Source organism: Arthrobacter oryzae (genome assembly GCF_037911235.1).
Lineage (GTDB): Bacteria > Actinomycetota > Actinomycetes > Actinomycetales > Micrococcaceae > Arthrobacter > Arthrobacter oryzae_E.
Window position 1 is genome coordinate 1 of record NZ_JBBLYW010000031.1, and the last position, 47,880, is coordinate 47,880.

Sequence of the window (47,880 nt, forward strand, 5' to 3'; positions counted from 1 at the left end):
CTGGCCCCTCCGCGGCGGCGCCCTCTGCGGCGGGGCCCTCCGCAGCAGTCATGGCCGACGCGACATGAAGCGTCAGCCCGGGCCCGCTCCAGTCAAAGTGCAGACGCACCGCGGTGCCCCGTCCGCCGTGCTTGAGGGCATTGGTGAGGCACTCCTGGACGATGCGGAACACGGCCAGCTCCTGGCCGGTGGTCAGCTGCACCGGAGTGCCCGATTCGCTGCGGTGGATGGCCAGGCTGCCCTGCCGCATCCTGTCCACGAGCGGGTCAACATCGCTGAGACGGGGCTGGGGCGCGACCATGCCGTCGTCGCGGACACCTTCGATGACGCGCTGCGCGTCCACGAGGGCACTCCGGGCAGAACTGGCGATGTTTTCCAGTGCATTGAGCACGGCCTTGGGCTGGTCCGAACTCAGGTAGCGGGTGCCGTCCGCCTGCGCCGCGATGACTGCCAGGGAGTGAGCCAGGACATCATGCAGGTCCCGGGCAATGCGTGTCCGTTCCTGCTCCACGATGAGGTCGACCTCCGCCTCCTGCAGGCCCGCCTGGGCAATGTTCCGTGCGTGGAACAGGCTGCCGCGTTCCTGGTAGAGCTTCAATGCGAGGCCGACGGCGGCGCAGCCGGCGGCTATCAGTGTCAGGACGGAGAAGAGCTGCCAGCCGTGGACCTGCAAGGCCAGGCGGTCTCCGCCGTACAAGGGATAGAACCAGCCCACGCCGTAGCTGTACCGCCAGGAGATCAGCAGGAACGTCATGGCCACGATGAAGATCACGTTGGCCGAAACGGCCACCACGGCAGTCCGCTTTGCCGCGGTCCACAGGATGAACGCCAGGGCGACGAACGATCCGATGTAGATGGGCCAGTGGTTCGAGTACATGGCCGGGATAACGTACAGGAACTGGCCAGTCAGCAGGAGCGCCGTCAGGGCGAGCGAAACCACCGGCTGCCACACCGAGACGGCGATGGCCGCCGTCATGAGCACAAGCGGCAGCGTTCCCGGCCAGACATTGAGCCCGGGCCACGGCCCCATCCTCCCTGCTTCGCCCACGCACCACAGCGTGAAGAAAAGAACGGCCGCCACGGGGGCGCCCCAACGCCGCATGAATTTCAGAAGTGGTTCCATGCCTGTCACCCTATCCACGCGCGGCGGTGCTCCTGTGACCAGGACAGCCATTTCCGCCTGAGCTCAACCGCGAAGCCAGCAGATTCATCCTTCAGGCCAGCGACGCCGCTGACCTTGAGCCAAAATTGCATCAATGCCGCGTCATTCCTGATTCCTCCGGTTCACCCTTGAGTCATAACATCCAGGCGGGAACCCAGCACCCGTGAGAAGAAAGCATCACAGGCTGCAAGGAAGCAGGACCGGTCATGAAAAAGGCTCCAGCGGTCAATGAGGTCGCCGCGATCCACGGCGTCATTACCGATCAGGCTCCGGTGGACTTCCATGCCCTGGGGCTCGCCGGCTGCATCGACCGGCTCGCCGCCCCGCTCCGGCAGCAGGGAACCACGGTCCGGTGGGAGACGCCGCACCACGGCATCGAGATACCGGCCGGGAGCGCCGGGCTGCTGTACCACGCCGCCCAGGAGGCTCTCAGCAACGCCCTCAAATTCGCCGCCGCCACCGAACTGACCGTCCGGCTCGCAGCAGTGCATCACGGCATCCGGCTGACGGTGGCCGACAACGGCGCCGGCTTTGACCGCAACGATCACCACGGGAACCGCCCGCAGGGATTCGGACTGCTCCTGATGTCCATTGCGGTCCACGAGGCCGGCGGCACCGCAACGATCGACACCGCGCCCGGCAAGGGCACCTGCGTCACGGTCACGCTTCCGCTGGACTGAGCGCACGCTCCGCTGGAACGACCACACGATTCTCTGGGGGAACCACCATGCATCTGAGCCCGGGCCGCTGTGCCCACGGAACCAGCCACCGGCTCCAGTATCATTTTGCCCATGACCAGGCCTGCGGTGGGCGTCCCTGTCGCGGGCTCGGCCCGCGAAGCCCTCGATACCGTCTGGGACCGGATCTTTTTCCTGATCGGTGGTGTCGCCGCCGCCTGGTTGACCTTTCTTCTCCTTGAGCTCAGCTTCCAGTGGGGATGGGGCCAGATATGGTTCACATTCATCTTCTGGGCCATGCTCGCCTACCTCGTACTGCCCAGGCTCCACTCGATCCTGACCCGCGTGTATGTGCCCGATTACTTCATCGGGCGCGCCCGCACCAGCGACGGCTTGCTCGGCGATCCGGTGAATGTTGCCCTGCTCGGCTCCGAAGCCCAGCTCCACCACGTGATGCGCCGGGCCGGCTGGACCATCGCCGACGACGTGACCCTGGCCAGCGGCTGGCGGATCATCACCTCCACCGTGCTGCGCCGCAGTTACCTCGAGGCACCGGTCAGCCCGCTCTTCCTGTTCGGCCGGCAGCAGGATTTTGCGTACCAGCAGGAAGTGGAGGGAAACCCCGGCAAGCGCCACCATGTCCGGTTCTGGCGGTGCCCGCCCGGCTGGCTGCTCCCCGGAGGCGTGGCCGTCGACTGGCTGGCAGCCGGCACCTACGACAGAAGCGTCGGCTTCTCGCTGTTCACGCTCCAGGTCACGCACAAAATCGACGAACGCACGGACGATGAGCGGGACCATATCGTCACGTCCATGTCCGACGCCGAACCGTCCGCCGCCGTCCGGGTGATCCGGGACTTCTCCACCGGCTACCACACCCGCAACGGCGGCGGCGATGAAATTGCCACGGACGGCGACCTGCCCATCGTTGACCTGCGTGCGACGCCGGTGGCCGGTATTGCGGTTGCACGGCTTCCGAGCGACAGCCGGAACAGGCGCCCCGCCCCTACGATCATCGGGGCGGCCCTCGTCGTCGGCCGCGCCCTGGCCGCCGCAGCGCTGGCCATGTCCATCCTGCTCTTCCCCGCCGAGCACCTGAGCGCGGACCAGTCCCGGCTGATGCTGTACCTTGGCCTGGCAGTGGTGGTCCTGTTTGCCCTCGCGGAACTGCTGCTCGCCTGGTTCGTGTTCCTGGGTCGCAACTGGGCACGCACGCTCACCATGGCCGTGAGTGCGGCCGCGATCGGCCTGCAGGTCATCGATGTGGCCAACGGAGGTCCCGGCATCACCCTGCAGACCAACCTCCCCGGCCTCACCCTGGACATCCTGCTGATCCTCGCCCTGTCCAGCGAACGGTCCCGCGTCTACGCCCGCCGCGACCGCAAGGAACCAAAACGGATCGCTGCCCGGCCCGGCGGCCGCGCAGCCATCTGACGGTCAGACGGTGGAAGGGTCCGTATTCGCGCCGCACAGGATCACGGCTACGCGTTCGCCCTCCGCGGGGACGTAGGCCCCGGAGGCCAGCGCCGCAAAAGCGGCCGCCGCCCCGTGCTCCACCACCATCCGGTAGTCGGCCCACAGCCGCGAGCGCGCGGTGACAATCCAGTCGTCGGACACCAGCACGCTGGCCACACCGGTGCGTACCGCGACGTCGAAGCCGATCTGTCCGAGCCGGCGCGCCCCCAGCGAGTCCGCGGCGATCCCGGAGACGGCCACATCCACCGGCTCCCCCGCCTTGAGCGCGGCGTGCAGGGTGGGAGCCGTTGCGGGTTCCACGCCCACCACCTTGGCCAGGCCTTCGACGGCAGCCGCGATTCCGGCCATCAGGCCCCCGCCTCCCACAGCCACCAGCACGGTGTCCACGCCGCCAAGCTGTTCCAGGAGCTCCGAACCCACAGTTCCGGCACCCGCGGCAATTTCCGGCTGGTCGTAGGCGTGGCAGTACACGGCTCCGGTTTCGGCGGCGTAGGCGACGGCGGCCTCGTAGGCCGCGGCGTATTCAGCGCCGCGCTGGACAACGGAAGCCCCGGATTCCCGGAGCTTCCTCACCTTCATGGCGGGGGCGGTTTCCGGGACAAAGACGGCGGCAGGCACGCCGGCCTGCGCTGCGGCATAGGCGTTGGCCAGGCCCGCGTTGCCGCCCGAGGCCACCACAATGCCGACGTCCTCCTTGAGCTCGCCGCGCTCCCGGCAGGCCAGCACCCGGTTGAACGCACCGCGGGCCTTGAACGTGCCGGTGTGCTGCATGAACTCGCACTTCAGCCAGATGGTCCCGGGAAAGCTCCCCCTGTCCGCTTCGATCACCGGTGTACGGCGTACCAGCCCGGCAATCCTGGCGGCAGCTTCGTCCACGTCACGCCGGGTGATCATGTCATCCCCCGGGCGGCTGTCCGGGGAGGGACGGCGGAGCGGCCGCCGTAGTCGTGGCCGATCTGCCGTGCGGCGTCCTGCAGGAGCGGAACCACCGTTTGTTCGATGTCCTCCGCCGGCGCCCGGTGGGTCTGGAGGGACACGTTCACGGCCGCCACCACCTCGTGGCCGTGCCAGACCGGAACGGCCACACCGCGGAGGCCTTCCTCCAGTTCCTGGGAGACCATGGACCACCCCTTGGCCCGGGCATGTGCCACTTCCGCCTGCAGCTGGTCCAGGCTGCCGATGGAGCGCTCGGTGAAGCGCTGCAGCTGGACGGAGTCGAAGTACGTCTTCAGCTCGGCCTCGGACAACGCCCCCAGCAGCACGCGCCCCATGGACGTGGCCCACGCAGGGAACCTGGTGCCCACGCTGATGGAGACGCTGAGGAGCCGGGGCGAGGGAACGCACGCCACGTAGACAACATCGGTACCGTCAAGGATGCACAGCGACGTTGTTTCGTTCAGATCGGCCGCGAGCGATTTAAGGTGCCGCTCCGCGATTCTGGGGAGCGCCAGGTTTGCCAGGAAGGACTGGCCGATGTCCAGCGAACGGGGAGTCAGTTCGTAGTACGGACCGTCGGCGCGAAGGTAGCCCAGGTCGGTCAGCGTCAACAGGAACCTGCGGGCGGAAGCCCTGGTCATGTCTGATTTCACGGCCACCTGGGAGACGGTCAGGCGGGGCTCGTCCGGGGCGAAGGCGCGCAGTACGTCAAAGGCCTTCTCCACCGACTTCACGAAGTACGCGGGTTGCTCCGCCATGGAATCGTTTGCCCTCCCTGAACCTCACTCTTGGCACCGGCAGGCGCGTGGCCGCAGGCTGGTTCCGATCATATCCGGATAACGCACGGCCGCCTCAGCGGGGCCGGTTCCTGGTCAGTGCCTGGTCAGTTCCTGGTCAGTTCCCCACACGGAGGTCCGTGAGTGCCCGGCCCAGGAGTACGCCGGTCTCGGGTGCCAGTCCAAGGATGGGGATCATGGCCGCCGCCTGCGCCCGCAGGTGGTCCCAGCCGTCGGCGCATGGCAGGCCTTGCGCCCTCGCGCCGGCGATGGTGGCAGTCGTGTGGCCGGCATAGACGAAGTCGTAGACGAAGGCGTCCGGGGAAAGCTCCGCCGGCCCCCATGCCGGTTCATCGTCGCGGCTCTTGCCGAGGGGGGTGGCGTTCACGATCAGGGAGGCGCCGGGGGCATGGTTCCTGGCCTCTGCCCATGTCACGGCGGCGGCTTCCATGCCGAGGCTGGCGGCGAGGTCCACCAACTGTTGTGATGCCAGCGGATCCTTGTCGGCCACTGTGATCCGGTCCGCCCGGCCTGCCAGCGCCACCAGGGCCGCACGGGCGGCTCCGCCCGCCCCCAGCATGAGGGCATGCCGCTGGTGCCGGCCGCCCAGGAGCTCGGCGACGGCGGTGATGTCCGTGTTGTGCGCGAGCAGCCTCCGGCCGTCCCGGACCAGCAGGTTGGAGGCCCCGCTGAGCCGGACCTGTTCGGTGGCGGCGTCAGCCGTGCGCGCGGCCCACTGCTTGTGGGGCATGGTCACGTTCGCCGCCACGACGTCGGCATCCAGCATCGCCGCGCGGACTCCGGACATATCCTGTCCGGCCGGAACGTCCCATGCCTCGTAGGTCCAGCTGCTTCCGAGCTGTTCCAGGACGGGGCTCCACAGCCCGGGAGACAGGGCCCTGGAGGCCTCGGAACCGATAAGGAACAGCCGGTGTGCGGGCGTTTGGTTTTCCATGATGACCCTCTCATTTGAAAGACGCAGCTGGACGCTAAGCCATGAAGGTGTTGTGAGGCACCTCACTCTGCGGTACTCTTTTCAATAATCGCATACCGCACAGCTGTTCGGAATGCGCACAACTCACAAACCAAGCAACCGTCTTTCAGCGCGGAAGGGCCAGCACATGACAAACACAGCTACAGGCGCCAGCATCGGAGCCGATCAGCGCCAGCTCAAGAGGGCCAAGAAGGCAGCCTTAGCCGCGTTCCTCGGCGGCGCCCTGGAGTACTACGACTTCTTCATCTACGCCACGGCCGCGTCGCTGGTCTTTTCCAAGATCTTCTTCCCGTCCGGGGACCCCACAGTCGCCCTGATCGCCTCCTTCGCCACCTTCGGCGTGGCGTACGTGGCACGGCCCTTCGGCGCAGTGGTCTTCGGACACCTGGGTGACAAGATCGGCCGCAAGAACACCCTGGTGCTGACGCTGGTCCTGATGGGCTCAGCCACGTTCCTCATCGGCGTGCTGCCCGACTTCAACACCGCCGGCTACTGGGCCCCCGCCCTGCTGGTGCTCCTGCGCCTCATGCAGGGCCTCTCCGCCGGGGCCGAAACCGCCGGCGCCTCAGCACTGTCCACCGAGGAGGCGCCCGAAGGCCGCCGCGGTTTCTTCGCCAGCTTTGCCATGAGCGGCATCTCCGCCGGCATTGTCCTGGCCTCGCTGGCGTTCCTTCCCGTGGCGGCCATGAGCGAAGCGGACCGCCTGGCCTGGGGCTGGCGCATCCCGTTCTGGCTCTCTTTGATCGTGCTGGTCGTCGCGTACCTGGTCCGCCGCTCGCTCGAGGAACCCGAGGTGTTCGAGGAGAAGCACGATCACGGCGAACTTGTGAAACTACCCTTCGCCAAGATGTTCAAGACCCACCCGGCCCAGTTCTTCCAGGTGGCGCTGATGTCCTTCGAGACCGTCACGAACACGTTTATGCAGTCCTTCGGCCTGGCCTACGCGGTGTCCGTGGGCGTGCCGGCCTCCACCATGCTCTGGGTCAGCATCACCGGCAACATCCTGGCCGTTGCAACCCAGCCGCTCATGGCCTGGCTTTCTGACAAGTACGGCCGCCGCCCGGTGTTCATCACGGGCGTCCTCGGTTCAGGCGCCATGATCTTCGTGTACTTCTCGGTGATTTCCACCGGCAACATCCCGATGATCTTCCTGACCAGCACGTTGATCACGGCCGGCACCTACGCCATGTCCAACGCCATCTACCCGGCCTGGTTCTCGGAGCTGTTCAACGTCAAGGTCCGCTATTCCGGCATGGCCATCGGCCTGCAGGTCGGCATCCTCTGCGCCGGCTTCACCCCGCTGCTCGGCACCGCGCTCGTCGGCGCGGACAAGGCAAACTGGGGCCCCGCCGCCTGGATCGTGGCTGCCTCATCCGTCCTGGCCGTCGCCGGCGCCTTCTGGGCCCGCGAAACCAGCAAGATCCCGCTGCGCGAACTGGGCAACCCGGTCCGCTGACGGAGCCGTGGTCGGACCTGCCGAAACCCCTCAGGGTCCCGGCAGGCCCGACCACCGGGCAGGCTCGATCAGCTGCGTCGCAGCCGGGCCATTAGCGTTGCGGCGAGTAACGCCGTCGTAATCTCCAGGGCAATGACGCCGAGCAACCCGCCGGCCGCGGCCGCCGTTTCTGCCACCGGCATCCCGGATGCCCCGTGGCTGTGGCCGGACGCCGCCGAACCGGACGCTCCGCCGAGCAGCAGGATGGCGTGCAGCACTGTCATTGCCAGCGCGCAACCCATCACCTGGCGGAGTGAACCCATCCGGCCCTCGCACCAGATGTGGACCGCGCACCGCAGGCACACGCCGACCATGGCCAGCATCAGCAGGTTCAGCCACACCCCGTGGTGGTTTCCCGCGACCAGCCCGAGGTGCACCAGGCAGGACGCAACGGTGGCCGCTGCGACGATGCGCCGGTGCAGGTCAGGGCCCGTCATGGCAACCGCCTAACCGTGGCAGTGCCCGCCGGCGGCGGGCGCAGTGTTCGGGTTGGCCGGCACATCCAGCACGGGACTGCGGTCAAAGAACCCTTCCGGGCGCAGTTTGAAGCCGACAGTATCCACGGGCATGATGGGCCAGTCCTCGATCCGGGGGAAATGGGTCAGCCCGAAGGTGTGCCACACCACGATGTCCTGGCCGTCGATCTCGCGGTCCCGGGCGATGTATTCAGGCAGGCCCGCTCCCCCGGAGTGCTGGTTCACAAAGTCACCCGTGGGGTACCGCTCATCCTCCGCGAACCGGGTAACCCACAGGTCCTTGGTGGCGAATGCCGCCCGGCGGGCAATGGAGGAATCCGGATCGGCGAGGAGCGTGGGCTGGCCCTGGGCATGCAGCTTGTAGCCCACGGGTTCGCCCAGGCGGTTGCGCGATTCCGGGTTGGAGATGATCCAGGTCCGGCCGCTGCGGGCATCGGCTTCGCGCACGCCGTCGGATTCCCGCTTCAGAACGGTCCGCTTCCGGGAGAACGCATTGCCGCGTTCGTTGCCCTCCCCCATGGGCTGCCGGACCACGTCCTCCTCCTCAACCCGGTTGGTGAAACCGTCGATCGCCATATCCAGGCGGGCGCTAAAGAGGTGCTGGTGGAACGGCGCGCCGAGCCCCGGTGCGAGCTGGGAAATATTGGCTGAGCCGCCTTCGGGGAACGCGCTGGTGAACACGACGCCAGTGGCTTTGGCCTCGAATTCGATGGTGCCGTCGAGGTACAGGTACCAGTAGAAGCCGTAGTCGTAGTTGCCGATGGTGGTGAAGAAGGAGATGACCAGGCGGCGGTTGCGGCGGGTGTAGTTGATGCCCGTCCAGAGGTCGCTGTGCTTGGCCAGGATGCCCCAGTCCTCCTCGTGCATGCAGATGCCGTTGCGGATTTCGCGGGGGTTGCCGAATGCGTCGCTGATCACCGGGCTGAGGTAGGTGATCTCGCCGAGGCAGTCGCAGCCCAGTTCGAGCGAGTTGGCGTACTGGCCCACGAGGTATTCGCCGGTGTCGAAGTAGTTCTGCCAGGACCGGATCGGTGAGGGGTCTCCGTAAGGCACCACCATTTCGGCGATGGACGCGCGGTTGATTACGGGCCGCTTGCGGCCGCCGTCCTGGAAGGCCAGGTTGTGCAGGACCACGCCTTCGCGGACATCGAAGCCGACGTCGACGCTCCATTTTTCCCATTCCACGTGGTTGCCGCCGGCCACTGTGAAGCTGGGCCCTTCGGGCTGGGTGATGTGGAGCGGCTTCTGGGTGGTGCGGATCGGACCGGTGAGCTCGGGTTCGGTGTAGTTGCCGTGCTCCGCGGGTACCGGGACGGCGCCCAGATCCAGCACTTGCGTGACTTCCCTGCTGACAACATCGACGTAGGCCACCAGGCCGTCCACGGGATGCGCCCAGGCGCTGTCCTCCGGAAAATCCTGCACGAAGGCCAGGCCGCGGAGGATGCGGCGCCCCTTCTCCTCGGGGTATTCGAAGACGCCGGCGGACAACGGAGCAACACGGACCTTGCCGACGTCGAGTCCCCGGTCGGCGAGGGCCTTGAGCCACCGTTCGTCGGAGGCCAGGAGTTCCTCAACCACCTCGAATTCTTCTTCCAGGACAGGAAGTTCACCCGCGACGGCGGTGTCCAGTTCGACGGCGGAGGTCACCTCGCCGCGGGTGGCTGAAACCGTCACATCCAGGGGGCGGCCGCCGGAAACATCATGGATGAACACCCTGAAGCGCCGGTCTTCGGAGTCCTTCGGCCGATCCCTGGCCGGGTCCAGGAGTCCAAGGTAAGCGATCCGTTTCTCCGGACCGAGCAGTCCCGCAGACCGGAGAATGCCTTGGACTTCGGTGATTTCGGCACCCGTCGCCAGACGGAACGGGGTTGGCCGGTACGGGGCGACCGTGTGAGTTGGTGCAAGTGTCATGAGCGCAACCTTTGTCCGGGACCGTGGGGAGGTCGGGATTTTTATTTTCTATAGATGTAGAGAATAAGCGTCCGTAAGATGGGTCACAAGGGTTCGTCACAAAAAATTTCCGGGGGAGCATTAGCGTGCCGAAGATAGTTGACCATGATGAGCGGCGCCTGGAGTTGGTGGATGCAACGTGGCGGATCATTGCCAGGCTGGGGATTGAGGGCGCCACCATGCGGGAGATCGCCCTCGAGGCCGGCTTCGCCAACGGCGCCCTGAAGCCCTACTTTCCCACCAAGGACACACTGCTGACCTTTGCCTTCCGGCACGTTTTCAACAGGACAAACGGGCGCATCAGGGAGGTGACCGCCGGAAAGGCCGGAATCCCCGCCCTCAGGGCATTTTGCGTCGAGGTGCTGCCGCTCGACGCCGAGCGCGTCAATGAAGCGCGGATCGTGGTCCCGTTCTGGCAGAAAGCCATCAATGATCCGGATAAAGCCGCCATCCACCGGGAGTCCATGGACCAGTGGCACGGGGCGATCCTGGAGTACCTGAACGAGGCGAGGTCGCAGGGGGACGTGAGAGCCGCCGTCGACGATTCAGCAATTGCCGGCCACCTGCTGAACATGCTGCTCGGCGCGCAGATAGCTGCAGCCCTGGCTCCCGACGGTCAGGCGGATCCCGGGCTGAACGGCCAGCTGGAGGCATTCCTGACACTGCTGCAGGCGGGCTCGTAGTCTTTTTTCGACGCCCGTCGAAAAAAGATGACATCGCAGCACAACGGCGCTAACCTGAAGTGAATGTGTCGCAGGACACAACCTTGGGGACCACATCAGATGGCTATCCGGCGTCAGGAAAATCCATGACTGCAATTTCAGCCCGCCCCGCGGGCCAGGACCTCACCTCCAGCGTGGCCGCCTCCTTTGACCACTGGCGGCACCTCGTGGCGGAGTCCTTTGTGCCGCTGGCCGCCGAAACGGATCATCCGGACACTTTCCGCGGCCGGATGCGTTCCAGGGTCCTGGACCGGCTGTGCATCGTAGAGGTCAGCGCCTCGGGCCACAGCGTCCGCCGCACGCCGGCCCTGGTGGCCCAGCCCGGCCGGCGCTACTTCAAGCTCAATCTCCAACTGGAGGGCACCGGACTCCTCATCCAGGACAACCGCGAGGCAGTACTGCGCCCCGGCGACCTCGCCATCTATGACACCAACCGTCCGTACACGCTCGCCTTCGAAGAGCAGGCCCGGGTCATGGTGGTCATGTTTCCGCACGACTCCCTGTCCCTGCCCCCTGATTACGTGGGCCAGCTCTCGGCGGTCCGGCTGGCCGGCGGGCACGGGCTGACCGGCATCGTGGGCCCGTTCATAGCCCGCCTGGCGGAGAACCTTGAGGCCCTCAGCGGTCCCAGCGGCTCTCGGCTGGCCGCCAACGCCCTTGATCTCGTGTCCACCATGCTGCACTCGGAACTGGACATGGCGCGGGACAGCATGAAGCCCCAGGCGCTGCTGGCAACGTCCGTGCGCGAATACATCGAGGCCAACCTCGCCGACCCGCAGCTTTCGCCCGCCAGCATTGCGGCCGCACACTTCATCTCCACGCGCCACCTTCACAACGTCTTCCACGAAACGGGAGCCACTGTCGCCAGCTGGATCCGGAGCCAGCGCCTGGAACGCATCCGACGCGACCTGAGGGATCCGCTGCACCACGGCACGTCCGTTGGTGCTGTCGCTGCACGGTGGGGGTTCCTGGACGCGGCGCACTTCAGCCGCACGTTCCGGGACGCTTACGGAGAGTCCCCCAGCGACTGGCGGCGCGGCGCCTAGATCAGCCCCTGCGCGAGCATGGCGTCAGCCACCTTGACGAAGCCGCCGATGTTGGCACCCAGCACATAGTTGCCGGGCTCGCCGTATTCGTCGGCCGTGGACGCGCAGCGGTGGTGGATCCCCACCATGATGTCCGTGAGCCGCTGTTCCGTGTGCTCGAAGGACCAGGAGTCGCGGCTCGCGTTCTGCTGCATTTCAAGGGCCGACGTTGCGACACCGCCTGCGTTGGCGGCCTTGCCCGGGCCGAACAGCACGCCGGCCGCCTGGAACACACCCACAGCTTCGCGGGTGGAGGGCATGTTGGCGCCTTCGCCGACGGCGAGCAGGCCGTTGCGCACCAGCCGTGCGGCAGCATCGCCGTCGAGCTCGTTCTGCGTGGCGCACGGCAGTGCTACGGTTGCGTCGACGTCCCACACCGAGCCGGCCTCCACATAGGCAACGCCGGAACGGCGGAGCGAGTAGTCCTTGAGGCGTCCGCGTTCCACTTCCTTGACCTGGCGGAGAAGCCCGACGTCGATTCCCGCCTCATCCACGACGTAGCCTGAGGAATCGGAGCAGGCCACCACGGTGGCGCCGAGGGTCTGGGCCTTGGCGATGGCGTTGATGGCCACGTTGCCGGAACCGGAGACCACCACCCGCTGCCCGTCGAAGGACGTTCCGCGGGTCTTCAGCATCTCCTCCGTGAAGATCACCGTGCCGAAGCCGGTGGCCTCGGGCCGGACCAGTGAGCCACCCCAGGACATGCCCTTGCCGGTCAGGACGCCGGATTCGTAGCGGTTGGTGATGCGCTTGTACTGGCCGAAGAGGTAGCCGATCTCGCGCCCGCCGACGCCGATGTCGCCGGCCGGCACGTCGGTGTACTCGCCGATGTGGCGGTACAGCTCGGTCATGAACGACTGGCAGAAGCGCATGACTTCGGCGTCGCTGCGGCCGCGGGGGTCGAAGTCCGAGCCGCCCTTGCCGCCGCCGATGGGCATGCCGGTGAGGGCGTTCTTGAAGATCTGCTCGAAGCCGAGGAATTTCACGATGCCCAGGTAGACGGACGGATGGAAGCGCAGGCCGCCCTTGTAGGGGCCGAGTGCCGAATTGAATTCCACCCGGAAGCCGCGGTTGATCTGCACGCGGCCCTGGTCATCGGTCCACGGCACCCGGAAGATGATCTGGCGTTCGGGTTCGCAGAGCCGTTCCAGGATGGCTGCTTCCAGGAATTCGGGGTGCCGGTCGTGGACGGGGCCCAGGCTTTCGAACACTTCGACCACCGCCTGGTGGAACTCCGCTTCTCCCGGGTTCCTGGCCAGAACGGTGTCCCTGATGGCCTCGAGCCGTGCATCCATGATGATTCCTTACGTACGAACCGGGCGCGGGAAGTCTCCGGCATACGCCGCACCGGCACCCTTTTATTGAAACTTCAACTACACAATTGTGACCGAACAGGCCGCGCATGGCCAATCGAGGGTCCACTAACATCCGTATTGTGACATTTAATTTCCATGAAACGAAAATCGTGAGCCCGGTCCGCGGTCCGGCGGGGGACTCCTGATGGCCCCCATCTGCCTGCTTCTCTCCGGAGCCGCGCTCCTGCTCAACGGCCTGGCGGCGCTGGATCTCCTCCCCCGCCGGGACGCTGCCGTGTTCAGCCTGGTCATCGGCGGCATTCAACTGGTCCTGGGCGTTGCGTACCTGGGGATTACCGACGACGGTGGCCCGCATTTGCTGCTGGGCGCTGCCGGGATGGTCCTGTTCGGGCTGACGTACGTCTATGTGGGCCTGGACTACCTGCTGGGCCTCGGTTCCCGGGGCCTCGGCTGGTTCTGTGGAATGGTGGCCACGTCCGGCCCCCTCCTCGCCGCGGCCTGGTCCGCCGAGGATCCGCTGCTGGCCGTTCTGTGGCTCTGCTGGACCTACCTGTGGCTGCTGTTCTTCCTCCAACTGGCGCTGGGGTTCGGGCGTCTGGGGCCACTCATCGGCTGGTCCCTGGTCCTCACCAGCCAGGCATCAGCCACGGTCCCGGCGTTCCTGGGCATCACGGGGCGCTGGCCCGACGGTCCCGAAGCGGCACCGGCGGCGGCTGCCGCGGCAGCGGCCCTTGCCTTCCTTCTGCTGCTGGCCGGCGGGCTCGCCTGGCGAGGGCGGTGCGGGGGCCAAACCGCCGCCCGCACCGCCGTCGCCGGCACCGCCGCCGTGATGGAACGTCCGCTACCCGACCAGCTCAAGCTCTGAGGCCCGGATCTGCTTCTCCGCCCGGAGCTCCACGAGGACTCCGGCCAGGAACAGTGCGGGGACGGCCACCAGCAGCCCCACGGCCGTTTCCGTGCTGCCTCCGATGAGGGACGTGAAGTTGCTGACCACCAGGTACAGCACCCACGCCAGCAGGGCGGACGCGAGCACCGGGGCGATGAACGTCTGCCATTGCTGGCCGGCCACCTTTTCCCTGCGGAAATAGGCCACGACGGCCAGGGAACACAGCATGTACAGCACCAGCAGTGCGGCAACGGCGAGGCCGCTGAACCACGAGAACAGCGTCAGCACCGGGTCAAGTCCCAGCAGCGCGAACGGCGCCACCAGCAGGACGGCCACCGCGGTCTGGATCCAGGCAGCGGCGGCCGGCGCACGGTGCTTGTTGGTGCGGGCAACACCTGCCGGAAGGGAACCGCGCAGGGCCAGCGAGTGCAGGTAGCGGTTGATGCCGTTGTGGAAGGCGATGATGCCTGCCAGCAGCGAGGTCACCAGCAGGACGCCGGTGGTGATCCCGGCCCACGGCCCGAACATCTCAACGATGGGGCCGATTACGAACGAGGTTGCGTCCCCGGATTCCAGGGCGGCGCCGGCGGCATCGACGACGTGTGACGGCCCGTAGAAGCTGACCAGCATCCAGGTGATGAAGGAGAAGAACACGGCGATGATGCCCACGGAGAGATACGTGGCCCGCGCAACGGTCCGGTGCGGGTCCTTGGCCTCGGCGGAGTAGATGGCCGTGGATTCGAAGCCGAACATGGAGGCCACCGCGAACATAATGGCGACGCCGGGAGCTCCGCTGGCGATGGCTGCCGGCGCGAAGGATGCGGCGATATCAAGGCCTTCGGGGCCGCCGCCCTTGAACAGCACGGAGAATCCGAACATCAGGAGGATGGCCACTTCCAGGCCCACCAGGACCGCCAGGACACGGGCGCCGAGCTCGATGTTCATGGAGCCCAGGACCTGGACCCCGGCCATGGTGACCACAGCCAGCAGCCACCACGGGACAGGTATCCCGGCGGAGGCCAGCAGGCCGGAAAACGCCGCTCCGTACAGTCCGTACATTGCCGCCTGCACCGTGCTGTAGGCCAGGAGGGCAAGCCATGCCGCCCCGGCGCCGACCCTGCGCCCGAACGCCGCGGTCACATAGGCGTAAAAGGCGCCGTTGGTCTGCACCTTCCGGCTCATGGCCACGAACCCCACGGCGAAAATGACAATAACGATGCCGACGACGAGGTAGGCCCCCGGGGCGCCGGCCCCGTTGCCGAGCGCGGCCGCAAGCGGAGCCGCTCCCACGATGCCGGTCAGCGGGGCCTGCGCGGACAGGACAAAAAACAGAATGCCCAGGACGCCGATGCTGCCTGCGCGCAGGGCGGTGGAGTGTTCCTGCCGGGAACCGGGTTCCGCGGTACGGGATGCGGGGTTCGAAATACTCATTGGATCCTTCTTAACGGTCATGAGTGCTGGAAACGTGCTGGGGAAAGTGCTTGCGAAGGGTGCCGGGCCCGGCCAACGGTGCAGCTGAAATCCAGCATGGCAGTTGGCTCGGGGCCCGGCTTGTCTTGCAGCGATCAGTTGTTGTTCCTCAGCGCAGTGACGCCGAGGCAACTGTTCGCCACCGGTCAAGTGCCGTTCGCGGATACACAAGACCAGCGACCCCCGGCGGAGGACGCTGGAAGCAGCGCTGTTGGGCCGTTCCGGCCGCGTTCTCTGACCTACTCGAAGTGGAGTACCCCATGGAAACCTACGATGCCCTCCTGGCCTCGATCACCCCGGACACCGGCGAAACCCGGACCATCCTGGACCCCGCCACCGGGGAACCCGTGGGCGAGGCGCCGGTCCACAGCCTCCAGGATCTCGAAACGGCCATTGCCGCCGCGGCGGCAGCCCAGCCCGCGTGGGCAGCCCTGGGCCACAACGCGCGTAGCGCCGCGCTCCTCAAAGCAGCCGACGCCGTCGAACGTTCCGCCGAAGAGCTCGCCCGGCTGCTCTCCCGGGAGCAGGGTAAACCGCTGAACGGCCCCAACGCCCGCTTCGAGGTGGGGGCCTGCGCCGCCTGGCTGCGCGTCGCCGCCGGCACGCCGCTGGAACCGGAGACGGTGGTGGACGACGGCGAAATCCGCGCCGAACTGCACTACCGGCCCATCGGCGTCGTGGGCGCGATCGGGCCGTGGAACTGGCCGATGATGATCACTGTCTGGCAGATCGCCCCCGCCCTGCGGATGGGCAACGCCGTGGTGGTCAAGCCCTCCGAATACACGCCGCTGTCCGTCCTGGCCCTGGCCAAGGTCCTCAACGAGGAACTCCCCGAAGGCCTCCTCACGGTGGTCTCCGGCGGCCGCGACGTCGGCGCCCGCCTGGCCGAACACCCCGCGATCGGCAAGGTCATGTTCACCGGCTCCACCGCCACCGGCAAGGCGATCATCCGCTCCTCCGCGGATACCGTGAAGCGTCTCACCCTTGAACTTGGCGGCAACGACGCCGGCATCGTCCTTCCCGACGCCGACCCCAAAGGAATTGCAGAGGGGTTGTTCTGGGGAGCCTTCATCAACACCGGCCAGACCTGCGCGGCGCTCAAGCGCCTCTACGTCCACGACGACATCTACGACGCCGTCTGCACCGAACTCACCGCCGTCGCCGCCGCGATGCCCATGGGTAACGGACTGGACGAGGACAACGTCCTGGGCCCCCTGCAGAACAGGGCGCAGTACGACATCGTGGCCCGCCTCGTGGACGCCGCCCGCGACTCCGGTGCCCGCGTGCTGCTGGGCGGAAACCCGGCCCCGGACCAGCCCGGCCACTTCTACCCCGCCACCCTCGTGGCGGACATCGACAACAGCAACCCGCTGGTGGCCGAGGAACAGTTCGGCCCGGCCCTGCCGATCATCCGCTACGGCACCGTGGACGAGGCGGTCACCATGGCGAACGCGCTCGACGTCGGACTCGGCGCCTCCGTCTGGTCCTCCGACCCGGCGCGTGCGCGCGAAGTGGCCGCCCGGCTCGAGGCCGGCACGGTCTGGATCAACAAGCACGGCGCGGTGGACCCCCGGGTTCCCTTCGGCGGCGCCAAGCAGTCAGGCTACGGCCTGGAATTCGGCGTCGAAGGCCTGAAAGCCTTGGGTGTTCCGCAGGTGATCAACGGCTAGGTAAGGAAGGAGTTTTTGTCCACTTAGAGGGACTTGGCGTGCGATTTCCGCCCATTATCTGGACAAAAACTCCTACACCGGCTTCACCTACACCGGTTGCTGCAGCCAGGGCCGCGTGGGCGTTTGACCCAGCCGGTCGTTGAACTCCTGGGCGTCCCGGTAGTAGTCCAGCAGGCTCAGGCGGGATGCGGCTGCGGGGTCCAGGATGACCACGGCCCGGCGGTGCATCTGCAGCACCGAGGCGGGACAGTGTGCGCTGACGGGTCCTTCCACCATGGCATGGACGGCGGCAGCCTTGTTCTCCCCCATGGCCACCAGCACCGCCAGCTTGGCTTCGCGGATGGTCCCCAGCCCCTGGGTCAGGCACAGCCTTGGAACGTCGCCCGCCGGGAAGAACCGGGCGTTGTCCGCACGGGTGGCTCCTGCCAGGGTCTTTACCCTGGTGCGGGACACCAGCGACGAGGTGGGCTCATTGAACCCGATGTGGCCGTTGGCGCCGATTCCGAGGATCTGGATGTCCACACCGCCGGCGGCCGTGATGGCGGCGTCGTAACGGTCGGCTTCGGCAACGAGGTCCGGGGCGTCGCCCTGCGGCGTGAAGAGCTGCCCGGACGGCAGGTCCACGTGGCCAACGAATTCCCGGCGGATGGTGGAGTGGTAGCTCTGTTCGTGCTCCGGCGGCAGCCCGGCGTATTCGTCCAGGGTGAAGGCCGTGACCTGGCTGAAGCTGAGCTGTTCGTCGCGGTGCCGGCGGATCAACTCCTGGTACGTGGACCTCGGCGAACCGCCCGTGGCGAGCCCGAGGACGGCCGGGCCCTGCCTCACCCGGGCCTCGATGATGTCCGCGGCCCTGCCCCCTACCTGTTCTGCGGACTCACACAGAATGATCTGCACGCGTATTCCTTTCCTGCAGTAGTGGTGTGCCGGCCTTGTAGACCTGCACCAGTTCGAGTTCTTCGGTGGTCACCAGCACGTCGGCCCGGTTCCCGGTGGCGAGGGAGCCCAGGGGCGTGGAACCAGGTTGGCTGGCGTCCGTCTGGTCCAGGCCCATCAGGCGGGCCGGAGTGGCTGAGGCCGCCGAGACGGCATCGGCCAGGGGCACGCCCCACCCGACGCAGCGTTGGACGTTTTCCAGCAGAAGGCTTGTTGCCCCGGCGATCGCCCCGGGACGGCCATCGTCCGCGGAAACCAGCCTGGCCACCCGGTCCTGGACCAGCACGTCCAGGCTTCCGAGCGTGTACAGGCCGTCGGACATCCCGGCCGCCGCCATCGCATCGGTAATCAGCGCTATCGACCCCGGCCCCACCAGGCTGAAGACCATGCGGACAATCTCCGGGTCCAGATGGACGCCGTCGGCAATCAGCTCCAGGACCATCCGGTCCGGCGACCGCCGCGCGGCCTGCAGGAGGACAGGGATAGGCCCCGGCGCCCGGTGGCCCAGGGGAGGCATCCGGTTGAACAGGTGGGTGGCGGACCACGGCCCGTCCCCTCCCCCGAGTACTTCCCGCGTCCGGGCAGCCGTGGCGCCAGTGTGGCCGATCGACGGGACCACCCGGAAGTCCCGGCACAGGGCTACAAGCTCCTCAAAGTGCGCGGTTTCCGGTGCCAGCGTGAGGGAGCGAACCGTGCCTTGTCCTGCTTCAAGCCACTCCTTCAGGAGCCCGGGGTCGCCGTCGATGATGGCCGCCGGGTCCTGGGCCCCGCACATGCTCTTGGTGATGAAGGGTCCTTCCAGGTGCAGGCCGGCCAGTGTGCCGTCCTGCACCAGCTCCCGCAGCACCGCGATCTGCCCGAGCAGCACATCCGAAGGTGCCGAAACGAGCGAGGCGAGCACCGACGTCGTTCCCTGCGCCGCGTAGTAACCCGCCGCCCGGCGGGCACCCTCCGCGTCCGCGGAGAACGTGTGCCCCACGGCGCCGTGGCAGTGCACGTCCACCAGCCCGGGCAGGATGAGCGGCACCTGTGTTGTTTCGACGTCGACGCCGGCAGGCAGTTCCGTCGTCGGCCCGGCCCACATGATGCTGCTGCCGGCGATCACCACGGTGCCGTCGTCGATCACTCCCTCGCCGGTCCGGCCGGTGACGAGGCGCCCCCGCAGCCCCAGCCCGCCGCCGTCGCTGCCTCCGAGGGGATGAGGTCCCGGCACCCCGGGATCAGCTTGCATCGGCTTTGGCCATCGAACCGTTCTCGTCGGTTTCGTCTTCGCGGCCCATGGTGCGCAGGTTCCAGCGCCGGATCACGAAGCGGAACACCACGTAGTACACCGCTGCGTAGCCCAGCCCGATGGCGATCAGCCACAACGGATTTTGGGCAATTCCGAAGTTGAGAACGTAGTCGATGGCGCCGGCGGAGAAGCCGAACCCGTGGTGGATGCCCAGGAAATTGACCAGCATCATGGACGTCCCGGTCAGGACGGCGTGGACGAGGTAGAGCGGCCAGGCCACGAACATGAAGGAGAATTCCAGCGGTTCGGTGATGCCGGTCAGGAACGCGGTGAGGCCTGTGGAGAGCATGACGCCGCCCACGATTTTCTTCTGGGAAGGCTTGGCTTCGTGCCAGATGGCGAGGGCGGCAGCGGGAAGGGCGAACATCATGATGGGGAAGAACCCGGTCATGAAGACGCCGGCGGAGGGGTCGCCGGCGAAGAACCGGTTCAGGTCGCCGTGGGTGCCGTTGTAGTCCCCGATGATGAACCAGACGATCGAGTTCAGGATGTGGTGCAGCCCCAGCGGGATGAGCAGCCGGTTGAGTGTGCCGTAAATACCGCTGCCCACCACGGTGTTGTCCGCCACGGTGTTGCCGACGGCCGTCAGCCCGGAATTGAAGAACGGGTAGATGAGGGCCATGACCACGCCGATCACGATCGCGGCGAAGGAGGTCAGGATGGGCACCAGGCGGCGGCCGGCAAAGAAACCGAGCCAGTCCGGCAGGGTGGTCCGGTGGAACTTCTGCCACAGCCAGGCCGTGGTCAGGCCCATCACGATGCCGGCCAGCACGCCGTAGTTGATGACGGGGTCCTTGCCGCCCTCCGGCGCGGCGCCCAGCACCAGGGGTGCCATGACTTTGAAAACGTTGGTCAGGACCAGGAAGCCGACGACGGCGGCCAGCGCCGTGGACCCGTCGCCTTTCTTGGCGAAGCCAAAGGAAATGCCGACGGCGAAAAGCAGCGGCAGGTTCTCAAACAGGGCTCCGCCGGCCGCGCCGATCACCTGGGCGACGGTGGTCAGGCCTTCGAAACTGCCCAGCAGGTCGTCCTGGCCCAGGCGCAGGAGGAGTGCGGCGGCGGGAAGGGCTGCGATGGGGAGCATGAGGCTGCGGCCGAAGCGCTGCAGGTTCTGCAGCGCTTTGCCGTTGCCCTTGGCCTTTCCCGGGGCCGGCGCGGCCAGCGGGCCGGCCCCGGCGGAAGCGGACGGGTTTTCCGTGGACATGTGGTTCCTCGTTTCAAAAAAGGGGTGCTTGTGCGGGGGTGCGGGATTCAGTAGAGTTTTGCTAACTGGTTATAACCAGTGACAATCATCACTGTGAAGTGCACCGGGCTTAGTTGTCAACCTCAGGCCGGAAAAAAGGCCTCCGGAGCCTGCCGGCCTTCACCGCTAACCATCAACAGGAGTGGACATGTCCAAAGCAGAAGTCATCCTCGCCGCCCTGGGCGGCGCCGACAACGTCGAAGAAATCGAAGGGTGCATCACCCGCCTGCGCACCGAAGTGGTGGATGCTGCCCGCGTCGACGAGGCGGCGCTCAAGGCCGCGGGCGCCCACGGCGTCATGATGTCCGGCACGGTGGTCCAGGTGGTGGTGGGTCCCGAAGCCGAGAGCCTGGCCGAAGACATCCAGGATCTGATGTGAGCACACCCGAAGTGAGCACCGCAGCTACCGGCCCGGCAGCCGGCGCCGCAGCTACCGGCGCGGCAGCCGGCGCCGTCGGCGTGGCCTCTCCCCTGCCCGGCCGCCTCATCCCGCTGAGCGAGGTGCCGGACCCGGTGTTCGCCAAAGGCCTTGTGGGTGGAGGCGCCGCCGTCATCCCGGACGACGACGCCGGTGTGCTCACCGCCGTCGCACCCCTGGACGGCCGCGTCATCAAGGTCATGCCGCACGCCTACATCGTCCAGCACGCATCAGGACCGGCAGTCCTGGTCCACGTCGGCATCGACACGGTCGGACTCAAGGGCGAAGGCTTCAGCGTGCTGGCGCAGAAAGGCGACCAGGTCCGGGCCGGCGATCCGATGATCAGCGTTGATGTCAGGTTTGTCCGCTCGAAGAACCTCAGCATGTGCAGCCCCGTGGTGATCCTGGACAGCGCACCGGACGCGATTGAACCTCCGGCCTCCGGCGGCCGCGTGGAAGCCGGCGGGCACCTGTTCGACCTGCCCGGACAACTTCCGGAAAGATAGACCCATGGATACGGCAGGGGAACTAAAGCACGTCTGGGTGCGCCGGCAGCTTCAGGACCTCGTGGCGACCACGTTGCGACCCGGGGACGCGCTGCTGGGCGAACGCCAGCTGGAGGAGCAGTTCGGCGTCTCCCGCATTACGGTGCGCCGGGCGATCTCGGACCTCGTCCGGGACGGGGCGCTGGTGCGGATCAAGGGCAAGGGGACCTTTGTCTCGCACGGACTGGTGCGCTCAACCCTGCATCTGGCCTCCTTCAATGAGGACATGCGGGCGGCCGGCTTCGAACCGAGCACCCGGGTGATCACTGCCACAACGGCGGAGCCGGCCGCCGCCGCAGCCGAGCATTTGGGACTGGCTCCGGGGCAGGACGCCTACCAGGTCCGCAGGCTTCGCCTGGCAAACGGGGCGCCCGTCAGCGTTGACGAGTCCTGGCTGCCGCCCCGGCTCCTGCCGGACCTGCTTTCAGAGGACCTGACCGGCTCCCTCTACCGGGTCCTCGCTGCCTCCGGGCACCCGGTGCAGCATGTGGAACAGACAGTGGAAGCCGCTGCGGCACCGGAGGAAACCGCGGCCCTGCTCGATATCGAGCCCGGCGCCCCCGTCCTCCTCTTCCGGCGCCGGTCGTTCACCGGACAGGAAGACCCTGGCACGCCCATTGAATACTCCATCTCCACCTACCGCTCGGACCGGTACCAGGTGTCGATGCGGCTGGCGCTCTGACGGGGACACAGTTGGGTAGGTGGCCGCCCGGCGTGAAACCATACCCAGCATGGCCCAGAAGATTGCGTACCAGGGTGAGCCCGGCGCTAATTCCAATATTGCGTGCGCCCAGATGTTCCCGGAGCTGGAAAGCATCCCGTGCGCCAGCTTCGAGGACGCCTTCGAGCTGGTGTCCGGCGGTGAAGCCGACCTGGCCATGATTCCGATCGAGAACTCGATCGCCGGCCGGGTGGCGGACATCCACGTCCTGCTCCCCCAGTCCCGGCTCCAGATCGTGGGCGAGTTCTTTCTTCCCATCCACTTCGACCTGCTGGGCATCCCCGGCAGCACCATCGAAGGCGCCACCGAGGTCCACAGCCACATCCACGCCCTGGGCCAGTGCCGGCGCCTCATCCGGAGCGCCGGGCTGAAGCCTGTTATTGCCGGGGACACCGCAGGCTCTGCCCGTGAAGTCCGGGAGTGGAACGATCCGGCCAAGCTGTCCCTTGCTCCCCCGCTGGCCGCGCAAATCTACGGCCTGGAGGTGCTCGCCTCGCGGGTGGAGGATGACCCTTCCAACACCACCCGGTTCGTGGTCCTGGCCCCGGAGAAGGAACTGCCCTCCCGGGAGGCGTTGCCGGGACCGGCCGTGACCAGCTTCCTGTTCCGGGTCCGCAACGTGCCCTCCGCGCTCTTCAAGGCCCTCGGCGGGTTTGCCACGAACGGCGTGAACATGACCCGGCTGGAAAGCTACATGGTGGGCAACGAGTTCGCCGCCACCATGTTCATGGCCGACGTCGAAGGCCACCCCGAGGACCTGCCCGTCCGGCTGGCCCTCGAGGAACTGGACTTCTTCACCACCGAAGTGCGCATCCTGGGCGTCTATGCCGCCGCGGAATACCGGACCGGGCAGGCACTCGCCGGCTGAGGACCGTGGCTAGACAGCCGCGGCCCGTCCGGTCGAGAGGAGGGCTGCGAAGAACGCGCCGAGTTCCGCCGTCGCCGTCAGGGGCAGGACGTTGGCCACGTACTGGTCCGGGCGCACCACCACGATCACACCGCCCCGGTCGAGGCCGCGCAATTCGAAGATGTCCGCCTTCGGATCGGTAGCGTACACCTTCTCGTAGTCCGTCAGCTGGAACGGGCCCACCTGCGGCTTGAACACCGCCGGGACCGCGTTGATGTCGATGTCCGTGTGGGGCTGCTGGTAGATCACCTTCACGTCGAACCATGCGTCGAGGTCGGCGCCCGACGGCGTGGCGGCCAGCGGCGAGTCCGGCGCCTTCGCGATCCACTCGGCGAAGTCTGCCACAGGTGAGGGGGCACCCTCCTGTCCCGCTGCCGGCGCTGCCGCGTCGGCGAAGACGTAGATGCGCCACCGTCCATCTGCCGTGGCGTGGTGTCCGAGCTGCATGGGGTTGGTATCGCAGACCCGCACGACGGGCGCGGACTTGAAGCGCTTGCCGATGGGGAAGCCGGCGGCCAGGTCCTGGTGTTCGGCGCCGCCGGTGAGCATCGACGGGGTGTACTGGGTCATGAAGCCGGCCGGGAACTCGGCGGTGCTGACGTAGAAGTCCTCAAGCTCGGAAGGGCTCTCGAACTCTTCAGGCTTCTTCGCCATCATCGTGGACCACTCCTTGTCGAAGTCTATGAGGTTCTTGGCGATGACCTGTCGTTCGTCCGAGTAGGTGGTCAACAGGCTTTCCGGGCTGCGGCCTTCGAGGACGTGGCCGAGCTTCCACGCCAGGTTGAACCCGTCCTGCATGGAAACGTTCATGCCCTGGCCGGCTTTGGCGCTGTGCGTGTGGCAGGCGTCGCCGGTGATGAACACGCGGGGTGTCCGGGTGCCCCGCTGGTCCGGGAGGACGTCGTCGAACCGGTCGGTGAGGCGGTGGCCCACCTCGTACACGCTGTGCCAGGCGACGTCGCGGACGTCGAGTGTGTACGGGTGGAGGATCTCGTTCGCCTTGCGGATGATCTCCTCGATGGAGGTGTTGCGCACGGCACCCTTATCGTTCGGGTCCACCTCACCGAGGTCAACATACATGCGGAACAGGAAGCCGCCTTCGCGAGGGATGTGAAGAATGCTGCCGCCCGACCCGGACTGGATTGCGCACTTCGTGCGGATGTCAGGGAAGTCTGTCACGGCAAGAACGTCCATAACACCCCAGGCGTGGTTGGCGGCGTCGCCGGCGAGGGTGCAGCCAATCGCATCCCGTACCTTGCTGCGCGCACCGTCTGCGCCAATCACATATTTGGCCCGGACAACCTTCTCCTGGCCTTCCTTGGGACCGGCGGTGTGGGCGAGGGTCACCGTCACGGGGTACTCCCCCTCGCCGGTGACTTCAAGGCTCCGGAACTCAAAGCCGTAATCAGGCGCCATGCGGGTGGGCGCATTCGCCATGAATTCGGCGAAGTAGTCCAGGACGCGGGCCTGGTTGACGATGAGGTGCGGGAACTCACTGATCCCCATTTCGTCGTCCACCGCGCGGGCTCCCCGGATGATGCGTGAGTGGTCGGCCGGGTCCGGTTTCCAGAACGCCATTTCGGTGATGTGGTACGCCTCGGCGATGATCCGCTCGGCGAAGCCGAAGGCCTGGAAGGTCTCGACGCTCCTCGCCTGGATGCCGTCCGCCTGGCCAATAGGCAGCCTGCCGGCACGGCGTTCCACGATGCGGGTGGTGATGTCCGGGAACTGGGACAGCTGGGCGGCGGCCAGCATGCCGGCAGGGCCTGTGCCGACAATGAGGACGTCCACCTCATCAGGAAGCTCAGTGGGCCGATTGATGCCTACGCCTGCTGCCGGCTGGACTCGCGGGTCACCGGATACGTAACCGTGATGGTGGAATTGCACGGGGGTCCTCACTTCATTGTGTGGCGGCGTATCGCCGTCGGATGTATTCGATATCAGAACTAAGTGTTCGATAATAGAAATCTGGTGCTCATTCAAAACTGTACGCAGATATGACCCGCGTTACAAGCAACCCGGAAAACTCCCTAAAACAAAGGGTTGACGTTCCACGCTTCCTGGGCAATAGTTATCGTATACGATTTCGTACTCGATGAGGAGTAACTTTTGGAACAGGTCACCGAGCACATCCTGGCCGCGGCCCGCAAGGTCATCGCGGTGCATATCAACTACCCCAGCCGGGCAGCCCAGCGCGGCCGCACTCCGGAACAGCCCTCCTACTTCCTGAAACCATCGTCTTCCCTGGCAATCGGCTCGGCAGAAGCCCCTTCAACGGTGGAACGCCCGGCCGGCTGCGAACTCCTCGGCTACGAGGGCGAGATCGCACTGGTCATGGGCAAGCCGGCCCGCCGGGTGGGCGTCGGGGACGCCTGGAGCCACGTCGAGTGGGTCACCGCCAGCAACGACCTCGGCGTCTACGACCTCCGCTACGCGGACAAGGGCTCCAACCTCCGGTCCAAGGGCGGCGACGGCTTCACACCGGTGGGACCGGGGCTGATCGCCGCGGACGCCGTGGACCCCGCCAAACTCCGCATCCGCACGTGGCACAACGGCGAGCTGGTCCAGGACGACACCACCGAAGACCTCCTCTTCCCGTTCGCCCGGCTCGTCGCGGACCTGTCCCAGCTGCTCACCCTCGAAGAGGGCGACATCATCCTGACCGGCACTCCGGCCGGCGCCTCCGTTGCCAGGCCGGGAGACGTCGTCGAGGTTGAGGTCAGCACGACGGCGACGGGGGCCGCCGGCGCCGGACTCACCACCGGCCGGCTGGCCACCCGGGTGGCGGAAGGCACGACGCCGTTCGCGGACTTTGGTGCCCGGCCCCGGACCGATGACCTCCAGCGGGAGGAAGCGTACGGTTCCCGCGAAGCCGCCGGGCTCCCTGCCGTCGAGGCTCCCGCCGCCGTCGGAACGGTACTGACCCCGGAACTGAAGGCCAAGCTGGAAAGTGTCTGCACCGCCACCCTCTCCTCCCAGCTGCGCAAGCGCGGACTGAACAACGTCAGCATCGACGGCCTCACCTCCACGCGCCCGGAGAAGCGGATCGTGGGCCTGGCCCGGACGCTGCGCTACGTGCCCAACCGCGAGGACCTTTTCAAGGCCCACGGCGGCGGGTTCAACGCCCAGAAGAAGGCCATCGACTCCGTCAACGAGGGCGAGATCCTGGTGATGGAGGCCCGCGGCGAAAAAGGCACCGGCACCATCGGCGACATCCTGGCCCTCCGCGCCCAGGTCCGCGGTGCCGCGGCCGTGATCACCGACGGCGGGGTGCGTGACTTCTCCGCCGTGGCCGCCATGGACATGCCCACCTATTACTCCAACCCGCACCCTGCGGTGCTGGGCCGCCGGCACATCCCCTGGGACACGGACATCACCATCGCCTGCGGCGGCACCACCGTGCAGCCCGGAGACATCATCGTTGCCGATGCCGACGGCATCCTGGTGATCCCGCCGGCGCTGGCGGAAGAACTCGCGGACGATTCCATCGCCCAGGAGCGCGAGGAAGTCTTCATCGCCGAGATGGTCCAGCAGGGCCACAGCGTAGACGGCCTCTACCCGCTGAACGCGGAATGGCGCGGTAAGTATGAGGAATGGGAAGCAACGGGAAACGGACACAACCAATGACTGAGACGGCCACGGCTGCAGGCCCCCGGAGCAAGTCCGAGCAGGCGTACGCCGCCGTCAAGGCACGGATCGTGGACGGGACCTATTCCCCCGGCTACCGGCTTGTGCTGGCCAAGATAGCCGAGGACCTCGGCGTCAGCGTGGTGCCGGTCCGCGAAGCCATCCGCCGGCTCGAAGCCGAAGGCCTGGTCAAGTTCGAACGGAACGTGGGCGCCACCGTGTCAGGCATCGACCCCACCGAGTACCTCTACACCATGCAGACCCTGAGCATCGTCGAAGGTGCCGCCACGGCACTCTCGGCTCCGCTGATCGGCGCGGCGGACGTTGCCCGGGCCCGGGCCGTGAACGAGGAAATGCGCGACTGCCTGGAACACTTCGACCCGGTCCGCTTCACCCGGCTGAACCAGGACTTCCACAGCATCCTGTTCGAACACTGCCCCAACCCGCACATCCTGGACCTCGTCCACCGGGGCTGGAACCGGCTCGCATCCCTGCGGTCCTCCACGTTCCGCTTCGTCCCCGGCCGCGCCCGCGACTCCGTGGACGAACACGAGGCCCTGCTCCGGCTCATCGAAACGGGTGCCGCCGCCGACGAGATCGAAAAGGCTGCCCGGCTGCACCGCAGCGCCACCCTGGACGCCTACCTGGCGCAAGCCGCCTCCACTGAACAACAGCCCGCACAGCAGTAAGGAAAAACAATGACGTTCACTGCCGCAGAAACCACCCACTACGTCCCGCAGGACCTCCCCTCCCACATCCAGCACTACATCAACGGCCAGTTCGTTGACTCCGTGGGCGGCAAGACCTTCGACGTCCTGGACCCGGTCTCCAACACCAACTACGCCACCGCCGCTGCCGGCCAAAAGGAAGACATCGACCTGGCCGTCGCCGCCGCCCGCGAAGCCTTCGTCAACGGCCCCTGGCCGAAGATGAAGCCCCGCGAACGCGCCCGCATCCTGAACAAGATCGCCGACGCCGTCGAAGCCCAGGAGGAGCGCCTCGCCGAACTGGAGACCTTCGACACCGGGCTCCCCATCACCCAGGCGAAAGGCCAGGCCCTCCGCGCGGCCGAGAACTTCCGCTTCTTCGCGGACCTGATTGTCGCCCAGTTCGACGACGCCATGAAGGTCCCGGGCTCCCAGATCAACTATGTGAACCGCAAGCCGATCGGCGTCGCCGGGCTCATCACCCCGTGGAACACCCCGTTCATGCTGGAGTCCTGGAAGCTTGCCCCGGCCTTGGCCACCGGCAACACCGTGGTCCTCAAGCCGGCCGAGTTCACTCCTCTGTCAGCATCGCTGTGGGCCACGATCTTCAAGGACGCAGGCCTCCCCGACGGCGTCTTCAACCTGGTCAACGGCCTCGGCGAAGAAGCCGGCGATGCGCTGGTCAAGCACCCGGACGTCCCGCTGATTTCGTTCACCGGCGAGACCACCACAGGGCAGACGATCTTCCGCAACGCCGCCGCCAACCTCAAGGGCCTCTCCATGGAGCTCGGCGGCAAGTCACCCTGCGTCGTGTTTGCCGACGCCGACCTCGACGCCGCGATCGATTCCGCCCTGTTCGGCGTCTTCTCCCTCAACGGCGAGCGCTGCACCGCCGGTTCCCGCATCCTGGTGGAGCGGGCCATCTATGACGAGTTCTGCGAAAAGTACGCCGCCCGCGCGAAGAAGATTGTCGTCGGCGATCCCCACGACCCCAAGACGCAGGTGGGCGCCCTGGTCCACCCCGAGCACTTCGCCAAGGTGGCCTCCTACGTCGAGATCGGCAAGTCCGAAGGCCGGCTCCTCGCCGGCGGCGGACGGCCTGAAGGCCTGCCGGAAGGCAACTACATCGCCCCCACAGTGTTCGCCGATGTCGCCCCTGACGCACGGATCTTCCAGGAGGAGATCTTCGGCCCTGTCGTCGCCATCACCCCGTTCGAGAACGACGACGAAGCCCTCGCCCTGGCCAACAACACGAAGTACGGCCTGGCGGCCTACATCTGGACCCAGAACCTGACCCGCGCGCACAACTTCTCGCAGAACGTCGAGGCCGGCATGGTCTGGCTGAACAGCCACAACGTCCGCGACCTGCGAACCCCGTTCGGCGGAGTCAAGGCCTCCGGACTGGGCCACGAGGGCGGCTACCGCTCCATCGACTTCTACACCGACCAGCAGGCCGTGCACATCACCCTCGGCACGGTCCACACGCCCAAATTCGGCGCCTAGTTCCGGCGCTCCGCAGACCCTCCAGACCCCTTTCAAAGAAGAGAGAACACCATGAACAACGTCATCCCGAAGCCCTCCGTCCCGGCACCGGACATCGTGCGCTGCGCGTACATGGAGATTGTGGTCACGGACCTTGCCAAGTCCCGCGAGTTCTACGTTGACCTCCTCGGCCTGCACGTCACCGAGGAAGACGAGAACAACATTTACCTGCGCTCCCTCGAGGAGTTCATCCACCACAACCTGGTGCTCCGCAAGGGCCCGATCGCCGCCGTCGCAGCCTTCGCCTACCGGGTGAAGTCCCCCGCCGAGGTGGACGCCGCCGAGGCCTACTACAAGGAGCTGGGCTGCCGCACCGAACGCCGCAAGGACGGGTTCACCAAGGGCATCGGCGATTCCGTCCGCGTGGAGGACCCGCTGGGCTTCCCGTACGAATTCTTCTACGACGTGGAGCACGTGGAGCGCCTCACCCAGCGTTACGACCTCTACTCCGCCGGCGAACTGGTGCGGCTGGACCACTTCAACCAGGTCACCCCGGATGTTCCCCGCGGCCGCAAGTACCTGGAGGACCTCGGCTTCCGCGTCTCCGAAGACATCCAGGATTCCGACGGCGTCTCCTACGCCGTCTGGATGCACCGCAAGCAGACTGTGCACGACACCGCGCTCACCGGCGGCAACGGCCCGCGCATGCACCACGTCGCGTTCGCCACGCACGAGAAGCACAACATCATCCAGATCTGCGACAAGATGGGCGCCCTGCGCATCAGCGACCGGATCGAGCGCGGCCCCGGCCGGCACGGCGTGTCCAACGCGTTCTACCTCTACATCCTGGACCCGGACGGCCACCGCATCGAGATCTACACCCAGGACTACTACACCGGCGACCCGGACAACCCCACCATCACCTGGGACGTCCACGACAACCAGCGCCGCGACTGGTGGGGCAACCCCGTGGTCCCGTCCTGGTACACCGACGCATCCCTGGTCCTGGACCTCGACGGGAACCCGCAGCCGGTCATCGAACGCCAGGACAAGAGCGAGATGGCCGTCACCGTCGGCGCCGACGGCTTCTCCTACACCCGCAAGGACGGCTCCCCCGAGGGGGACCGGACAGGCTTCAAGCTCGGAGCGCAGCTCTAGCCATGCTGGATTCCAAGACGATAGAGGCCATTGCGGACGAACTGCTGGAGGCCGGCCGCAACCGCAAGCCGGTGCCGCGCCTGACATCCCGCTACCCGGACATGACGGTGGAGGACTCCTACGCCGTCCAGCAACTGTGGCGGAACCGCAACGAGGACGCGGGGCGGAAGCTGGTGGGCCGGAAAATCGGCCTGACGTCCAAGGCGATGCAGGCGGCCACCGGCATTACGGAACCGGACTACGGTGCCATCTTTGATGACATGGTGCTGGAGACGGGCTGTTCGGTGGAGTGGGACCGGTACACGCATCCGCGGGTGGAGGTGGAGTTGGCGTTTGTCCTGAAAGACGGCCTGAAAGGCCCCGGCTGCACCATCTTCGACGTCCTGAACGCCACCGACTACGTGGTTCCGGCCCTCGAGATCCTGGACTCCCGGATCGAGATGGAGGGCCGGACCATCGTGGACACCATCGCGGACAATGCCGCGATGGGCGCCATGGTGGTGGGCGGCCGTCCGGTGAAGCCCAACGCCGTCGACCTCCGCTGGGTTTCGGCCATCCTCTACAAGAACCAGACCGTTGAAGAAACGGGCGTGGCGGCGGGCGTCCTGGACCACCCCGCCAACGGGGTGCACTGGCTGGCGAACAAGATCGCCGCCCACGGTGACGGGATGAAGGCCGGGGACATCATCCTGGCCGGTTCCTTCACCCGCCCGCTCTGGGTATACAAGGGCGACACCGTCCACGCCGACTACGGACCCCTGGGGAGTGTCACATGCCGCTTCGAGTAGAACCGGACGCCACGTTCCGCGACGCCCTCCGCAATCAAAACGGTAAAGCAGGCCGTCCGCTCACCGGCATGTGGGTCTGCTCCGGCAGCCCGCTGGTGGCCGAACTGTGCGCCGGGGCCGGCCTGGACTGGCTGCTGATCGACGCCGAGCACAGCCCCAACGGGCTTGAATCCGTCCTCGCCCAGCTGCAGGCCGTCCACGGCTACCCGGTCCAGGCGCTGGTCCGGCCGCCGGTCAACGACACGGTGGTGATCAAGCAGTACCTGGACCTCGGCGTGCAGAACCTGCTGGTACCCATGGTGAACTCCGCCGCCGAGGCCGAAGCCGCGGTGGCCGCCACCCGCTACCCGCCGCACGGCGTCCGCGGCGTGGGCTCCGCCCTGGCCCGGGCCTCGCGCTGGAACCGCATCCCGGACTACCTCGCCCGCGCCAGCGCCACCATCAGCCTCACCGTCCAAATCGAATCGGAAGCCGCCGTCGCGGCCGTGGAAAACATCCTCGCGGTCGACGGCGTGGACGGCATCTTCCTGGGGCCCTCCGACCTCGCCGCCTCCATGGGCGTGCTGGGACAGCAGGAACACCCCGAAGTGCGTGCCGCCGTCGAACACTGCATCGCTGCCGCCAAAGCGGCCGGCAAACCGGCCGGTGTGAACGCTTTCAATCCCGCCACCGCCCGCAGCTATCTTGCGGCCGGCGCCGCGTTTGTGCTGGTCGGCGCCGACGTCGCCATCCTGGCCCGCGGCTCCGAGGCACTCGCCGCGGAATACATCCCTCCTGACCCGGTGGTTGAGCCTGCCGGCACCCCCGCCAGCTACTGACCGGCACCTCCGGTGGTTGGGTCGTAGGACTCTGGCTGGCCGGCGGCCGCCAGCCGTATTCTGGAGTCACTGGCACGTCGATAGCTGGATAAAAAATGGCGCAGAAGAAGCGATGGGGTTCCCGGTTTGCCGCGGCCTTGGGAAGGCTGGTCGGATTTATTGCCGTGAGCGCCATCTGCGGCGTCCTGGCCGCCAGCCTGGTGGTCCCCAGCGTGGCGGCCGCCGGGGTGGCGGTCAGCAATTCAATTACGTTCTTCGACAACCTGCCCGCTGAACTCACTGTCGATCCTCCGTCGCAGTCCACCAAAATGGTGACCGCCGACGGTCAGACCATCGCCACGTTCTACGCGGAAAACCGGGTGCGGGTCACCCTCGACCAGATGTCGCCGTTTATCAAGGACGCGATCATCGCGATCGAGGACAGCCGCTTCTACGAACATGCCGGCATCGATCCGCAGGGCATCCTCCGCGCGCTGACGTACAACGCCACCCAGGGCGGCCGGCAGGGTGCATCCACCCTGACCCAGCAGTACGTCACCAACGTCATCAATGAGTCGTTTCTTTCCGCGGACCAAGGCGAGCAGGTCATCCTCAGCGGCCAGAAGAGCGTTGGCGACAAGATCCGGGAGATGAAGCTCGCCATCGAACTGGAGAAGAAATACACGAAGGACCAGATCCTTGAGGGCTACCTGAACATCGTGTTCTTCAACCGCGACGCCTACGGCATCGAGGCCGCAGCACGGCACTTCTTCAGCACGTCCGCCAAGGACCTCACCCTGCCGCAGGCAGCGCTGCTGGCCGGGCTGGTGAACAGTCCCAGCTTCTATGACCCCGCCGCGAACCCGGAGAACTCGCTGCAACGCCGCAACCAGGTCCTGGGCAACATGCTGGAGCAGCGGAAAATCACCCAGGCCGAGCACGACGCTGCCGTAGCCACCGGCGTGGACCTGAAGATCACCCCGGGCAGGCAGGGCTGCGCCGCCGCCGTCATCGCACCCTACTTCTGCGACTATGTGTCCCACCTGATCCTCAACAACCCGGCCTACGGCGTGGAACTCAAGGACCGGGAGAGAGTGCTGTACCGCGGCGGCCTGACCATCACCACCACTCTGGACAGCAGGCTGCAGGCCGCCGCGCAGGCCCAGGTGGACGCCACCGCCGGAGCGAATCCGGACAAATGGGGCGCCGCCCTGGTCACGGTCCAGCCCGGATCCGGCCGGATCCTTGCCATGGCGCAGAACACCGTGTTCCTGCCGGCGGAAGGGAAATTCGACACCCAGCTGAACTTCAACGTCGACTCCAAGGACGCCAATGGCAATGACCTCAACGGTGCCGGCGGGTTCCAGCCCGGCTCCACCATGAAGCCGTTCACGTTTGCGGAATGGCTGAACGAGGGCAAGCCCATCAACGCCATGATCGACGCCTCCCGGCGGACCTATCCCCTGGGCTTCCCGTGGCGGTCCAGCTGCGGAAAGGTGCTGGGCGCCTACAGCACCGCCCAGAGGAACGAGGGCGCCGCGGATGATCTCCAGAACAACGATCCAGGCTACTACCGGCCCATGCCCATCAACTACGGCCTCTACAACTCCATCAACACGGCAACCTTCGCCACCGCCACGCAGCTTGACTTTTGCGGCATCCAGAAGATGGTGGATGCGGTGGGAATCCACAGCGGCCTGGATGGAGCCCAGGTCAATATGCACCAGCTCGGCAACCTGCTGGGCGCCATTGGCGTGGCTCCCCTGCACCTGGCGAACGCCTTTGCCACGTTCGCCAATGACGGCCGCTACTGCAGCCCGATCGCCCTCGCCGACGTGATCGACCCGGCAGGGCGGCACCTGCCGTCCGAATCCTCCCAGTGCCGCAACGCCGTTAAGCCCGAGGTGGCCCGCGGCGTCAACGCGGTGCTCCAGGACGTGCTGAAGATGGGATCCGGCGTCTACATCAACCCGAAGGTCCAGAGCAAGGTGCCGGTGGCGGCCAAGACGGGAACGTCCAACAACAACGGCGCCACCTGGGTGGCGGGCTACACCTCGGGCCTGGCCACGGCGTCGTTCTTTGGAGACACCCTGGAGGGCCAACAACGGGCGGGCCAGAACGTCACCATCAACGGCAACTTCTACAAGTCAGTGGACGGCTACATGCTTGCTGGTCCGCAATGGGCCAACTACATGATGCAGGTGGCAGGGCTGTACCCGGCCCAACCTTTCCCAGCGCCGCCGCCGTCCATGTACACACCCCAGGGCCCGACGCCGGCGCCCTCCCGTTAGGCGCGTGCGCGCGTTTAAGGTCCTCCCGTTAGGCGCTTGCCCCCACGTCAGGGGCTAGGGAAGCCCCATTGCGGTGCGGACCTCGTCCAGGATGTGGTGCATGGCCGACTCCGCGGTACCGGCATCGCCGGCTGCCACGGCCGCAGCCACAGCCTCGTGAGCCTGCAGTGCTTCAGGACGCGGCTTGAACGGCATCAATCCCTGCTTGGTCCTGCTGGACAGGACCTCGGCAACCATGCCGTCGAGTGCCTTGAACATTTCGTTCCCGCAGCTGTGCAGGAGCAGGCTATGGAAGGCGATGTCCGCCTTCAGGAACTCTTCCAGCTCCCCGGCTTCGCCCAGCCGCCGCAGTTCGGCGGCCAGCGCCGTGAGCTGTCGGCGCTCTGTTGCGCCTGCCCGACGGGCAGCGCCAGCCGCGGCAATGGGTTCGACGGCAATCCGGAGCTCCGTGAGGCTGCTGTACTGCTCTGCCCGGCGGCTGGACGCGAGCCGCCACCGCACCAGCTTGGGATCGAACACGTTCCACAGCTCGGGGTCCTGCACCACGATGCCAACACGCCGGCGGGAGTACACCAGGTTCATCGATTCCAGGACGCGCATGGTATCCCGGGCCAGGGTGCGGGAGACGTTGTAGTGCTGCTGCAGGTCCTCAAGGGTCAGCCGCCGGCCGGGGGCGAGCTCCCCGGAAACGATGGCTTCGCCGAGGGCATCCAGTACCCGCAGATGCAGGGCCGGGACCGCCGCCTCCCCGTCGGTTGCGTCCGCGTGGTCCTCTGTCGCCGTCGACATCTGTGAAGCCTCCCTCTGCGCCATGGCGCCTGGCCTCCAGTTTAGGCTACAAATCAGCAAAGGTATGACCTGTGTAACAAAAAGATGCTACTAATGCTTCTAAATGGTGCTATCTTATTTTCCTATCCAGCGTCCGCTGCTGGCCTGAGCTTCATTCCGAAGCCAACGATGTCTTCTACGGAGGTAGAACAATGAAGTTTCCTGCCATGCATTTGGTAGTAATGGGTGTCGCCGGAGCCGGCAAGTCCACCATCGCCGGGGCTCTGTCCAGGGATCTCGGCTGGGACATGGCCGAGGCGGACCAGTTCCATCCCGAGTCCAACATCGCCAAGATGAACGCCGGCACCCCGCTCCAGGACGAGGACCGCTGGCCCTGGCTGCAGTCCATCCGGGACTGGATGACCGCCCAGGCCGCGGAAGGCAAAAGCACTGTCCTGACCTGCTCCGCCCTCAAACACAGCTACCGCCAGTTGCTCTCGGAGGCGGAAGGCACTGTGGTTTTCATCCACCTCGACGGCGATCCCGCCCTGCTCGGCGAGCGCATGCGCGGACGCGAGGGCCATTTCATGCCGGTGACGCTCCTGCCCAGCCAGCTGGCCACCCTGCAACCGCTGACGCCGGAGGAACTCGCCGCCGGCAGCCTGCGGCTGGATATCACCCGCACTCCCGAGGACCTGGTGCAGGCCATCAAGGCCGCGCTTCACCTGCCGGCGGGCCACGCTCCCAGCGCTTCCTGATCCCTAACATCCTTTAGCTCCACAGCCCCCAACAAACCGCTTCAAAGGAGAATCATGACCATCGAAGGATGGACTCAAACCCTCGGCGCAGGCCCCCTGCTGCTGATTGCCGGCGGCGCCATTCTGGTGCTGCTGTTCCTCATCATCAAACTGCGCATGCACGCGCTGCTCGCCCTGATCCTGGTCAGCCTGGCAACCGCCTTCGCCACCGGCATCCCGGCGGACAAGGTGGTTCCGGTGCTGGTCAACGGCTTCGGCAGCACGCTGGGCACCGTGGCCCTGCTGGTTGGCCTCGGCGCGATGCTCGGCCGCATCGTCGAGACCAGCGGCGGCGCCAAGGCGCTTGCCGACTACCTCATCAACCTCTTCGGCGAAAAGCGCGCACCCTTCGCGCTGGGCCTCGCCTCCCTGATCTTCGGCTTCCCCATCTTCTTCGACGCCGGCCTGGTGGTCATGCTGCCCGTGGTCTTCGCAGTGGCGCACCGGCTTGGCGGCGGCGTGCTTCGCTATGGCCTGCCGGCTGCAGGCGCCTTCTCCGTGATGCACATCTTCCTGCCCCCGCACCCGGGCCCGGTCTCTGCCGCAACGTTCTTCGACGCCAACGTGGGCCTGGTCATGATTGCGGGCCTCATCACCGCCATCCCCACCTGGTACGTCACCGCCTACCTGTTCGGCCTGTGGACCGGCAAGAAGCTGGTCCTCCCCGTTCCGGAACTGCTGGGCCACGCCGACTCCGCCGCCGAAGAGAACCCGCCGCGCTTCCGCACCGTCGTGGGCGTCCTGCTCCTTCCGCTGGTCCTCATCTTCCTCAACACCGGCCTCAGCACCCTGGCTTCCTCCGGAGTCCTTCCTGCCTCGGCAAAGACCGAGGCCTGGTACCAGATCCTCCGCACCCTCGGTGAAACGCCGGTTGCACTTCTGATCGCGGTACTGGTGGCAATGTTCGTCCTGGGCAGGCTTCGCGGCTCCCACGGCGCCACCCTGGAGAAGCTGCTCGAATCCTCCCTCGGCCCGGTCTGCTCCGTCATCCTGATCACCGGCGCCGGCGGCATGTTCGGCGGCGTGCTGCGCACTTCGGGCATCGGCACCGCCCTGGCCGGCGTACTGGGCGACGTCGGCATCCCCCTGCTGCTGGCCGGCTTCCTGATCTCGGCCATCCTCCGCATCGCGCAGGGTTCAGCCACGGTGGCGCTGACCACCACCGCCGGGCTGATCGCTCCCGCGGTGGCCCTCGCCGGCATGAACGGCATGCAGGTGGCTGCCCTGGTCATCGCCGTGGCCGCCGGTTCCGTGGTGGTCTCGCACGTCAACGACTCCGGCTTCTGGCTGGTGGGCCGCTTCTTCGGCATGGACGTCAAGACCACGCTGAAAACCTGGACTGTGATGGAAACGCTCATCGGCGTCATGGGCTTCGCGATCGCGGCTGCCATCTTCGGCGTGGCCGGCCTGGCCGGTTAGCCGGCCGATCCACCCCATCCGGGTCAACCCGGTAACGCAACAGAGAACGACGGCGGGACATCCCGCCGTCGTTCTCGCTTTAACCCGAGACAGTCCCCTGCTTATCCCTGGATCAAGCGCCCCTCCGTGCCTTGGTGAGCTGCCCGTCATCTTGCCGAAACGCAACCCGCCAGCGTCCCCTCACCGCTGCATCCAGGAGCCTTCGTTAACATCCCTGAAACAAGGCGGTCACGTGATCTTCACGCAGGGCGTGTTCCTGTAACGTTCCCGCAACTTAACGCCCCATTGCCTGAAACACGGTGCATGAAACATTGAGCGGGGGCGTGGCCCGGAATCACTCGAGGTCCCGTACAGATGACTTGATGAGAAGGGACACGCAGGTGCAAATCACTGCGGAAAACGTCTGGGTGCTGGTGTCAACGGCCCTCGTGCTGATCATGACCCCCGGCCTCGGCCTCTTTTACGGCGGCATGACCCGGGCCAAGGCGGCGCTCAACATGATCATGATGAGCTTCATCTCGGCCGGCATCGTCGGCGTCATCTGGGTTTTGTGGGGCTACTCCATGACCGGCGGCGACGGCGTGCTGGGAATCTTCGGCAACCCCTTCGCCAGCTTCGGGCTCACCAACCTCATCGGCTCCCCCGACCTCATCAAGGCAGCCTACGCGGGCACGTTCGCGATGGTCACCGTCGCCCTCATCAGCGGCGCCATTGCCGACCGCGCCAAGTTCAGCTCCTGGGCGCTCTTCGTTCCCATCTGGGTCACCCTCGTGTACTGCCCGCTCGCCTACATGGTCTGGGGCGGCGGCCTGCTGGGCGCCAACGGGGCCATCACGTCCGTGTTCGGGCAGGTCATCGACTTCGCCGGCGGCACCGTAGTGGAGATCAGCTCAGGCGTCGCAGCGCTGATCCTCGCCGTCATCGTGGGCAAGCGCCAGGGCTTCGGCAAGGATCCCAACCACCGCCCGCACAACATTCCCTTCATCATGCTGGGTGCGGCCATCCTCTGGTTTGGCTGGTTCGGTTTCAACGGGGGCGCCGCCACCACCGCGGAGCAGGCCGGCCTGATCTGGATCAACACCCTGGTGACCCCGGCAGCGGCCATGCTGAGCTGGCTGGTCACCGAAAAGATCCGCCACGGCCACCCCACCTCCCTCGGTGCCGCATCGGGCGTCGTGGCCGGACTGGTGGCCGTCACCCCGTCCTGCGCCAACATCAGCCCGGTGGGGGCCATCGGCCTGGGCCTCGTAGCTGGCGCCCTCTGCGCGATCTTCGTGGACCTGAAGTACCGCTTCGGCCTGGACGACTCCCTCGACGTTGTGGGCGTCCACCTCGGCGGCGGCCTCATCGGCACGCTGGCGCTGGGCTTCATTGCGCTGCCGGTAGACGGCCAGGGCGGCGGCCTCTTTTACGGCGGCGGACTCCACCAGCTGGTGGCACAGACGGTGGCCGTGCTGGTAACCGTCCTGCTCTCCGGACTGGTCACCACCGTCCTGGGCCTCGCCATCCACAAGACGCTCGGCTTCCGGGTCAGTGAGGAAGCGGAAAACGTCGGGGTGGACCTGTCCGAACACGCGGAAACCGCCTACGCCTTCGGCGAGCTGTCCCGCAGCCGGTTCAACCCCTTCCACCCCCAGGCGCCCGCCACGGTCACAGCTACCGGGGCAGCCACACCAGCTGCCGAAGGAACAGTCCAGCCAGCACAGGAAAAGGAAGGCAGCCTCGTCTAGCTGCCCACGCACGATTGCCGGGGATTGAGGGGCCGGCGGCGGTTTTGGGAAGGCCCCCCGGACTTGCCGGGAGTCGTGCCGTCGGCCCTACCTCCATTGTAGGAAGCCGGGAGCCGCGGAACCATAGGCCGTTATGCCCAGCCTGCAGCGCCTTCCGTAATTAGGTCACACGTTTGGGTCTTTTTGATCCGGCCGGACGGGCCTACCGTGGACGAAGGGAGCAGCCCGCCCGGGCAGCCGAACCACGGAGGATCTTCCCATGACCACGCACGTCGCAGACTGCAGTGTTTCCAACTGTTCCTTCAACGACCATTCGAACTGCAACGCCGCCGCCATCACGGTGGGCGGTAGCCAGGACCACGCATCCTGCGCCACCTTCATCGACACCGGGATCCACGGCGGCCTGCCCAAGGTCCTTGCCGACGTCGGGGCCTGCCAGCGCTCGGAATGCGTCCACAACGACCACCTGATGTGCAAGGCCCCCGAGGTACATGTGGGTCCCGGCGCAGACAACGCGGACTGCCTCACCTACGCACACGCGTAGCGGGCAGGACCGGGCACCAACAACCCAAGCAGAGGACGACGGCGGGACTTCCCGCCGTCGTCCTCTTGCGTGAGCGGCTTCCCCGGCAGAGCCGGCGGGCATGTCAGTCGTCGCGGGCGGACGCCTCAGCTTCGGAGGTCTCCAGCCAGTTCACCACGCTGCTTCCGCCGTGGGCCCGGTTCAGCGTCTCCTGCAGGGCGTCGGCCTCCTGCGCTGCGAGGTCCAGCTCGGACACCGCGGTCATAACGCCGCGGGCGCTTTCGTTGTGCGGGCGGTAGTACTGCGTTCCCGCTGCCGCCGCCCGGTGCCATTGGGCCAGTTCGCGGATGGCCTGGGCGATGGAGCCCTGCGTTTCCGTAAGGCTGCGGAGGATTTCGTGGCTGTCCGAGGGAGCGTCCAGGTTCCTGGTGGCACGGGCCAGGTACCGGGCCGCCTCCTGCATCTGCTGTGCTGCGCGCCGTGGTCCGTTCGTCTCTGACACTGTCCTGCTCCTTCGCTGGGCCGTCCTCCGATGGGACTTATTGTCCTCCACTCGTGCGGCCCCGGTAGGGCCGGAAAGGTCCTTGACAGCCCCGCGGCTCCGGGAGCTAGATGATCAGTAGCGGGATGCAGAAATTACCGTACGAACCACCGCGGAAGGAGCGGTCATGAGCGAGAACCAACAGGCGTCGGAGCGTGTCCACAGCGAAGCTCCGGCCGAGGGCGACGAGAACGCTGATCCGAGGGACATCCGGGTGCATTCGCAGGACCCCGCCGAAGGCGGGGACATCACAGGCGGGGACATCACAGGCTCCGACATCAAAGGCGCATCCGCCGGAGGCTAACGGTCGTGGACATTGTCGATTTCCTGTCCGAGCGCATCAGGGAAGACGAGGCGGCGGCCCGAAAAATCCTCAGTGACCGCACGGTCTCCGAATCGGCGAGATGGTACGAACACCGCCTGTTGTTGGAGTGCGAGGCAAAGAAGAGGGTCATCCGCATTGTCGAATCGGCCCGGCAGACGGCGCTGGCCACCATGGTCAGCGACCCCTTCGAGGAGGAATCCCGCTGGATTCCCGAAGGCATTGAATGGACCACGCGTTCGCTGAAGGCCTTGGCGCTGCCCTATGCCGATCACCCGGATTTCGAAGAGGACTGGCGGTAAGCCCGGCGCATGGCCAGCCGGTATGCGGCACGCCGTGAAATATCCCCGGCCCCGGCGGTGTTGGCCCGGTCATGACAACAATTGGAATTATCGGCGCAGGACATATTGGCAGCCAGATCGCACGCAAGGCCGTGCAGCTCGGCTACGACGTGGTCATCAGCAATTCCCGCGGACCTGAAACGCTGACGGACCTCGTGGCGGATTTGGGACCCCGGGCCCGTGCAGCCTCAGCGGCGGAGGCAGCCACGGCCGGCGATTTCGCCGTTGTGACCGTGCCCCTCAAGAGCATCGGGGACCTGCCGGTGCAGCCGCTGGCGGGCAAGGTCGTGATCGACACGAACAACTATTACTGGGAGCGGGACGGCCGCTTCCCGGAACTGGACAACGGAGAGGCCACAACGTCCGGGCTGCTGCAAAAGCACCTGCCCACGTCCAAGGTAGCCAAGGGCTTCAACCACATCATGGCCAGGGAGATCACCTCCAACGGAGCACCCGCCGGCACACCAGGGCGCCGTGCCCTTGCCACGGCCAGCGACTACGCTGAAGCCGCGGAACTGGTGACCCGGTTCTACGACGAGTTCGGCTTCGACACAGTCAACATCGGCCCGCTGTCCGAGAGCTGGCGGGTGGAGCGTGACCGCCCGGCGTACGTTGTTCGCCAGACTGCCGACGAGCTCACCGAGAGCGCGGCCCGGGCTCCCCGCATCGTCTGACGTTCCGTTACGCGACTCACGTTCCGCCGTCCCAGACGCGCCGCCACCAGGAGCGCTTCACTTCAGGCTCCGGTGGCGGCTCGGCCGCGGCGCGCGCCGCCCGGCGTTCGCGCCAGCGCTCCACTTCCGCCTCAACGTCCCTTGTCTTGGTGATCACCGGAGGGCCGCCCTGCAACTGGCGGCGGGCGTCGATCACGCGCTTGTTGAAGTCCTGCAGGATGTCGCGGACCTGTTTCTCCGAGTACTGGGCGTCAAGCCTGTCGTCGAGCCCGGCATCTTCGGTCCGCAGGAGAATGGCTTTCGGCCCCATGCCGGTGATGTTCTCGCGCTGGATCAGGCCTTTGACCCACCAGTCAGGATCGTAGGGCTCGCCCAGCCCGGGGATGGGTTTGCCGGCGTACTTCAGGTTGTCGAACTTCCCCTGGGCCATGGCGTCGCGGATCAGGTATTCGACCCTTTTGGCGTCATCCACCCTCCGGCGCTTCTCCCGCTCCTTTTCCTCGGCAGCGGTGAGCTCGGCTTCTTCCTCGGCCGTCATGCCCGTGGCCCGGACAGCACGCAGTTCAACGGCACGCTCCAAACGGCGCCTGAATGTGCCGCCGGCTCCTTCACTGGCCATGTCCGCACTCTCCTTCGCAGATCCTGAATAGCGATCCTGAATTGCCTGCCTTCCAGTATTCAGAGGCCCCGCGGGAGTTTCAATGACGCTGCAACCGTGGGTGTTCTGGAATACTGGCTGGGAGCGATCCCAGTACCTGCCTTGACCCTCTGCCCGCACCGGCATCGGGGTGACCAGCCCACAATCCAAGGAGCTATTCGAGCATGGCCGCGACATCCCCCGGCAAGGTCCGCACGCTGCGTGTTTCCCACACGGCGTGGGAGGCGCCCCTGACCCGACCTGCCATGAGCAATGCCGTGGACCGGCATGAGCGGTACCGGCTGACGAACCGTTACGTTGAAGTGGCAGGCGTGCCGTGCATCCCGGTATCAGGGGAGATCCACTTCAGCAGGCTCCCCCGCGGGCGCTGGGAAGACCGGCTGCGGCTGATGAAGGCCGGCGGCATCACGGTGGCGGCCTGCTATGTGTTCTGGCTTCATCATGAGCCGCAGGAGGGCGACGTCCGGTTCGACGGGAACCTCGACGTTGCCGCGTTCGTCCGGCTCTGCCGCTCGGTGGGGCTCGACGTCGTGCTGCGGATCGGGCCCTGGTGCCACGGCGAGGTCCGCAACGGCGGCTTTCCGGACTGGGTCCAGGCCGCAGATGTCAGGCACCGGACCAACGACCCCTCCTACCTCCGGCTGGTGCAGCGCTGGTTCGGTCGGCTGGGTGCGGAGCTTGCAGAACTCGTGGGGCCGGACAGCAACGTCATCGGCATCCAACTGGAGAACGAGCTATACGACCAGCCCGGCCACCTCCGCGAGCTGAAGAACCTGGCCCGGGCGGCGGGACTGAACGCTCCCGTCTGGACAGCCACGGCCTGGGGCGGCGCCGACCTTCCCCACGACGAAGTCCTTCCGCTGTTCGGCGGGTACGGGGACGGATTCTGGGTGGATGCGGACGCTCCCTGGGACGTGACCTTCCGGGAGCACTACCTCTTCAGCCACGTCTGGGACGATCCCGGCATCGGCGCCGATCTCCGGGAGCACCTGGGAAACGGCGACGGCGCTGCGCCGCCGCGCACGCCGTCGGCCCTCTACCCCGCGGCTACGTGTGAGCTGGCCGGTGGTATGGCGACGGCGTACCAGCGCCGGCCCTGGCCGCGTGCACTGGATGTAGCAGCGGTGGCGCACAACAAGATCGGCAACGGCTCGGCCTGGCAGGGCTATTACATGTTCGCGGGCGGAACCAACCCTGCCGACGACATGCAGGAGTCCCAGGCCACGGGATACCCCAACGACCTTCCGCGCTTCGATTACGACTTCCACGCGCCGATCGGAGCCGCGGGACGGTTGTCAGCAAGCTTTGCGCAGCTGCGCAAGCAGCATGCGTTCCTGGCCGCTTTCGGACAACGTCTGGCCCGGATGCCGTCCTCGTTGCCCGAGGTCCGTCCGGACGGCGTGGACGATTCCACCACGTTGCGGTGGGCACTGCGAAGCGACGGCCAGTCCGGGTTCGTCTTCATTACCTGGCACCAGCCGCACGTTCCCCTGGACGCGTATCCTGCTGCGCAGTTTGAGGTGGACCTCGACGCCGGGACAGTGGCATTCCCCGATAGCCCCCTGTCCATTCCGCCCGGCACCATCGCCCACTGGCCGGTCAACCTTGAGGTGGGCGGCGTGCTGCTGGAGTGGGCAACGGCCTCCCCGCTGACAATTCTTGGCCACGGTTCGGCGCCCACGCTGGTGCTGGCGGCCGAACCGGGCATCGGCGTGGAACTCCGCCTGAAGGAAGGCACCGCACTCGCCGGACCGGCAACCGCCCTGGCCGATAACACCTACGCGGTGGCGGCGGACGCTCCAGTGCTGTTGACTGCCACCGCAGGGGATTCCAGCCTGAACATCCTGGTCCTCCCGGACGGGGCCGCGGACACCGCCTGGGTCCTGGACACTGAGCACGGACGTCAGCTGGTCCTGTCCAGGGAACCTGTGTGGGTTGCCGCCTCGGGGAACCTTGCCGGCCGGACTTCCGGCGCACCGGAGGTCCTCCGCTACAGCCTGGAATCGGCGTCGTTCGAAGCCGTGGTGATCGCGGGCGCCCGCCCATCCCAGGAGCTGGAGCTGCCGGAGGCGGAACTGATCCGGCCCGCCCGGCCCGTGCCGCCGTCGTTCGGGTCGGTTGCCGGCAGGGCTTCGGCCCCCTCGCCGGCGGCCATCGCCGAACTTGCCCGGATGTACCGGATAGGGCTGCCCGCCGGAGCCTTCCCCGGCAGTGAGCAGGCTGGCGGGTCAACCGGTGGCGGTACCGCCGAGCTGGAGATTCACTGGGCCGGGGACGTGGCGCAGCTGCTGGTGGACGGCATTGTGGTGGCAGACCGCTTCTGGGACGGCTCACCGTGGATCGTGGAGCTCAGCGATGCGGGCATCGGAGCGCAATCCGACGTGGTCCTCCACATCCTTCCGCTGGCCACTGACGCCGCCGTCGGGCTGCCGCTGGAAGCCCGACGGCGCCGCGATTCAACGACGGGCGATCTCGTGTCGCTCGACTCGCTCCGCGTGGTGCGCTGGACTGAATGGACGGAAAAGCCGGGACCCTAACGGGTGAGCTTGGCCTCGTCCGGTTTGGGATCGCCGATGTGCCCGGGCGCATTGGCGGCGAGCACCCGTTCCACGAACGCACCGTATTCCTCCATGTAGTGGCGCAGGAAATCCGCAGTGCCCTGGTTGGTAACCGTGCCGTCGTCGGCGAAATCGGAGGGATTGAACTTCAGGTAGGCCTCGGGGGCGTTGAGCTGGGGCGCGTCAAGGAAGCTGAGGACAGCACGCATGGAGGACTGCATGACCGCGGTGCCGATGCTGCCCGGTGAAGCGCCGATGATCCCGGTGGGCTTGCGGGCGAAGGAGTTGGTGCCCCAGGGGCGTGACCCCCAGTCGATCGCGTTCTTGAGCGCGCCGGGGATGGAGCGGTTGTATTCGGGGGACACGAACAGGATGCCGTCCGAGCCCTCGACGGCATCTTTCAGTGCACGGCCGGCAGGCGGGAAGTCGGCGTCGTAGTCATAGCTGTAGAGCGGGAGGTCCTTGATGGGGATTTCCGTGAATTCGAGGTCCTCGGGAGCCAGTTTGATCAAGGCGTTGGCGAGGATGCGGTTGATGGAGCCGGAGGCCAAACTTCCGACGAAGTAGCCGATCTTGAACGTTGCCATGCGACAGATCCCTTCTTTGGGCCGGACTGAGCCGGCTGGCCGACTGGTGGGCTGTGCCCATGACAGGCGCCGCCCACCAGCCAGTCCAGCACATGACGCGGGCAACGGCCAGAGCCTGGATGCGCGGGACATAGGATTCAGACAGCACCAAGAAACATGCCGGACACGGCGTTTAACTATGACCTATATCCGGGAGGGCCAGATGAACCAGCCAAGGCCCGTCATGAAGGCACTCCGGCGAGGCACCAGCAACCCGAGCACCGCGCTGCTTCCCGTGTCGAAGGCTAGACTGCGTGGCCGGTTGATTCTTCGGCTTCTCCTCGCTTTTCCGGCGGGATTGATCATCGGCGCCATTGTGATCGCCGCATTCGGGCTTGAGTTCTCAGCGGCACGGACGGTCACGTTCTCGGGGCTGGCGCTCTCTTATGCCGTGTTCCTGTTCACAACCTGGCGCCTGGGAGTAAAGCGGCGGGCCGCCTTTGCCGCGGCCGGCGGCGATCCCCAGGCGGCCGGCGTGCTGCTGTTCGGCGTCATAAAGCCACCCAGCCGTGCCAATGGTTCCCGATCAGGCCTCAATTGGTACTTCGGCGACGGCGACAGCTCCGATGGCGGAGGTGACGGCGGTGGAGGCGACGGTGGTGGTGGCGGCGACTGACGATGCCCGCACCGACTGGTAGTCATGGCAGCCGGAAGCGGACGACGGCGGGAGGTCCCGGCGTCGTCCGCGTCCTGTTCGTGGCGGGTCCCGGCAGCCGGCCCGGCTTGCACGATGTTCTGGTCAGGCGCCGCGCGCCTCACTACGCTTGCTGGTAACCGCTGCCCCGGAAAGGCTCCAGAAAGAAGGACACCGTGGACGAACAGGACATCCTGCACCGCATTCAAAGCCTCGTTGAAGAGGAACGCGAGCTTCGGGAAAAAGCGGAGTCCGCCGCGCCCGGCCCCGAGCATGCCCCGGACCGCACACGGCTCAAGCGAATTGAAGAGGACCTGGACCAGTGCTGGGACCTGCTGCGCCAGCGGCGGGCCAAGAGGCAGTATGGCGAGAACCCGGACGAGGCGGAAGTGCGGCCGGTCAAGCAGGTGGAGGACTACCGCGGTTGATGCTTGAACACCGGCCATTCCCGGAGCCCGAGACACCGCCCGGAGCCACTCCTCCTCGCAATGTTTTCACATCAGCTTTGACAGGCTGTGTGACAGGTGCCATAGTTTTCGTATGAACCTGTTGGACAGCTGGACAGCAGCACAGGACCGAGTGGTACGCGTTGGCGCGGCTGAGGCGGTTTTCGCATCCCTCCGCAGCGCTATCGAAGGCGGCAAGATCCCGGTCGGCACCCGCCTCGACTCGGAGGCATCCCTGGCCAAGCAGTACGGTGTGAGCCGCACGATGGTCAGGGAGGCGCTACGTTCATGCACCGCGTTGGGACTGACCGCCACGCACACGGGCAAGGGCACCTTCGTCATTGCAGACAAGGTGGCCCAGGACCTCAAACTCGGCAAGTACTCGGCCAGCGCCCTCGTTGAAGCCCGCCCCCACGTGGAAGTGCCTGCCGCGGGCCTCGCTGCCCAGCGCCGCAGCAGCGAAGACTTGGAGGCTCTCCGGGAAATCCTTCGGGAAATGTCCGAGGAGGACGATCTCCAGCAGTGGGTGCTTTTGAACACCGAGTTCCACGTGACCATTGCCCGGTGCAGCGGCAACGGCGTGTTCGAATCATTCCTGTCGGACATCTGCGACGCCATGGCCAACCAGTCGAACACCCTCAACCTCGTGGCTGACCGGCGGAAGGAATCGGGTGAGGAACATGCCCGCATTTTCGCTGCCATCGAGAGTGGATCAGCTGAGGAAGCATCCCAGGCCATGAGAATGCATTTGCACGGGGTTGAATGCGCCCTGGGCACCATCGTTCCCGGAAGCGAGCACTCCAGGGCCGGCCATACGCGCTAGACCCTAAGCCCCGAACTCCACGCACTTTCCCTAACCTTTCCCAACCACCGCAAGCCCCATGCGGTCTCCTTGCCGTGGCACAACCATGCCCCCGCGCAGGCTGCGGCGTCACTTCAGCCTGCCCCGGCCCTGGATTTCCGTCCCAAATTCCACCGTCCAAGCCCGTCAACGAAGCCCTGTGAGGACCTCCAATGAACACATCCCCTACCGCCCCGGACACCCGCTCCGAACATGACCTGCTGGGTGACCGCGACGTCCCCGCTGCCGCGTACTGGGGCGTCCACACGCTCCGCGCCGTGGAGAACTTCCCCATCAGCGGCCAGCCGCTCTCCTCCAACATGTACCTGGTCCGCGGCCTCGCCGCCGTGAAGCTGGCAGCCGCCCGCACCAACCGCGAACTCGGCCTCCTGGACCCCGGGCGCGCCGACGCCATCGAGGCCGCCTGCACCGACGTGATGAACGGCAAACTCAGCGACCAGTTCGTCGTCGACGTCATCCAGGGCGGCGCCGGAACGTCCTCGAACATGAACGCCAACGAAGTCATCGCCAACCGGGCCCTGGAAATCCTGGGCCACCCCAAGGGCGACTACGCCCGGCTGCACCCGAACGACCACGTCAACCTCTCCCAGTCCACCAACGACGTCTACCCCACGGCGGTGAAGCTGGGCACCATCTTCGCCGCCCGCGAACTCCTCGCCGCCCTGGCCGAACTCGAAGACGCGTTCGCCGCCAAGGCCGCCGAATTCCGCACCGTGGTCAAAATGGGCCGCACCCAGCTGCAGGACGCCGTGCCCATGACCCTGGGCCAGGAATTCGGCTCCTACGCCGTCACCATCGGCGAGGACCGGCTGCGCCTGGCCGAAGCGGACCTGCTGATCCACGAAATCAACCTCGGCGCCACCGCCATCGGCACCGGCCTGAACGCCCCTCCCGGCTACGCCGAAGCAGCCTGCCGGCACCTGGCCGAAGTCACCGGCCTGCCCCTGGTCACCGCCGTGGACCTCATCGAAGCCACCCAGGACGT

46 protein-coding genes are annotated in these 47,880 nt (G+C 66.6%); 30 read left to right on the forward strand and 16 right to left on the reverse strand.

Annotated elements, in window-relative coordinates; genetic code table 11:
- Positions 1-1,123: sensor histidine kinase (locus WMN78_RS08680; protein ID WP_340533355.1), on the reverse strand; the 1,123-nt coding region annotated here is incomplete at its 3' end.
- Between the two features lie 245 nt (positions 1,124-1,368).
- Between WMN78_RS08680 and WMN78_RS08685 the strand changes: the two genes are divergently transcribed.
- Both WMN78_RS08685 and WMN78_RS08690 read left to right on the forward strand, forming a co-directional pair.
- A complete protein-coding gene (locus WMN78_RS08685) occupies positions 1,369-1,842 on the forward strand; it encodes a sensor histidine kinase (protein WP_340533356.1) in 474 nt (157 codons plus the stop codon).
- A 111-nt stretch (positions 1,843-1,953) separates the two neighbouring features.
- The gene (locus WMN78_RS08690; RefSeq protein ID WP_340533357.1) at positions 1,954-3,270 is read left to right on the forward strand and encodes an LssY C-terminal domain-containing protein; all 1,317 of its coding nucleotides are present in this window, start codon (positions 1,954-1,956) and stop codon (positions 3,268-3,270) included.
- A 3-nt stretch (positions 3,271-3,273) separates the two neighbouring features.
- Here the strand turns inward: WMN78_RS08690 and WMN78_RS08695 are convergent, their stop codons facing one another.
- The 3 genes from WMN78_RS08695 to WMN78_RS08705 form a co-directional block, all read right to left on the reverse strand.
- A complete protein-coding gene (locus tag WMN78_RS08695; protein WP_340533358.1) occupies positions 3,274-4,206 on the reverse strand; it encodes a threonine/serine dehydratase in 933 nt (310 codons plus the stop codon).
- Positions 4,203-5,006, reverse strand: coding sequence for an IclR family transcriptional regulator domain-containing protein (locus WMN78_RS08700; protein WP_340533359.1), 804 nt, complete (start codon positions 5,004-5,006; stop codon positions 4,203-4,205). The genes WMN78_RS08695 and WMN78_RS08700 overlap by 4 nt, the downstream gene beginning before the upstream one ends.
- 136 nt (positions 5,007-5,142) lie before the next feature.
- Positions 5,143-5,979, reverse strand: a complete 837-nt coding sequence (locus tag WMN78_RS08705; protein WP_340533360.1) for a shikimate dehydrogenase — start codon at positions 5,977-5,979, stop codon at positions 5,143-5,145.
- 166 nt (positions 5,980-6,145) lie between these two features.
- Here WMN78_RS08705 and WMN78_RS08710 point away from each other — a divergent pair, with 166 nt between their 5' ends.
- Complete coding sequence (locus WMN78_RS08710) at positions 6,146-7,474, forward strand: MFS transporter (protein ID WP_340533361.1); 1,329 nt, start codon at positions 6,146-6,148, stop codon at positions 7,472-7,474.
- A 68-nt stretch (positions 7,475-7,542) separates the two neighbouring features.
- Here the strand turns inward: WMN78_RS08710 and WMN78_RS08715 are convergent, their stop codons facing one another.
- Positions 7,543-7,950, reverse strand: a complete 408-nt coding sequence (locus WMN78_RS08715) for a hypothetical protein (protein WP_340533362.1) — start codon at positions 7,948-7,950, stop codon at positions 7,543-7,545.
- A gap of 9 nt (positions 7,951-7,959) precedes the next feature.
- Entirely contained in the window at positions 7,960-9,900 is a 1,941-nt protein-coding gene (locus WMN78_RS08720; RefSeq protein ID WP_340533363.1) for a primary-amine oxidase, read from the reverse strand.
- 125 nt (positions 9,901-10,025) lie between these two features.
- Between WMN78_RS08720 and WMN78_RS08725 the strand changes: the two genes are divergently transcribed.
- The gene (locus WMN78_RS08725) at positions 10,026-10,622 is read left to right on the forward strand and encodes a TetR/AcrR family transcriptional regulator (protein WP_340533364.1); all 597 of its coding nucleotides are present in this window, start codon (positions 10,026-10,028) and stop codon (positions 10,620-10,622) included.
- Positions 10,623-10,747: 125 nt separating this feature from the next.
- On the forward strand, positions 10,748-11,707 hold the full coding sequence (locus WMN78_RS08730) for a helix-turn-helix domain-containing protein (RefSeq protein ID WP_340533365.1): 960 nt from the start codon (positions 10,748-10,750) through the stop codon (positions 11,705-11,707).
- Here the strand turns inward: WMN78_RS08730 and gdhA are convergent.
- The gene (gdhA, locus tag WMN78_RS08735) at positions 11,704-13,041 is read right to left on the reverse strand and encodes an NADP-specific glutamate dehydrogenase (protein WP_340533366.1); all 1,338 of its coding nucleotides are present in this window, start codon (positions 13,039-13,041) and stop codon (positions 11,704-11,706) included. The two genes, WMN78_RS08730 and gdhA, sit on opposite strands and share 4 nt — an antisense overlap.
- A gap of 205 nt (positions 13,042-13,246) precedes the next feature.
- On the opposite strand from gdhA, the gene WMN78_RS08740 reads away from it, so the two are divergent.
- Positions 13,247-13,927 (forward strand): AmiS/UreI family transporter, encoded by a 681-nt coding sequence (locus tag WMN78_RS08740; protein ID WP_340533367.1) that lies wholly within the window; start codon positions 13,247-13,249, stop codon positions 13,925-13,927.
- On the opposite strand, the gene WMN78_RS08745 is transcribed toward WMN78_RS08740, so the two are convergent.
- On the reverse strand, positions 13,904-15,379 hold the full coding sequence (locus WMN78_RS08745; protein WP_340533368.1) for an APC family permease: 1,476 nt from the start codon (positions 15,377-15,379) through the stop codon (positions 13,904-13,906). The genes WMN78_RS08740 and WMN78_RS08745 overlap by 24 nt on opposite strands.
- Positions 15,380-15,678: 299 nt before the next feature.
- Between WMN78_RS08745 and WMN78_RS08750 the strand changes: the two genes are divergently transcribed.
- Entirely contained in the window at positions 15,679-17,088 is a 1,410-nt protein-coding gene (locus WMN78_RS08750) for an aldehyde dehydrogenase family protein (protein ID WP_340533369.1), read from the forward strand.
- An 87-nt stretch (positions 17,089-17,175) separates the two neighbouring features.
- On the opposite strand, the gene nagB is transcribed toward WMN78_RS08750, so the two are convergent.
- Genes nagB through WMN78_RS08765 form a run of 3 tightly spaced genes read right to left on the reverse strand, consistent with a single transcriptional unit; the run spans position 17,176 to position 20,516 of the window.
- Positions 17,176-17,982, reverse strand: coding sequence for a glucosamine-6-phosphate deaminase (nagB, locus tag WMN78_RS08755; RefSeq protein ID WP_340533370.1), 807 nt, complete (start codon positions 17,980-17,982; stop codon positions 17,176-17,178).
- Positions 17,963-19,252, reverse strand: a complete 1,290-nt coding sequence (locus tag WMN78_RS08760; RefSeq protein WP_340533371.1) for an N-acetylglucosamine-6-phosphate deacetylase — start codon at positions 19,250-19,252, stop codon at positions 17,963-17,965. The genes nagB and WMN78_RS08760 overlap by 20 nt, the downstream gene beginning before the upstream one ends.
- On the reverse strand, positions 19,242-20,516 hold the full coding sequence (locus tag WMN78_RS08765; RefSeq protein WP_340533372.1) for a PTS transporter subunit EIIC: 1,275 nt from the start codon (positions 20,514-20,516) through the stop codon (positions 19,242-19,244). The genes WMN78_RS08760 and WMN78_RS08765 overlap by 11 nt, the downstream gene beginning before the upstream one ends.
- A gap of 187 nt (positions 20,517-20,703) precedes the next feature.
- Here WMN78_RS08765 and WMN78_RS08770 point away from each other — a divergent pair, with 187 nt between their 5' ends.
- The 4 genes from WMN78_RS08770 to WMN78_RS08785 are packed head-to-tail and all read left to right on the forward strand — an operon-like array spanning position 20,704 to position 23,107.
- Positions 20,704-20,934 (forward strand): PTS glucose/sucrose transporter subunit IIB, encoded by a 231-nt coding sequence (locus tag WMN78_RS08770; RefSeq protein WP_340533373.1) that lies wholly within the window; start codon positions 20,704-20,706, stop codon positions 20,932-20,934.
- Positions 20,931-21,479: a PTS glucose transporter subunit IIA gene (locus WMN78_RS08775; RefSeq protein ID WP_340533374.1), complete on the forward strand. Its 549-nt coding sequence runs from the start codon at positions 20,931-20,933 to the stop codon at positions 21,477-21,479. The genes WMN78_RS08770 and WMN78_RS08775 overlap by 4 nt, the downstream gene beginning before the upstream one ends.
- A 4-nt stretch (positions 21,480-21,483) precedes the next feature.
- Positions 21,484-22,200: a GntR family transcriptional regulator gene (locus tag WMN78_RS08780; protein WP_340533375.1), complete on the forward strand. Its 717-nt coding sequence runs from the start codon at positions 21,484-21,486 to the stop codon at positions 22,198-22,200.
- A 49-nt stretch (positions 22,201-22,249) separates the two neighbouring features.
- The gene (locus WMN78_RS08785; RefSeq protein ID WP_340533376.1) at positions 22,250-23,107 is read left to right on the forward strand and encodes a prephenate dehydratase; all 858 of its coding nucleotides are present in this window, start codon (positions 22,250-22,252) and stop codon (positions 23,105-23,107) included.
- A gap of 9 nt (positions 23,108-23,116) precedes the next feature.
- Here the strand turns inward: WMN78_RS08785 and WMN78_RS08790 are convergent, their stop codons facing one another.
- On the reverse strand, positions 23,117-25,033 hold the full coding sequence (locus WMN78_RS08790) for an FAD-binding monooxygenase (protein WP_340533377.1): 1,917 nt from the start codon (positions 25,031-25,033) through the stop codon (positions 23,117-23,119).
- Positions 25,034-25,255: 222 nt separating this feature from the next.
- On the opposite strand from WMN78_RS08790, the gene WMN78_RS08795 reads away from it, so the two are divergent.
- The 7 genes from WMN78_RS08795 to WMN78_RS08825 all read left to right on the forward strand — a co-directional run bounded on the left by WMN78_RS08795 (position 25,256) and on the right by WMN78_RS08825 (position 33,996).
- The gene (locus WMN78_RS08795; protein WP_340533378.1) at positions 25,256-26,773 is read left to right on the forward strand and encodes a fumarylacetoacetate hydrolase family protein; all 1,518 of its coding nucleotides are present in this window, start codon (positions 25,256-25,258) and stop codon (positions 26,771-26,773) included.
- Positions 26,770-27,462: a GntR family transcriptional regulator gene (locus WMN78_RS08800; protein WP_340533379.1), complete on the forward strand. Its 693-nt coding sequence runs from the start codon at positions 26,770-26,772 to the stop codon at positions 27,460-27,462. The genes WMN78_RS08795 and WMN78_RS08800 overlap by 4 nt, the downstream gene beginning before the upstream one ends.
- Before the next feature lie 9 nt (positions 27,463-27,471).
- The gene (gene hpaE / locus WMN78_RS08805; protein ID WP_340533380.1) at positions 27,472-28,983 is read left to right on the forward strand and encodes a 5-carboxymethyl-2-hydroxymuconate semialdehyde dehydrogenase; all 1,512 of its coding nucleotides are present in this window, start codon (positions 27,472-27,474) and stop codon (positions 28,981-28,983) included.
- A 51-nt stretch (positions 28,984-29,034) separates the two neighbouring features.
- Complete coding sequence (gene hpaD / locus WMN78_RS08810; protein ID WP_340533381.1) at positions 29,035-30,120, forward strand: 3,4-dihydroxyphenylacetate 2,3-dioxygenase; 1,086 nt, start codon at positions 29,035-29,037, stop codon at positions 30,118-30,120.
- A gap of 2 nt (positions 30,121-30,122) precedes the next feature.
- Positions 30,123-30,908, forward strand: a complete 786-nt coding sequence (gene hpaH, locus WMN78_RS08815) for a 2-oxo-hept-4-ene-1,7-dioate hydratase (RefSeq protein ID WP_340533382.1) — start codon at positions 30,123-30,125, stop codon at positions 30,906-30,908.
- On the forward strand, positions 30,893-31,726 hold the full coding sequence (locus WMN78_RS08820) for an HpcH/HpaI aldolase/citrate lyase family protein (protein WP_340533383.1): 834 nt from the start codon (positions 30,893-30,895) through the stop codon (positions 31,724-31,726). Before hpaH ends, WMN78_RS08820 begins: the two co-directional genes overlap by 16 nt.
- A 95-nt stretch (positions 31,727-31,821) precedes the next feature.
- Positions 31,822-33,996, forward strand: coding sequence for a transglycosylase domain-containing protein (locus WMN78_RS08825; protein ID WP_340533384.1), 2,175 nt, complete (start codon positions 31,822-31,824; stop codon positions 33,994-33,996).
- 54 nt (positions 33,997-34,050) lie between these two features.
- On the opposite strand, the gene WMN78_RS08830 is transcribed toward WMN78_RS08825, so the two are convergent.
- The gene (locus WMN78_RS08830) at positions 34,051-34,785 is read right to left on the reverse strand and encodes a FadR/GntR family transcriptional regulator (RefSeq protein ID WP_340533385.1); all 735 of its coding nucleotides are present in this window, start codon (positions 34,783-34,785) and stop codon (positions 34,051-34,053) included.
- 191 nt (positions 34,786-34,976) lie between these two features.
- On the opposite strand from WMN78_RS08830, the gene WMN78_RS08835 reads away from it, so the two are divergent.
- The 4 genes from WMN78_RS08835 (at position 34,977) to WMN78_RS08850 (ending at position 39,254) form a co-directional block, all read left to right on the forward strand.
- The gene (locus tag WMN78_RS08835; protein WP_340533386.1) at positions 34,977-35,522 is read left to right on the forward strand and encodes a gluconokinase; all 546 of its coding nucleotides are present in this window, start codon (positions 34,977-34,979) and stop codon (positions 35,520-35,522) included.
- 54 nt (positions 35,523-35,576) lie between these two features.
- A complete protein-coding gene (locus WMN78_RS08840) occupies positions 35,577-36,980 on the forward strand; it encodes a GntP family permease (RefSeq protein ID WP_340533387.1) in 1,404 nt (467 codons plus the stop codon).
- Between the two features lie 380 nt (positions 36,981-37,360).
- A complete protein-coding gene (locus WMN78_RS08845; protein ID WP_340533388.1) occupies positions 37,361-38,710 on the forward strand; it encodes an ammonium transporter in 1,350 nt (449 codons plus the stop codon).
- A gap of 259 nt (positions 38,711-38,969) precedes the next feature.
- Complete coding sequence (locus tag WMN78_RS08850; protein WP_340533389.1) at positions 38,970-39,254, forward strand: DUF1540 domain-containing protein; 285 nt, start codon at positions 38,970-38,972, stop codon at positions 39,252-39,254.
- A 103-nt stretch (positions 39,255-39,357) separates the two neighbouring features.
- Here the strand turns inward: WMN78_RS08850 and WMN78_RS08855 are convergent, their stop codons facing one another.
- Positions 39,358-39,735 carry a hypothetical protein gene (locus WMN78_RS08855; protein WP_340533390.1) on the reverse strand — a complete coding sequence of 126 codons (378 nt, stop codon included), beginning with the start codon at positions 39,733-39,735 and terminating at the stop codon, positions 39,358-39,360.
- A gap of 166 nt (positions 39,736-39,901) precedes the next feature.
- Between WMN78_RS08855 and WMN78_RS08860 the strand changes: the two genes are divergently transcribed.
- The 3 genes from WMN78_RS08860 to WMN78_RS08870 all read left to right on the forward strand — a co-directional run bounded on the left by WMN78_RS08860 (position 39,902) and on the right by WMN78_RS08870 (position 41,111).
- Positions 39,902-40,078, forward strand: a complete 177-nt coding sequence (locus WMN78_RS08860; protein ID WP_340533391.1) for a hypothetical protein — start codon at positions 39,902-39,904, stop codon at positions 40,076-40,078.
- A 5-nt stretch (positions 40,079-40,083) separates the two neighbouring features.
- Positions 40,084-40,398, forward strand: coding sequence for a DUF6221 family protein (locus WMN78_RS08865; protein WP_340533392.1), 315 nt, complete (start codon positions 40,084-40,086; stop codon positions 40,396-40,398).
- A gap of 71 nt (positions 40,399-40,469) precedes the next feature.
- Positions 40,470-41,111, forward strand: coding sequence for an NADPH-dependent F420 reductase (locus WMN78_RS08870; RefSeq protein WP_340533393.1), 642 nt, complete (start codon positions 40,470-40,472; stop codon positions 41,109-41,111).
- Positions 41,112-41,127: 16 nt separating this feature from the next.
- Here WMN78_RS08870 and WMN78_RS08875 read toward each other — a convergent pair whose 3' ends face one another.
- On the reverse strand, positions 41,128-41,730 hold the full coding sequence (locus tag WMN78_RS08875) for a DUF1992 domain-containing protein (RefSeq protein ID WP_340533394.1): 603 nt from the start codon (positions 41,728-41,730) through the stop codon (positions 41,128-41,130).
- 203 nt (positions 41,731-41,933) lie between these two features.
- Here WMN78_RS08875 and WMN78_RS08880 point away from each other — a divergent pair, with 203 nt between their 5' ends.
- Positions 41,934-44,306, forward strand: a complete 2,373-nt coding sequence (locus WMN78_RS08880) for a beta-galactosidase (protein ID WP_340533395.1) — start codon at positions 41,934-41,936, stop codon at positions 44,304-44,306.
- Here the strand turns inward: WMN78_RS08880 and WMN78_RS08885 are convergent.
- Positions 44,303-44,914 carry an NADPH-dependent FMN reductase gene (locus WMN78_RS08885; RefSeq protein WP_340533396.1) on the reverse strand — a complete coding sequence of 204 codons (612 nt, stop codon included), beginning with the start codon at positions 44,912-44,914 and terminating at the stop codon, positions 44,303-44,305. The genes WMN78_RS08880 and WMN78_RS08885 overlap by 4 nt on opposite strands.
- Positions 44,915-45,092: 178 nt before the next feature.
- On the opposite strand from WMN78_RS08885, the gene WMN78_RS08890 reads away from it, so the two are divergent.
- The 4 genes from WMN78_RS08890 to WMN78_RS08905 form a co-directional block, all read left to right on the forward strand.
- The gene (locus tag WMN78_RS08890) at positions 45,093-45,569 is read left to right on the forward strand and encodes a hypothetical protein (protein ID WP_340533397.1); all 477 of its coding nucleotides are present in this window, start codon (positions 45,093-45,095) and stop codon (positions 45,567-45,569) included.
- A gap of 194 nt (positions 45,570-45,763) precedes the next feature.
- Positions 45,764-46,015, forward strand: coding sequence for a DUF2630 family protein (locus WMN78_RS08895; RefSeq protein ID WP_340533398.1), 252 nt, complete (start codon positions 45,764-45,766; stop codon positions 46,013-46,015).
- 112 nt (positions 46,016-46,127) lie between these two features.
- Positions 46,128-46,856 carry a FadR/GntR family transcriptional regulator gene (locus WMN78_RS08900; RefSeq protein WP_340533399.1) on the forward strand — a complete coding sequence of 243 codons (729 nt, stop codon included), beginning with the start codon at positions 46,128-46,130 and terminating at the stop codon, positions 46,854-46,856.
- A gap of 191 nt (positions 46,857-47,047) precedes the next feature.
- Positions 47,048-47,880: lyase family protein (locus WMN78_RS08905; protein ID WP_340533400.1), on the forward strand; the 833-nt coding region annotated here is incomplete at its 3' end.

Coding starts and splice junctions, on each gene's coding strand:
- WMN78_RS08685 (WP_340533356.1), top strand. CDS start 1,369: ATGAAAAAGGCTCCAGCGGTCAATGAGGTCGCCGCGATCCACGGCGTC.
- WMN78_RS08690 (WP_340533357.1), top strand. CDS start 1,954: ATGACCAGGCCTGCGGTGGGCGTCCCTGTCGCGGGCTCGGCCCGCGAA.
- WMN78_RS08695 (WP_340533358.1), bottom strand. CDS start 4,206: ATGATCACCCGGCGTGACGTGGACGAAGCTGCCGCCAGGATTGCCGGG.
- WMN78_RS08700 (WP_340533359.1), bottom strand. CDS start 5,006: ATGGCGGAGCAACCCGCGTACTTCGTGAAGTCGGTGGAGAAGGCCTTT.
- WMN78_RS08705 (WP_340533360.1), bottom strand. CDS start 5,979: ATGGAAAACCAAACGCCCGCACACCGGCTGTTCCTTATCGGTTCCGAG.
- WMN78_RS08710 (WP_340533361.1), top strand. CDS start 6,146: ATGACAAACACAGCTACAGGCGCCAGCATCGGAGCCGATCAGCGCCAG.
- WMN78_RS08715 (WP_340533362.1), bottom strand. CDS start 7,950: ATGACGGGCCCTGACCTGCACCGGCGCATCGTCGCAGCGGCCACCGTT.
- WMN78_RS08720 (WP_340533363.1), bottom strand. CDS start 9,900: ATGACACTTGCACCAACTCACACGGTCGCCCCGTACCGGCCAACCCCG.
- WMN78_RS08730 (WP_340533365.1), top strand. CDS start 10,748: ATGACTGCAATTTCAGCCCGCCCCGCGGGCCAGGACCTCACCTCCAGC.
- gdhA (WP_340533366.1), bottom strand. CDS start 13,041: ATGGATGCACGGCTCGAGGCCATCAGGGACACCGTTCTGGCCAGGAAC.
- WMN78_RS08740 (WP_340533367.1), top strand. CDS start 13,247: ATGGCCCCCATCTGCCTGCTTCTCTCCGGAGCCGCGCTCCTGCTCAAC.
- WMN78_RS08745 (WP_340533368.1), bottom strand. CDS start 15,379: ATGAGTATTTCGAACCCCGCATCCCGTACCGCGGAACCCGGTTCCCGG.
- WMN78_RS08750 (WP_340533369.1), top strand. CDS start 15,679: ATGGAAACCTACGATGCCCTCCTGGCCTCGATCACCCCGGACACCGGC.
- WMN78_RS08760 (WP_340533371.1), bottom strand. CDS start 19,252: ATGCAAGCTGATCCCGGGGTGCCGGGACCTCATCCCCTCGGAGGCAGC.
- WMN78_RS08765 (WP_340533372.1), bottom strand. CDS start 20,516: ATGTCCACGGAAAACCCGTCCGCTTCCGCCGGGGCCGGCCCGCTGGCC.
- WMN78_RS08770 (WP_340533373.1), top strand. CDS start 20,704: ATGTCCAAAGCAGAAGTCATCCTCGCCGCCCTGGGCGGCGCCGACAAC.
- WMN78_RS08780 (WP_340533375.1), top strand. CDS start 21,484: ATGGATACGGCAGGGGAACTAAAGCACGTCTGGGTGCGCCGGCAGCTT.
- WMN78_RS08785 (WP_340533376.1), top strand. CDS start 22,250: ATGGCCCAGAAGATTGCGTACCAGGGTGAGCCCGGCGCTAATTCCAAT.
- WMN78_RS08800 (WP_340533379.1), top strand. CDS start 26,770: ATGACTGAGACGGCCACGGCTGCAGGCCCCCGGAGCAAGTCCGAGCAG.
- hpaE (WP_340533380.1), top strand. CDS start 27,472: ATGACGTTCACTGCCGCAGAAACCACCCACTACGTCCCGCAGGACCTC.
- hpaD (WP_340533381.1), top strand. CDS start 29,035: ATGAACAACGTCATCCCGAAGCCCTCCGTCCCGGCACCGGACATCGTG.
- hpaH (WP_340533382.1), top strand. CDS start 30,123: ATGCTGGATTCCAAGACGATAGAGGCCATTGCGGACGAACTGCTGGAG.
- WMN78_RS08820 (WP_340533383.1), top strand. CDS start 30,893: ATGCCGCTTCGAGTAGAACCGGACGCCACGTTCCGCGACGCCCTCCGC.
- WMN78_RS08825 (WP_340533384.1), top strand. CDS start 31,822: ATGGCGCAGAAGAAGCGATGGGGTTCCCGGTTTGCCGCGGCCTTGGGA.
- WMN78_RS08830 (WP_340533385.1), bottom strand. CDS start 34,785: ATGTCGACGGCGACAGAGGACCACGCGGACGCAACCGACGGGGAGGCG.
- WMN78_RS08835 (WP_340533386.1), top strand. CDS start 34,977: ATGAAGTTTCCTGCCATGCATTTGGTAGTAATGGGTGTCGCCGGAGCC.
- WMN78_RS08840 (WP_340533387.1), top strand. CDS start 35,577: ATGACCATCGAAGGATGGACTCAAACCCTCGGCGCAGGCCCCCTGCTG.
- WMN78_RS08850 (WP_340533389.1), top strand. CDS start 38,970: ATGACCACGCACGTCGCAGACTGCAGTGTTTCCAACTGTTCCTTCAAC.
- WMN78_RS08860 (WP_340533391.1), top strand. CDS start 39,902: ATGAGCGAGAACCAACAGGCGTCGGAGCGTGTCCACAGCGAAGCTCCG.
- WMN78_RS08870 (WP_340533393.1), top strand. CDS start 40,470: ATGACAACAATTGGAATTATCGGCGCAGGACATATTGGCAGCCAGATC.
- WMN78_RS08875 (WP_340533394.1), bottom strand. CDS start 41,730: ATGGCCAGTGAAGGAGCCGGCGGCACATTCAGGCGCCGTTTGGAGCGT.
- WMN78_RS08880 (WP_340533395.1), top strand. CDS start 41,934: ATGGCCGCGACATCCCCCGGCAAGGTCCGCACGCTGCGTGTTTCCCAC.
- WMN78_RS08885 (WP_340533396.1), bottom strand. CDS start 44,914: ATGGCAACGTTCAAGATCGGCTACTTCGTCGGAAGTTTGGCCTCCGGC.
- WMN78_RS08890 (WP_340533397.1), top strand. CDS start 45,093: ATGACCTATATCCGGGAGGGCCAGATGAACCAGCCAAGGCCCGTCATG.
- WMN78_RS08900 (WP_340533399.1), top strand. CDS start 46,128: ATGAACCTGTTGGACAGCTGGACAGCAGCACAGGACCGAGTGGTACGC.